This is a genomic window from Microbacterium aurantiacum (assembly GCF_002872075.1).
GTDB lineage: Bacteria > Actinomycetota > Actinomycetes > Actinomycetales > Microbacteriaceae > Microbacterium > Microbacterium aurantiacum_A.
Genome location: NZ_PGGU01000021.1, coordinates 1 through 41787 on the forward strand (window position 1 = coordinate 1; position 41787 = coordinate 41787).

The 41787-nt window shown below is 68.5% G+C and carries 45 protein-coding genes; 26 read left to right on the forward strand and 19 right to left on the reverse strand.

The features are described 5' to 3' along the window. Positions 1-64 precede the first annotated feature (64 nt). Positions 65-607, reverse strand: coding sequence for a small multidrug efflux protein (locus CUR96_RS14940; RefSeq protein WP_102194133.1), 543 nt, complete (start codon positions 605-607; stop codon positions 65-67). 113 nt (positions 608-720) lie between these two features. Here CUR96_RS14940 and CUR96_RS14945 point away from each other — a divergent pair, with 113 nt between their 5' ends. The 5 genes from CUR96_RS14945 to thrC all read left to right on the forward strand — a co-directional run bounded on the left by CUR96_RS14945 (position 721) and on the right by thrC (position 6362). Next, a complete protein-coding gene (locus CUR96_RS14945) occupies positions 721-1920 on the forward strand; it encodes a sensor histidine kinase (RefSeq protein ID WP_102194134.1) in 1200 nt (399 codons plus the stop codon). Next, the gene (locus CUR96_RS14950) at positions 1917-2519 is read left to right on the forward strand and encodes a response regulator transcription factor (protein WP_102194135.1); all 603 of its coding nucleotides are present in this window, start codon (positions 1917-1919) and stop codon (positions 2517-2519) included. Before CUR96_RS14945 ends, CUR96_RS14950 begins: the two co-directional genes overlap by 4 nt. A gap of 222 nt (positions 2520-2741) precedes the next feature. After that, positions 2742-3518 carry a 23S ribosomal RNA methyltransferase Erm gene (gene erm, locus CUR96_RS14955; RefSeq protein ID WP_102194136.1) on the forward strand — a complete coding sequence of 259 codons (777 nt, stop codon included), beginning with the start codon at positions 2742-2744 and terminating at the stop codon, positions 3516-3518. Between the two features lie 107 nt (positions 3519-3625). Next, complete coding sequence (locus CUR96_RS14960) at positions 3626-4876, forward strand: hypothetical protein (RefSeq protein ID WP_102194137.1); 1251 nt, start codon at positions 3626-3628, stop codon at positions 4874-4876. Positions 4877-4958: 82 nt separating this feature from the next. After that, the gene (thrC, locus tag CUR96_RS14965; RefSeq protein ID WP_102194138.1) at positions 4959-6362 is read left to right on the forward strand and encodes a threonine synthase; all 1404 of its coding nucleotides are present in this window, start codon (positions 4959-4961) and stop codon (positions 6360-6362) included. Between the two features lie 41 nt (positions 6363-6403). Here thrC and CUR96_RS14970 read toward each other — a convergent pair whose 3' ends face one another. The 6 genes from CUR96_RS14970 to CUR96_RS14995 form a co-directional block, all read right to left on the reverse strand. Beyond that, positions 6404-6817, reverse strand: coding sequence for a VOC family protein (locus CUR96_RS14970; protein WP_102194139.1), 414 nt, complete (start codon positions 6815-6817; stop codon positions 6404-6406). A gap of 98 nt (positions 6818-6915) precedes the next feature. After that, the gene (locus CUR96_RS14975) at positions 6916-7728 is read right to left on the reverse strand and encodes an acyl-CoA thioester hydrolase/BAAT C-terminal domain-containing protein (protein WP_102194140.1); all 813 of its coding nucleotides are present in this window, start codon (positions 7726-7728) and stop codon (positions 6916-6918) included. 75 nt (positions 7729-7803) lie between these two features. Next, the gene (locus CUR96_RS14980; RefSeq protein WP_102194141.1) at positions 7804-8208 is read right to left on the reverse strand and encodes a VOC family protein; all 405 of its coding nucleotides are present in this window, start codon (positions 8206-8208) and stop codon (positions 7804-7806) included. Positions 8209-8266: 58 nt separating this feature from the next. Beyond that, positions 8267-8470 (reverse strand): hypothetical protein, encoded by a 204-nt coding sequence (locus tag CUR96_RS14985; protein WP_102194142.1) that lies wholly within the window; start codon positions 8468-8470, stop codon positions 8267-8269. Between the two features lie 30 nt (positions 8471-8500). Beyond that, a complete protein-coding gene (locus tag CUR96_RS14990) occupies positions 8501-9457 on the reverse strand; it encodes a DNA-3-methyladenine glycosylase family protein (RefSeq protein ID WP_102194143.1) in 957 nt (318 codons plus the stop codon). A gap of 250 nt (positions 9458-9707) precedes the next feature. Continuing rightward, on the reverse strand, positions 9708-10409 hold the full coding sequence (locus CUR96_RS14995; protein ID WP_102194144.1) for a winged helix-turn-helix domain-containing protein: 702 nt from the start codon (positions 10407-10409) through the stop codon (positions 9708-9710). 329 nt (positions 10410-10738) lie between these two features. Here CUR96_RS14995 and CUR96_RS15000 point away from each other — a divergent pair, with 329 nt between their 5' ends. The 3 genes from CUR96_RS15000 (at position 10739) to CUR96_RS15010 (ending at position 15401) form a co-directional block, all read left to right on the forward strand. Further along, on the forward strand, positions 10739-11047 hold the full coding sequence (locus CUR96_RS15000; protein WP_245861340.1) for a GNAT family N-acetyltransferase: 309 nt from the start codon (positions 10739-10741) through the stop codon (positions 11045-11047). Between the two features lie 102 nt (positions 11048-11149). Continuing rightward, positions 11150-12319, forward strand: coding sequence for an exonuclease SbcCD subunit D (locus CUR96_RS15005; protein ID WP_102194145.1), 1170 nt, complete (start codon positions 11150-11152; stop codon positions 12317-12319). Positions 12320-12353: 34 nt separating this feature from the next. Beyond that, positions 12354-15401 carry an AAA family ATPase gene (locus CUR96_RS15010; protein ID WP_102194146.1) on the forward strand — a complete coding sequence of 1016 codons (3048 nt, stop codon included), beginning with the start codon at positions 12354-12356 and terminating at the stop codon, positions 15399-15401. 24 nt (positions 15402-15425) lie between these two features. Here CUR96_RS15010 and CUR96_RS15015 read toward each other — a convergent pair whose 3' ends face one another. After that, positions 15426-15983, reverse strand: coding sequence for a nucleoside phosphorylase (locus tag CUR96_RS15015; RefSeq protein WP_102194147.1), 558 nt, complete (start codon positions 15981-15983; stop codon positions 15426-15428). Positions 15984-16081: 98 nt separating this feature from the next. On the opposite strand from CUR96_RS15015, the gene nadE reads away from it, so the two are divergent. The 3 genes from nadE to CUR96_RS15030 all read left to right on the forward strand — a co-directional run bounded on the left by nadE (position 16082) and on the right by CUR96_RS15030 (position 21464). Continuing rightward, positions 16082-16912, forward strand: coding sequence for an ammonia-dependent NAD(+) synthetase (gene nadE, locus CUR96_RS15020; protein WP_281255066.1), 831 nt, complete (start codon positions 16082-16084; stop codon positions 16910-16912). 260 nt (positions 16913-17172) lie between these two features. Then, positions 17173-20643 (forward strand): TM0106 family RecB-like putative nuclease, encoded by a 3471-nt coding sequence (locus CUR96_RS15025; RefSeq protein WP_102194148.1) that lies wholly within the window; start codon positions 17173-17175, stop codon positions 20641-20643. Between the two features lie 8 nt (positions 20644-20651). Further along, the gene (locus CUR96_RS15030) at positions 20652-21464 is read left to right on the forward strand and encodes a hypothetical protein (RefSeq protein ID WP_245861342.1); all 813 of its coding nucleotides are present in this window, start codon (positions 20652-20654) and stop codon (positions 21462-21464) included. 57 nt (positions 21465-21521) lie between these two features. Here CUR96_RS15030 and upp read toward each other — a convergent pair whose 3' ends face one another. Then, positions 21522-22154, reverse strand: coding sequence for a uracil phosphoribosyltransferase (upp, locus tag CUR96_RS15035; RefSeq protein ID WP_102194150.1), 633 nt, complete (start codon positions 22152-22154; stop codon positions 21522-21524). 75 nt (positions 22155-22229) lie between these two features. Between upp and CUR96_RS15040 the strand changes: the two genes are divergently transcribed. Further along, positions 22230-22685: a nucleoside deaminase gene (locus CUR96_RS15040; RefSeq protein WP_102194171.1), complete on the forward strand. Its 456-nt coding sequence runs from the start codon at positions 22230-22232 to the stop codon at positions 22683-22685. Between the two features lie 3 nt (positions 22686-22688). Here the strand turns inward: CUR96_RS15040 and CUR96_RS15045 are convergent, their stop codons facing one another. Next, the gene (locus tag CUR96_RS15045) at positions 22689-23660 is read right to left on the reverse strand and encodes a cation diffusion facilitator family transporter (protein ID WP_102194151.1); all 972 of its coding nucleotides are present in this window, start codon (positions 23658-23660) and stop codon (positions 22689-22691) included. Between the two features lie 79 nt (positions 23661-23739). Here CUR96_RS15045 and proC point away from each other — a divergent pair, with 79 nt between their 5' ends. Beyond that, on the forward strand, positions 23740-24579 hold the full coding sequence (proC, locus tag CUR96_RS15050) for a pyrroline-5-carboxylate reductase (protein ID WP_102194152.1): 840 nt from the start codon (positions 23740-23742) through the stop codon (positions 24577-24579). A 2-nt stretch (positions 24580-24581) separates the two neighbouring features. Further along, a complete protein-coding gene (locus tag CUR96_RS15055) occupies positions 24582-24869 on the forward strand; it encodes a DUF1905 domain-containing protein (RefSeq protein ID WP_102194153.1) in 288 nt (95 codons plus the stop codon). A gap of 21 nt (positions 24870-24890) precedes the next feature. On the opposite strand, the gene CUR96_RS15060 is transcribed toward CUR96_RS15055, so the two are convergent. Then, positions 24891-25562 carry a potassium channel family protein gene (locus CUR96_RS15060; protein ID WP_102194154.1) on the reverse strand — a complete coding sequence of 224 codons (672 nt, stop codon included), beginning with the start codon at positions 25560-25562 and terminating at the stop codon, positions 24891-24893. Beyond that, positions 25555-26985 (reverse strand): TrkH family potassium uptake protein, encoded by a 1431-nt coding sequence (locus CUR96_RS15065; RefSeq protein ID WP_102194172.1) that lies wholly within the window; start codon positions 26983-26985, stop codon positions 25555-25557. The genes CUR96_RS15060 and CUR96_RS15065 overlap by 8 nt, the downstream gene beginning before the upstream one ends. A 106-nt stretch (positions 26986-27091) precedes the next feature. Between CUR96_RS15065 and CUR96_RS15070 the strand changes: the two genes are divergently transcribed. Further along, complete coding sequence (locus CUR96_RS15070; RefSeq protein WP_102194173.1) at positions 27092-27508, forward strand: ArsR/SmtB family transcription factor; 417 nt, start codon at positions 27092-27094, stop codon at positions 27506-27508. Positions 27509-27586: 78 nt separating this feature from the next. On the opposite strand, the gene CUR96_RS15075 is transcribed toward CUR96_RS15070, so the two are convergent. Both CUR96_RS15075 and CUR96_RS15080 read right to left on the reverse strand, forming a co-directional pair. Beyond that, positions 27587-28402 (reverse strand): ABC transporter permease, encoded by an 816-nt coding sequence (locus CUR96_RS15075; protein WP_102194155.1) that lies wholly within the window; start codon positions 28400-28402, stop codon positions 27587-27589. Further along, positions 28399-29298 carry an ATP-binding cassette domain-containing protein gene (locus CUR96_RS15080; RefSeq protein ID WP_102194156.1) on the reverse strand — a complete coding sequence of 300 codons (900 nt, stop codon included), beginning with the start codon at positions 29296-29298 and terminating at the stop codon, positions 28399-28401. The genes CUR96_RS15075 and CUR96_RS15080 overlap by 4 nt, the downstream gene beginning before the upstream one ends. A 103-nt stretch (positions 29299-29401) precedes the next feature. Here CUR96_RS15080 and CUR96_RS15085 point away from each other — a divergent pair, with 103 nt between their 5' ends. The 11 genes from CUR96_RS15085 to CUR96_RS15135 all read left to right on the forward strand — a co-directional run bounded on the left by CUR96_RS15085 (position 29402) and on the right by CUR96_RS15135 (position 35755). Next, complete coding sequence (locus CUR96_RS15085; protein ID WP_102194157.1) at positions 29402-30334, forward strand: TetR/AcrR family transcriptional regulator; 933 nt, start codon at positions 29402-29404, stop codon at positions 30332-30334. Between the two features lie 40 nt (positions 30335-30374). Continuing rightward, positions 30375-31307 carry a cyclase family protein gene (locus tag CUR96_RS15090; RefSeq protein WP_102194158.1) on the forward strand — a complete coding sequence of 311 codons (933 nt, stop codon included), beginning with the start codon at positions 30375-30377 and terminating at the stop codon, positions 31305-31307. Positions 31308-31382: 75 nt separating this feature from the next. After that, positions 31383-31574 carry a helix-turn-helix domain-containing protein gene (locus CUR96_RS15095; protein ID WP_102194159.1) on the forward strand — a complete coding sequence of 64 codons (192 nt, stop codon included), beginning with the start codon at positions 31383-31385 and terminating at the stop codon, positions 31572-31574. Between the two features lie 13 nt (positions 31575-31587). Further along, positions 31588-32073 (forward strand): hypothetical protein, encoded by a 486-nt coding sequence (locus tag CUR96_RS15100; protein ID WP_102194160.1) that lies wholly within the window; start codon positions 31588-31590, stop codon positions 32071-32073. Between the two features lie 114 nt (positions 32074-32187). Then, entirely contained in the window at positions 32188-32286 is a 99-nt protein-coding gene (locus CUR96_RS15105; RefSeq protein WP_003792170.1) for a 30S ribosomal protein bS22, read from the forward strand. A 74-nt stretch (positions 32287-32360) separates the two neighbouring features. Continuing rightward, the gene (locus CUR96_RS15110) at positions 32361-32663 is read left to right on the forward strand and encodes a rhodanese-like domain-containing protein (RefSeq protein WP_102194161.1); all 303 of its coding nucleotides are present in this window, start codon (positions 32361-32363) and stop codon (positions 32661-32663) included. Beyond that, positions 32660-32923: a glutaredoxin family protein gene (locus tag CUR96_RS15115; protein WP_102194162.1), complete on the forward strand. Its 264-nt coding sequence runs from the start codon at positions 32660-32662 to the stop codon at positions 32921-32923. The genes CUR96_RS15110 and CUR96_RS15115 overlap by 4 nt, the downstream gene beginning before the upstream one ends. Next, positions 32920-33222 (forward strand): Dabb family protein, encoded by a 303-nt coding sequence (locus tag CUR96_RS15120; RefSeq protein ID WP_102194163.1) that lies wholly within the window; start codon positions 32920-32922, stop codon positions 33220-33222. The genes CUR96_RS15115 and CUR96_RS15120 overlap by 4 nt, the downstream gene beginning before the upstream one ends. Positions 33223-33364: 142 nt before the next feature. Further along, a complete protein-coding gene (locus tag CUR96_RS15125; protein WP_102194164.1) occupies positions 33365-34171 on the forward strand; it encodes a basic amino acid ABC transporter substrate-binding protein in 807 nt (268 codons plus the stop codon). Positions 34172-34205: 34 nt separating this feature from the next. Continuing rightward, complete coding sequence (locus tag CUR96_RS15130; protein ID WP_102194165.1) at positions 34206-35003, forward strand: amino acid ABC transporter permease; 798 nt, start codon at positions 34206-34208, stop codon at positions 35001-35003. Then, positions 35000-35755 carry an amino acid ABC transporter ATP-binding protein gene (locus CUR96_RS15135; RefSeq protein ID WP_102194166.1) on the forward strand — a complete coding sequence of 252 codons (756 nt, stop codon included), beginning with the start codon at positions 35000-35002 and terminating at the stop codon, positions 35753-35755. The genes CUR96_RS15130 and CUR96_RS15135 overlap by 4 nt, the downstream gene beginning before the upstream one ends. 129 nt (positions 35756-35884) lie before the next feature. On the opposite strand, the gene CUR96_RS15140 is transcribed toward CUR96_RS15135, so the two are convergent. From CUR96_RS15140 to CUR96_RS15160, 5 genes are all read right to left on the reverse strand, one after another. Next, the gene (locus CUR96_RS15140) at positions 35885-36919 is read right to left on the reverse strand and encodes a LacI family DNA-binding transcriptional regulator (RefSeq protein WP_245861344.1); all 1035 of its coding nucleotides are present in this window, start codon (positions 36917-36919) and stop codon (positions 35885-35887) included. Next, positions 36898-38916, reverse strand: coding sequence for an aldo/keto reductase (locus CUR96_RS15145; RefSeq protein WP_245861347.1), 2019 nt, complete (start codon positions 38914-38916; stop codon positions 36898-36900). The genes CUR96_RS15140 and CUR96_RS15145 overlap by 22 nt, the downstream gene beginning before the upstream one ends. Positions 38917-39042: 126 nt before the next feature. Continuing rightward, positions 39043-40122, reverse strand: coding sequence for an ABC transporter ATP-binding protein (locus CUR96_RS15150; protein ID WP_102194168.1), 1080 nt, complete (start codon positions 40120-40122; stop codon positions 39043-39045). Next, positions 40119-40913, reverse strand: coding sequence for an ABC transporter permease (locus CUR96_RS15155; RefSeq protein ID WP_102194174.1), 795 nt, complete (start codon positions 40911-40913; stop codon positions 40119-40121). Before CUR96_RS15155 ends, CUR96_RS15150 begins: the two co-directional genes overlap by 4 nt. Further along, positions 40910-41787: ABC transporter permease subunit (locus CUR96_RS15160; protein WP_102194175.1), on the reverse strand; the 878-nt coding region annotated here is incomplete at its 5' end. The genes CUR96_RS15160 and CUR96_RS15155, both read right to left, overlap by 4 nt.

The window sequence follows — 41787 nt, forward strand, 5'->3', positions numbered from 1 at the left end:
GGGTTGATGCCAGGAACACCGGAACGGCCGGTCCGGCGGCTGCCGGACCGGCCGCGGCTCGTGCTCAGTGGATCGCGTACACTGCGCCACCGACGATGACGGTGACCGCAGTCGTCCAGCCGATGATCGCGATGGCCTGCCAGATCAGGATGCGGACCTTGCCGACGCCCGCGGCGGCGAGCATGGTCGCGGTGAACTGCGTGGGCAGCAGCAGCGGACCGAGCAGGCTGACACCGGGAACGCCGTAGCGGACCAGGGCGCGCTGGAACTTCTCCTTGCGCGCGCCTTTCCGGCCGGGCTCCGCAGTGTCGTCGAGAGCGACCGGCGATCCGCCGCCGGCCGGGACGAGCTGGCGCGAGCGGTCTCGACGGGCGACGATGGCCTGCCGGGCGCCGGAGCCGAGGAGCACGAGCGCGGCGACGCAGAGGAAGTTCCCGGCGATCGCAGCGATGGCGGCGATCACCGGGTGGATGCCGCCGATGATCCCGATCGCGGCGGCTCCCTCGCCCTCGATGAAGGGGACGGCGCCGGCGAGCGCGACGATCAGCGGCTGCACGAGCTCGGGCACCTGTGCGACGAGGTTCTGGAAGGTTTCGATGAGGTTCATGGGTCCCATTCCACCGGCATCCGCCCGGGGACGGCAGTGCCGGGCTGTCACCTCTTCGCGTGCGCAACACCTGCCGCATCCCTGACAAGTGTCATGCCTCTATCGTGGGTCGAATGAGTACGAAGTCCCCTGCCGCGGGAGCAGAGCCCGCACCCGGCGCCCAGCAGCTGGCCCGCGGGATCATCGCGACGTGGTGGTACACCGCCAGTGCCGTGATGGTCTTCGAGCTGACGCTCGTGCTGTTCTGGACCGCGATCGCATTCGCGGTGACGCCCGGGAGCACCGTGGGGCTCGTCGTCGGGATCGGCGGTCTGCTCTGGTGCGCGGCGACGGTGCCGGTGATTGCGGCGTACCGTCACCGGCTCGACGCCGAGCCGGGCGTCCAATGGGTTCCGCTGGCGGTTCCGTCGCTCGTCTCCGTGGCATTCGGCATCACGGCAGGCACCGTCACCCATAGCTGGCTGCTCGGTATCATGCCCGTCGCGCAGCTCCTCGTCCTGCTGAACTGGCCCAGGGGAGTGCGCCTCCGCCTCGTCATCGCGGTCACGGTCCTGCTCGCCGGCGCGGCCTTCGTCGATGCGTCTTCCGGCGGGCCGACGCCCGACGCCGGTTGGACGCTCCCTGTCGTCTACACGCTCGTCCTCCCGGTGATGACGGTGAGCTCGCTGTGGTGGTGGGACGTGCTGATCACGCTCGACCGAGCCAGAGCATCCGAGTCCCGGCTCGCGGCGGCGCAGGAGCGCCTGCGGGTGGCGACCGACGTGCACGATCTCCAGGGGCACCACCTGCAGGTGATCGCCCTGCAGCTGGAGCTCGCCGAACGCCTCATGCCGCGCGATCCGGAGGCCGGGATGCAGCAGCTCCGCGCAGCACGCACGAGCGTCGACGACGCGCGGCAGGGCACACGCGACCTCGCGATGCGGTTCCGTTCGGTGCCGTTGAGCGACGAGCTCGCCAACGCCCGCGACCTCCTGCAGGCGGCGGGACTCGACGTCGAGACGGACATCGGCGCGGATGCCGATCGGGCTCCGGCATCCGATCTCGGCCCGGTCATCCGCGAGACGACAACGAACGTGCTCCGGCATGGCGGCGGCAAGCGCGCGCGACTCGTGCTCGCACGGACAGCGGATGCCTGGCGCTACGAGATCTCCAACGATGTCGCTCCTGGAGCCGAACCCGGACGGGAGGGCTCGGGTCTCGAGGGGGTCGGCCGTCGGATCGCCGAGGCCGACGGAACCCTGGAGGTCCTCCGCGGCGCGGACGAGTTCACGGTCGTCGTGACCGTGCCCGCACGGCAGGAGGAGCCCCGATGATTCGGGTGCTGCTCGCCGACGACGAGGGGATGATCCGTTCCGCGCTCGCCGCACTGCTGCGGCTCGAGGACGACATCGAGGTCGTCGCCGAGTGCGAGAACGGCGAGCAGGCCGTCGCCGATGCGCTGCGACTGCTGCCGGATGTGTGTCTGCTCGACCTCGAGATGCCGGGGCTCGACGGCGTCGAGGTGGCCGAGCGGCTCAATCGCGCCATCGCGACACGCTGCATCGTCGTCACCCGCCACGCGCGTCCCGGAGTCCTGCGCCGGGCGCTGGCTTCGGGGGTCGCCGGGTTCCTCCCCAAATCCCGTGGGGCCGATGAGGTCGCGTCGATCATCCGCCGCGTCGCCGCCGGCGGTCGCTATGTCGACCCGGAGATCGCGGCGGATGCGCTGAGCGACGAACGCTCGCCGCTCACCGACCGTGAACTCGATGTACTGCGGGCGGGGCGCCGAGGGGAGACCACGGGCCAGATCGCCCGGAGCCTCTCCCTCGCTCCGGGAACGGTGCGCAACCACATCTCCGCTGTGCTCGCCAAGCTCGCGGTGGGCACCCGCCAGCAGGCGGTGCTCCTCGCGGAGGAGCGCGGCTGGATCTGATCGCCTCCGATTCCATAGACTGCTCTCATGGGAACTCTGCACAGTGCGCTGGTGACGGCGCCTTCCTTCACGTTCCGCGACCGCCGCGCCTGACGGCGCGCTCGTTCGTCGTACGCGCGCCGTCCTCCGAGATGCCATCCGCACCTCGGGACGGGCAGCTTCTCCGCGCTTTCTCGCGCTCCCTCCCTCGAGGTGCTCCGATCCTTCTTCTGGAGCGCACTCATGCCTCGTTCTCTTCATGGCGGCCGACACGAACTCGGCCAGAACTTCCTCACCCACCGGCCGACGCTCAGCCGCATCACCGCTCTCGTCCGGCGCACCTCGGGCTCGATCCTCGAACTCGGCGCCGGTGACGGCGCCCTGACCCGCTCGCTGGCCGAGCTGGGAAGGCCGCTCACCGCGATCGACATCGACGAGCACCGGGTCGCCCGCCTGCGTCGGGTGCTGCCCGGCGTGCGCGTCGAGCCGGCGGATGCCACGCGCTATCCGTTCGACGCCGATGTCGTCGTCGGCAACATCCCCTTCCACCTGACCACCCCGATCCTCCGGCGCCTCCTCGCCACCGGCAGCTGGGGCCACGCCGTGCTGCTGACGCAATGGGAGGTCGCTCGAAAGCGTGCAGGCGTGGGCGGCAGCACGATGATGACCGCGCAGTCGGCGCCCTGGTTCGACTTCGAGTTGCAGGGCCGGGTGCCTTCGTGGGGATTCTCGCCGCAGCCCAGCGTCGACGGCGGCGTGCTCACGATCAGCCGACGCTCGACTGCGCTCATCCCACGGTCAGAGCGTCGGGCGTACGAGGCCTTCGTCCGTGCCGCGTTCACGGGACGGGGGTCCAGCCTCGCGGTGGTCATCGCAGGCGCTGCGCGCGTCGACATCGACGCCGCACGGCAGGCACTCGCGCACGCCGGTGTCTCGACCCGTTCTCTCCCGCGAGATCTTCAGGGGGAGCAGTGGTCGATCGTGTGGCCGCACCTCAGTCGAAAGACAACGCGAAGGTGATCGCCGGCTCGAAGCGGTGAGGCGGCTCCGGCGCGCTCGGGGCGGGGTGTTCCACCTCGGTTACGCTGATCCGCGGGGGGATCATGCGCACGAGAAGACGACGAGGGATGTCCGCACTCGCGATGACGACGATCGCGGCACTCGCACTCACCGGCTGCACGCCGCAGTCGAAGGAGAGCGCCGAGCAGTATCGGGCTACCATCGCGGCCGTGCCAGGGGTGATCGAGGTATCGATGACGACATCGACGCCGTTGCCGTTCACCGTGCAGGTCGGGGTCGTCGCGGTGGTGCCCGCGGAGGAAGAGGTCCTCGACGAGTTGGTCAGGGTGGCATGCGCGGAGAAGCCGAACGCGAGCGTGCAGTTCACCGTCGTCGTCCGAGTGGACGACGACGAGGTGCAGACTTCGGCCGGATCCGCGTGCCCACTGATCGAACGGGATGTGATCGGGATCGCGACGGCAATCTCGACGCTCGGACTGAGCGGTGGCGCGAACGTCCAGGTCCGCTCTCTCAGCGACGGCGGCGCCCGTGTCGAGATCTCGATGACAACCGACGACGGGAGAGTGTACGAGACGCTGGCAGTCGCCGAGACGGTCGCGCAACGCCTCGAAGCCGAAGAGCGTCTCGCCCTCAGCGCCCGGGGACTGCGACTGCCGACGGAGGATCCCGCCACCGTCGCGCAACGCATCGCTGATCTGCGGGCGGTCGATGCGCTGTTCCCGCTCGAGAGTGTCGTGTACGAGGAGACGGGAGTGGTCGCCACTCTTGCTGCTGATCAAGGAGATCCGAAGGTCGCCGTCGTGACGGCCGGGACGCTGCTGCGTGCGAGTCCGTCGGGGTTGTGGCGCGATGTCGACGTGGCGATCGTGCCGCCGGGCGGGGGGTCCGCCAATGGTGCGGGACCGGCCGGCGTACGACTGGTCTCCTGGATCGACCGTGAACTCGGTCTTGAGGCGACGGGATCGAACGGCGTCGTTCACGTGCAGGTCGGTGAAATCGGCGAACTGGTGGCCGCATCCGAGCAGATCTCGGCGAACAACCCCGAAGGGCTGGACGTGGCGTTCACGATGCAGGCCTCCGGTACGAAACCGGCTTTCCGCGTCGACTCCTCGGATCGTGTCGCACTCGATGCGAGCAGCAACCCGTATCCGAGATGGGCCGAGTGGTGGCAGAGTTTCGCTGACACGGGCATGGTCGACATCGTCGAAGTCGGTCACGAGGGCCTCAGCGTCTGGTTGCACCAGGACGTCTATGACGACCAGGACAAGATCGAGCGCGTCGACCGGATCGCATCGCAGATCGCTGAAGACGCCGGGCTCGAGTGGTACCGGGTGAACAACCGCTATACGGAACTCTGACCGGCATCCGCCGCCGTCATGCCGTCGCCGCACCTGCGAGAATGGAACGCGACACTCGCCGATTCCGACCCGAGGAGCCACCGTGCAGTTCATTTCGACCCGAGGTGGCATGGAGCCGCTGCCGTACAGCGAGACGCTGCTCGAGGGCCTCGCCACTGACGGCGGCCTGGCGGTGCCGGAGGAGATGCCGCGGGTCGACGCGGCCACACTGGAGAGCTGGCGCGGCCTGAGCTACCCGGAACTGGCGACAGAGGTGCTCGGGCTGTTCGCAACCGACATCCCGCGTGACGACCTCGCCATGATGTGCGCCGACGCGTACGCGGACTTCCCCGAAGACGTCGTGCCGCTGCGGTCGATCGGCGAGGGCATCACGCTGGTCGGCTTGTCCGAGGGGCCGACCCTGGCCTTCAAGGACATGGCGATGCAGTTCCTCGGCCAGGTGCTGGAGTATGCACTGGAGCAGCGGGACAGCGTTCTGAACATCGTCGGAGCCACGTCCGGGGACACCGGCTCCGCAGCCGAACATGCCCTGCGCGGCAAGGCCAGAATCTCGGTGTTCATGCTCTCGCCGCAGGGGCGGATGAGCACATTCCAGCGCGCGCAGATGTTCTCGATCGACGACGAGAACGTGCACAACATCGCCGTCGAGGGCGTCTTCGACGACTGCCAGAACCTCGTCAAGAGCCTCGCCGGCGACCTGGATTTCAAGCGCACCCAGCACCTGGGCGCGGTCAACTCGATCAACCTCGCCCGGATCACCGCGCAGATCGTCTACTACTTCTGGGCATGGCTGCGCGCGACGGATGCCGACGGGCCCATCGAGGTCTCCTTCACTGTGCCGTCCGGCAACTTCGGCAACATCCTCTCCGGCTTCTTCGCCAAGCAGATGGGGTTGCCGGTCCGCCGCCTCGTGCTCGCCGCGAACGAGAACAACGTTCTCGATGAGTTCTTCCGCACGGGTGTCTACCGGCCGCGTGCCGCGGCGCAGACCCTCGCGACCTCGAGCCCCTCGATGGACATCTCGAAGGCATCCAACCTCGAGCGCTTCATCTTCGACCTCGTCGGCCGTGACCCGCGGCGCGTGGTGACGGCGTGGCGCGAACTCGATGACCAGGGCTACTTCGACCTGTCGGACGAGCAGCCGCGCTTCGAGGAGGAGTTCGGCATCGTCAGTGGCACGTCCACTCACGCGGACCGTCTCGCGACGATCCGGTCGGTCTACGAGGCCTCCGGCGAGATCATCGATCCGCACACCGCCGACGGCGTGAAGGTCGCCCGGTCCCACCGGGAGGAGGGCGTCCCGATGCTCGTCCTCGAGACGGCCAAGCCGCAGAAGTTCGCCGAGACGATCCACGAGGCCATCGGCGTCGAGCTGGAGTTCTCACCCGAACTGCGGCAGATGCTGGATGCTCCGCAGCGCGTGGCCGAGATGCCCGACGACGAGCAGGCGCTGCGCGCCTACATCACGAAGAACGCCCTGCACTGAGAGCATCCCGGGCGTCGTAGAGCCCGACGAGCGCTGTCGGTTCAGGCCTCGGGGTCGCCGTGGATCATCCACGGGACGCCGAAACGGTCGACGAGCATCCCGAAGGTGCCTCCCCACGGCGGCACATCGAGAGGCATCGTGATGGTGGCGCCGTCGGCGAGCTTGTCCCACACGGCCTGCGCCCGCTCTTCGGAGTTGCCGCTCAAGGAGACCGAGAAGCCCTGCGGCTTCTCGTACGGCATGCCGCTGGGGGAGTCCGACGCCATCAACACCAGCCCGTCCGGCGTCGTGAGCTGCGCGTGCATGATGAGGTCCTTCTCGCTGGGGTCCTGAACCATGTCGGGGAACTCCCCGAACACGTTGACGTCGAGCTCGCCGCCCAGGACGCTCTGATAGAACTCCATCGCCTCGCGCGCTTCTGTTCGGAATGAGAGATAGGGGTTGAGGTTCGCCATGGTTGCTCCTTGAGAAGAGGGATGTCTGGGCCGGCCCCGCTGTGCGGAATCAGTCTGCGCCGAGCATCCGGCGTCCGCAAGAGCGGAAGGCGAGATCCCTACCGCAGCGCGTCGAGCACGCGCGGCCACACCCGGCTGCCGAGCATCCGGTCGGACTCCTCGTCGCCGCCCCGCCGCATCGATGTTCCGCCGGTGGCGACTGTTTCGCCGGGGAGGAGGAGTCGATGTCCTGCATCAGGGGCGGAGAACAGCTCGGTCGGCAGCCCGTGCGCCGCGCGACGTTTCACGATCGCCGCAGCGAACTCCGCGCTCGGCCATACCCGATCATCCCCTCCCGCAGTGAGGATCACCGTCCCCGCGATGCGCTCGACCGGAATCGTCGCCGCTTCGGTGGCGGCCGCATTCCGGCGCAGACTCGTCTCGTACAGCCCCAGGTATTCGGGCGGATCCTGGCCCGGCATCCACTCCTCGTCGAAGGGGACCCAGGGCAGCGTCTGACCCTCGAAGGTCCAGTGCGATGACCAGCATCCGTCCTGCACGCCTCCCCACGCGACGCTCGACGGCGAGACCGCGATGACGGCATGGACCGGCGTCACGGTCGCTGTGAGCAGTGCCGCCTCGGCGCCGAACGACGTGCCGAAGATACTGACCCGATCGCACTCCGCGCGCAGAGCGTCGAGCTGCCCCATGAAGATCTCGAGCGGAACCCGGTACGGCACGGCACGCTGACCCTCGCCTCCGAACCAGCGGACGGCGCGGACGCGGATGCCGTGCGCGGCGAGCAGGTCCGCGCGTTCCCGTTCGATGCGGCCGCTCGACCCGGCGAGCAGGAGGACCGCGCCCCCGGTCGGCGTCGGCGGGAATGCGTCATGCCGGTCGGCGTCGGAGACCTGCGCGAACGGGATGGGCACGTTCCGATCGTATGCGGGTGGCGGCAGGGCCGAGCGCGTGTATACCGGGAGCCGATCGCGCCCGCGATCTGACCGTCAGCCCTGCCTCCGCGGGTTGTGCATGAACTCCAGGCGGATGCCGTTGTCGTCCTCGACGAAAGCGGCGTAGTAGCGGTCGTTGAACCGTGGATAGAGCTTCGGTTCCCGCACGGCCGTCCAGCCCGCATCCAGCGCGATGCCGTGCAGTCGATCGACCTCGTCACGCGAATCGACCGCGAACGCGAGGTGCTGCCAGCCTACGGTGCCGTGCACGTGCGGACCCGTGCCCTTCTCGTGCGGCGCGAAGATGATGATCTCGGTCTCGTCGCCGCAGTGCCAGGACATGCCCTGCTCCGCCTCGCCGCCGTATGTGTAGCCGAGCGCCTCGAGGACGGGATGGAACTGGGCGCGCCCGCGCGCGAGGTCATCGACGGTGACACCGAGATGATCGAGAAGAGCCATGCGGCCAGTCTTGCGGCTGGCCGGAGGTGTGGCAAACCGCGTCGGACGCGGCTGCGACTCAGAGCTCGATGCCGTGATCCTCGTCGTTGACGCCGGTGTTGCGCCCGCGGCGGGATTCGAAGCCGAGGAACCACACCAGCCAGACGATCGCGGCGAGCAGTAGGCCGAGCCAGACGTTCTGCAGGATCAGGCCCACCACGACGCCGACGACGAGCAGTCCGATCGTGCCGATCAGGCGGATGCCGATGCGCGGGTTGGTCATGGGCTCAGCATAACCAGCGCGCGGTCCGGCTCAGCGGTCGCGGTGGTCTTCGGGCGCGAGGCGCGGCCCGCGGCGGGGCTCCCGGATGCCGCTGCGGAGGATCAGGCGGATGACGCGCTGCCGCTGGCCTGCCCACGGGGTGAGGAGTTCGAGCATCCCGTCGTCGTCGACGCGCTTGCCGACGAGCGCGAAGCCGACCTCGTGCGCGAGGTGGAAGTCGCCGACACTCACCGCATCAGGATCGCCGAGCGCGCGGATGCGGGTCTCCGCCGCCGTCCACACCCCGACACCGGGAAGGCTCGTGAGCACGCGGTCGCGGTCCGCGGGGGCAACGGTGCGGAGCGCCCTGGCCACGCTGTCGCCACGTTCCGCAGCGCGGACGATCGTCTTCGACTGCGGCGGCTGCACGCCGGCGCGATGCCACGACCACGACGGGATGCGCCGCCAGCCTGCCGGGTCCGGCGGCGCGAACATCGGCCGCGGCGTGGGGCCGGGGGCGCGGATGCCGAAGCGGGAGACCAGCCAGCGCCAGGCGCCGAACGCCTGCATGGCGGTGACCTTCTGCTCGAGGATCGAGCAGGCCAGCGCATCGAACACCTCATCGGTGCGAGTGAGACGCAGACCGGGATTGCGCCGCGCCGATTCCGCGATCACCGGATGCCGCGCCGCGTCGAGCGGCTCCGGATCATCGGCGCTGCCGCACAGTCGCGGAACGGTCGCAAGGGCGAATTCCGCACCCGCACCCCAGGCGGTGGCTCTGACCTCGCCGGAGACAGAGCGCAGCGCGAGCGTCGCGGCGCCGTCGGGTGTGCGCAGCGCGCGCCAGATCACGGCGCCGTCGACCACCATGGTCGGATCGGTGCCACCGCGTCGCAGCACGCCGACCGTGGCTCCCAGATCGACGAGGTGCGCGGGTCGGTAGGTCGTCTCCAGCGGGGCGCCGGGGTGCGCGGCATCGGCCGGCCCGGCATCCGCTGTCAACGTCATGCGCCCACCCTACGTCGCGGGCCTGACACTCGTGCTCTGTTCACGACTCAGGAGAAGTGCGCCGATTCGGCCGGAGATCGGCCGGCACCGGGTTCACTGCGACTGATCTTCCTGAGTTATGAACGTCGACGATCCGATGACTTCGGGTGACGCAGTTCACAATTCCTCAGAAATGCGGTGCAAGCCACCCGCGACCTGCTGCATGGCCGTGGCAGACGCGATTATTGAGGAGTTGTGAACGACGACAGACTCAGAACCGGTCGGGCGAGGGGGTGCCGTGGCCGTAGCGGATCACGACGTCGGCGTGCCGGTCGAAGCGGTAGCCGATGCCGCGGACGGTGCGCACGATGTCCTCGTAGCGACCGAGCTTCGCGCGCAGGCGACGCACGTGCACGTCGATCGTGCGCTCACCCGGGGTCTCGTCGTCCTGCGCCTGCCAGAGGGCGGAGACGAGCTCGGTGCGCTCGATGGTGCGTCCTTCACGGAGAACCAGGTACTGGAGGAGCTCGAACTCCTTGTAGGTGAAAGCGGCCGACTCGCCGTCGATGAGCACGCGCTTGCGCGAGATGTCGACGGTCACGCCGCCCTCGGTGCTCGCGGCCTCTTCTTCTGCGGCGGCCTTGGTGCGGGCGATGGCACCCGGCTCCTGCAGGGCGAGGCGCACGACGTCGAGGTCGCGGCCGCCGGACCCATGCGGGGCGAGGGCGACGGTGGCGTGCGTCTCGGCGCCGGGGGCGAGCTCGGCCAGAGTGCGGCGGAGCGCGTCGACGAGGACGGGGAGGCTGACCCCGGCCTCAGCGGCCTTGATCTCGTCGAGGCCGACGTAGAGGGCGAAGCCGCGGGGGGAGCGGGCCGCGGGAAGATCGGCCGCGACCGGCTGCTCCGGCTGTGCGCGGACGGTGCGGATCGGGGCGGTGACGGCGGGACGCTCGAGGAGTGCGATGTTCGACATGATGATGAGTCCTTGGGACAGTGAGCCGATGCGGCTCTGATGCGTTGCATGAATGACCGGGCGAGCCGGGACGCGAGCAAAAGGGTGGATGCTCGGGGACTCAGTCGTCGCAGATCGCGAGGAACCGAGTCGTACGGGGTGGCTGTTCGTTCAGCGACACATTCGGCAACACATGCCAACGCGACCGGGCATCATCATCCCGGCAGTCCTGTTCGCCTCCTGGGCGGACAAAGGGCGTGCGTTGGTGGTCATGGGAGGAAGTATGTCGGATCGTGTCGGCCCGTGTCAAAACGGATCATTCGTGCAGACCCCGGCGTAATCTGGTGCAGGTGACCGGTTCCACCATCGTCGACGGCTTCATCCTCACCGATGAGAAGGATGCTTCGCGCTACACGCTCATGCGCGATGGAGTGCTGGTGAGCGTGCTCGACTATCGCGACGACGGACGAACGCTCGCACTCACCCGGGCGTTCACGGTCCCGACTTTCCGCGGTCACGGGCATGCGGCACGCGTCGTCGAGGGCGCCGTCGCCGACATCGAGAGCCGCGGCGACCGCAAGGTCGATCCCGTCTGCTGGTACGTGGCGGACTGGTTCGCCGCGCACCCGGAGCACGCGTACCTCCTCCGTCGCCGCTGAGATCCGTCGTGTGACGCCGTGTTACGACGCGGGTCGACTTCTTCCTGGCCTGCTGCGGCACGCCTGAGAGGCAATGTCCGTGCCCCTTCGTAGCGTGTGAGTATGCGAATCCTGCACACGTCCGACTGGCATATCGGCCGCACCTTCCATGGCACCTCGACCATGGATGCGCTGGCCGAGGTGCTGACGGCGCTCACCGAGCAGGTTCGCGACAACGCCGTCGACGTGGTCGTCGTCGCCGGCGACGTCTTCGATTCGGCCACTCCCGCCGGCCCCGCCTACACGCTCCTCGGCGACACCCTCGTCGCTCTGCACGAGACCGGCGCCAGGGTGATCGTCACCAGCGGCAACCACGATTCCGCCGCGCGCCTCGGCTTCCAGGCCCGGCTGCTGCGCGACGGCATCCATGTGCTCACCGATCCGCTCGCCATCGGCACGCCGATCACGATCGATGACGCCGATGGCCCGGTGCGGTTCTTCGGCATTCCGTACCTCGAGCCGGCGATCGTCCGTCAATACTGGCCGGACGGCGATTCGGAGGGGCGGCAACTGCGCACCCAGGCGCAGACGATGGCGCACGCGATGGAGCTCGTCAGAGACGGGATGGCCGCGCATGCGGGGCGTTCTGTCGTGATCGCGCACTGCTTCGCCGCCGGCGTCGACGCCACGGCCGGTCTCGAGCGCGAGGTGCGGCAGGGTGGGCTCGACGTCGTGCCGCTGAGCGTGTTCGACGGTCCCGACTACGTCGCCCTCGGGCACATCCACGGGCGGCAGCAGCTCAGTGAGCGTGTTCGCTACGCGGGCGCCCCGCTGCACTACAGCTTCGGCGAGCAGCACAAGGAACGCGGCTCGTGGATCATCGAGCTCGACGCGGCAGGACTCGCCGCCGTCGATTGGATGCCGCTCCCGTTGCCGCGACGACTCGTCACATTGACGGGAACGCTCGATGAGATCCTCTCCTCCGGCAACATCTCGGCGCATGCACAGGACTGGGTCTGCGCGATCTACACCGACGGGCTCCCGCAGCGTGAGCCGATGCGAAGGCTGCGGGAGCAGTACCCGTACTGCGCGATGGTGCAGCATCAGCCCGACGTCGATACAGCGGCCGACGAACGCTCGTATTCGCAGCGGCTGAGGGCCGCCGCGACCGACACCGACCGCATCGAGGCGTTCCTCGAGCACGTCCGTGCGGGCCGGGGTGCGACCGAGCGTGAGAGCGAACTCATCCGCGAGGTGCTCGATGACCGGGTGCGTGCGGAGGCGCTCGTGTGATCCGGAGACTCGTCGTGATCGGGAGCAGCGACTGATGCGGTTGCATCGACTGGAGATCGAGGGGTTCGGGCCGTTCCGTTCGCGTCAGTTCGTCGACTTCGACGCATTCGCCGACGACGGCATCTTCCTCATCGCCGGGCGCACCGGCGCGGGCAAGTCGAGCATCCTCGACGCGGTGTGCTTCGGCCTCTACGGGGGAGTGCCCCGGTACGAGAGCGGTGACAAGCGGCTGCGCAGCGACCACTGCGAGCCCGACGACATCTCCGAGGTGGTCGTCGAGTTCAGCACGACCGGCGGGCGCTTCCGCGTCACACGGTCACCCGAGTATCTCCGCACGGCGAAGCGCGGCGGAGGCCTGACGAAACAGGCGCAAGCCGTCGCACTCGAGGAGCGGACCGATGCCGGATGGATCGGCCGGGCCGCACGGGCCGTCGACGTCGGGAACGAGCTCGACACGATCCTGCAGTTGAGCCGCGAGCAGTTCCTGCAGGTCATCCTGCTCGCGCAGAACCGGTTCTCAGAGTTCCTGCTCGCGAACAGCAAAGACAGGCAGGCGCTGCTGCGCAAGCTCTTCGGCACCGAGCGATTCGAAGACGTCCAGGCACGTTTCGACGAGCGACGGCGAGCCTCGGAGCAGGCACTCGGCGCGCGAACGGCCGCCGTGACAGCTCGAGTCGAGGAGGCCGAACGACTCGTCACGGTCGAAGACCTCTGGGGCTCGGGCGCTCCCGATGCGGAGGCGGGCGATGCCGCGTCGGTCGCCGAGGAGACGACCGCGCCGGCTCTGGGGATGCCGTCCGGCGCGTCGATGACCACGACGGAGCGGATCGAGGCGCTGCGACGCGCGGCGGCCCGCGCCGCCTATCGCGCTGAGCGCCGCTCTGCCGAGCGGGACGACGCCGAGCGCACCCTGGCCCTGGCCGATGCCGCACTGGTCGATCTTCGAGAGCAGTTCGTCGCGCAGACGGAACGCGATCGAGCCCGATCGGCCCTGGCAGCGCTGGAGGCGGAGCAGCCGAGGATCGACGAGGCCCGACGCACCCTCGACCGAGCCCGGACCGCCGAGATACTCCGTGGGGTGGTCGACGCGGTGGTGCGCGCAACGACCGCGGAGTCCGCATCCGCTGCTGTCGTCGATCGTGCTCGTCTCGCATGGCGGGCGACCGGCGTCGATCTCGACGACGAGTCCGTCGTCGAGCTGCAGAGCTGGGCATCCGACCTCACCCGAGAGAGCGGGCACTGGCAGCGCGCTGCCGATCTCGAGTCGAGTTCCTCCGCTCGCCGGGCACAGCTGGACTCGGCGCGACAGGCCGTGGATGCCGCGGCTCGCCACGTGGAGCGCGTCGACGAGGAGCGCGCAGAACTTCCCGCGCTGATCACCCGACTGACCGAAGAGCGCGATACGGCACGGCGCAGCGCGGATCGCCTGGACGGCCTCACGCGGCTGCGCGATCAGGCGACCGCCCGCCGCGCGGCCGTACGAGAGGCCGAACGGCTCAAGGCGGAGAAGGCGGTCGCAGAACGGGAGAGAGCGGCGGCGAACCGCGCGCTGGCCACGGCTCAGTCCGTGCTGGCGGAGCTGCTGCAGAGGCGCCTCGACGGGTACGCGGGCGAGCTCGCCACCACGTTGACGGCCGACGAACCGTGCCCCGTCTGCGGCTCGGCTGAGCATCCGGCTCCTGCCGCGCACACCGATCCGATCTCCGCCGAAGACGTCGAGCGGGCCGAGGCGGAGCGCGATGCAGCGACAGGTCGTGAACGCCGGATCGTCGAACGTCTCGCTGCGCTGGGGGCAGAACTCGCCGTTGCGATCGCCGGAGCGGACGGTCGCTCGGATGCTCAGGCCGAGGAGGAGCTGGAAACCGCGTCCGCCACCCTCGCCGAAGCGGCGACGGTCGCCGCTCGTGTCGCCGCCCTCGACGACGAACTGAACGAGGCGACGGCTCGGGGCGGCGTGCTCGAACGTCAGCACGCCGAAGCGGCATCCGCACTCGCCACCGCGCGGGAGTCCCTCGCCGCGCGAGAGGAGACCGAGCGCGAAGCCACCGCGTCGATCCAGGCGGCCCGCGGAGACGCCGAGTCCGTCGCTGCCCGTCTGGAAGAGGCGCGCACACGGATCGCCGCCGCTTCGGCCCTGGCATCCGCGCTCAACGAGCACGCGCAGCGGATCGCGGCCCTTGCCGAGGCCGACGCGGCGCTGGGCGCGGCACTCGAGAAGTCGGCGTTCGACGATGTCTCCGAAGTCGCCGTCGCACTGCGTTCCCCTGCGGAGCAGGCTGCACTGGAACAGAGCGTCACGACGCACACAGTGCAGCGCGAGAAGGAGAAGGGAGTGCTGCTGCCGCTCGAGATGCGAGCCCTCCCGGAGGACCGGATCGACATCGCGCCCGCCGAGGAAGCAGCGGCAGCAGCGAGATCGCGATGGATTTCGGCGATGGAGGCCGCCGAACGCGCCGGCGCCACCGTCGAGCGGCTGAAGGACCTCATCGAGTCGGCAGCGGCAGAGCACGCCGCCAGCGCGGGTCAGGCCGCGGACCACGAGATCCTGCAGAACCTTGCCGACACCCTCGCCGGACGCGGCGCGAACACCCGCAAGATGACTCTCGAGACGTTCGTCCTCGCTGCCGAGCTCGAAGAGATCGTCCGCGCCGCGAACCAACGACTGAACGACATGTCCACGGGGCGTTACCAGTTGCAGCACTCCGATGCGCTCGCGGCGCGGGGAGCGGCATCCGGCCTCGGCATCGTGGTGTTCGACGCGTTCACCGGCCAGACCCGTCCCGCTCAGTCGTTGTCCGGCGGGGAGACCTTCCTCAGCTCACTGGCGCTCGCGCTCGGCCTCGCCGAGGTGGTGACGGCGCGGGCCGGCGGCATCCGTCTCGACACCCTGTTCATCGACGAAGGCTTCGGCTCCCTCGACGGCGACACGCTCGACATCGCCATGCGCACACTCGACGAGCTGCGTCAGGGCGGGCGCACCGTCGGCGTGATCAGTCACGTCGAGGCGATGCAGGAGCAGATCCCAGCGCAGCTGACCGTGCGGGCGCTGGCGAACGGGCCGAGCGTCATCGAGACGCGCTGAGACGACCGCGTCGCCCCAGGCGGATCAGACGCCGTACTCCTCGCGGATGAACTCGCGCAACTGCTCGCTGCAGCGCGCGACAGCCTCGCGCCAGTCGGTGAGCGCGCCATCCTCGGCGTTGTCCGATACGGCGCGGAACACCCGGATCGGCACGCCGAACTGCTCGGCCACCCAGATGAAGGCGTAGGTCTCCATGTCGACGAGGGCTGCGCCGGTGGGGCGGATGACCGCGGTGACCTCCGCGTCGTCCACGAAGTGATCGCCGGTCGCGATGAGCAGGCCGTCACGGCCGGTCGCGACCCGCGCGGGCAGCGACACGTGCTGTCCGCGCACGCCGTCGAGGTCGGTGACGTCGTGCTGGAAGGCGGTGCCGATCTCGTGCACGGTGGGCGGGAGCTCCGGGTCGATCGCGCCTGCGGTGCCGACGACGACGACCTCGTCATAGGTCTTCGCGTCGAGCGCGCGCGTGAGGGCGTACGTCGCCGGGAGCTTGCCCGGCCCGGTCACCAGACGATCGAAACCCGGAAGGGTGTCGGGGAAGGCGGCGAGTTCGGAGCTCAGAGCGGCGACGAGAAGTTTCACCGCACCATCCTGTCAGGTCGGAGCCGGATGTCGTCTGTGCGCAGGTCGCTGGCGTCATCCGTGCGTAATACGCAAGGGGGATACTGGTTCGAAGACAGATGGAGGACACCGTGACCCTGCAGCAGCAGATCTCCGAAGCGCTCGGCGTGAAGCCCGAGATCGACCCCGCCGCCGAGGTCGAACGACGAGTGCAGTTCCTGGTGGACTATCTCCGCACGACGGGTGCCGGCGGCTACGTGCTCGGCATCTCCGGCGGCCAGGATTCGACGCTCGCCGGCCGCCTCGTGCAGCTCGCCGTCGAACGGGTGCGTGCGGAGGGCGGTGAAGCGCGATTCCTCGCGGTGCGCCTGCCGTATCGGGTGCAGCAGGACGCTGAGGATGCCGCTGCCGCGCTCGCCTTCATCGCGCCCGACAGTTCCGTCGAGGTGAACATCCAGAACGGCGTGGACGGGGTGGAGGAGGACATCGAGTTCGCCGTCACCAGCGACATCAGCGACTTCAACCGCGGCAACATCAAGGCGCGCGTGCGGATGGTGACGCAGTACGCGCTCGCCGGACACGAGCGGATGCTGGTGATCGGAACCGATCATGCGGCCGAGGCTGTCACCGGCTTCTACACGAAGTTCGGCGACGGCGCAGCCGACATCCTCCCGCTCTCCGGGCTCACCAAACGGCAGGGGCGCTCCCTGCTGCTCTCGCTCGGAGCACCCGACCGCCTCGCGTTCAAGGTGCCGACGGCCGATCTTCTCGACGGTCAGCCCGGTCGTACCGACGAAGACGAACTCGGGCTCACGTACGAGCAGATCGACGATTTCCTCGAGGGGCTCCCTGTGGATGCCGAGATCGCCGGCCTCATCGAGTCGAAGTACCTCGCCACGCAGCACAAGCGCAATCTCCCCGTGACGCCGGACGACACCTGGTGGCGCTGAGTCGCGGCATCCGCACCTCCGATCGCCCCCAGCCGCCGCTTCGAGTGGCACCCGTGGTCGGTATGTCCGCGCGAAAGCGGCAGTAGGTGCCACCTCACGTTGGCGAGTCGTCTTTGGGGTGGCACCTGTGGTCGGTATCGCGGGCGGATAGCGGCAACAGGCGCCACCTGAAGTCGGGCGTCGCTGAGCACGCGCCTCTGAGCGCAGGTGGTGTCGGATGCCGCGGCTAGTGTCGAAGCATCCGAGGGAACGGGAGCATCGTGCGGATCGACACTCAGGCGCAGCGCGTCATCTGGAGCGCGAGCGACCTCAAGGCGGCCGCCGAATGCGAGTTCGCGTGGTGTCGCGCTCTCGACGCGAAGCTGGGCAGGGTCCCGGCGGTCGAAGAGCCGGAGAACGTCACGCTCGCCCGCGCAGCGCGGCTCGGCGACGTGCACGAGCAGAACGTCCTCGCCCGCTATATCGATGATCTCGGCGAGACGCGGGTGCACCGCATCGACAAGGTCGAGTCGCGGGATGCGGTTGCTCTGGCCGCCGCCGTCGCCGAGACGGGGGAGGCGCTGCGGTCAGAGGCGCTGGTCGTGTTCCAGGCGGCCTTCGCCACGCCGGAGTTCGTGGGTTTCGCCGACTTCCTCCGTCGCGACGACGACGGACGCTGGCGGGTGCAGGATTCCAAGCTCGCCCGCAAGGCTCGCGTCACGGCTCTCATGCAGCTTGCGGCATATGTCGATCAGCTCGATCGGCTGGGGATCCCCCGATCCGATGAGGTCGACCTGATCCTGGGCGACGGCACCATCAGCACCCACGCCGTCGATGACCTCCTGCCGCTGTTCCAGGTACGCCGCTCCCGGCTGAGGGCGCTCATCGCCGACCGTCGCATCGAAGACGGTGCCGCGGGTGCGCCCCTGGGATGGGGCGACGACCGAGGCGACCTCGAGATCGTCGCGTGCGGCCGCTGCGCCACCTGCGAGGAGCAGGTGATCGCGCACCGCGATCTGCTCATGGTCGCGCGGATGCGCCCCGTGCAGCGAGCCCGGCTCCGCGCCTCCGGCATCGAGACGATCGACGCGCTGGCCGCGGCATCCACCGCCCCCGACGGCATGAACGCCGATACCTTCGACAACCTCCGGGCCCAGGCGCGGCTTCAGCTCCGCGCCGATACGGAAGGGGTGCCGACGTACGACGTGCACTATGCGGCGGCCATCCACACTCTTCCCGTGCCCAGCCACGGCGACATCTTCTTCGACTTCGAGGGCGATCCGCTGTACACGGAGCCTGCCCCCGACGGCGAGGCGCAGTGGGGCATCGACTACCTGTTCGGCTGGGTCGACAACGCCGACCAGTACACGCCGCTGTGGGCGCACACCTTCGCCGAGGAGCGGCGGGCTCTGGAGACCTTCCTCGACTTCGTGAACGCGCGCCGGACCGCGCATCCCGGCATGCACATCTACCACTACGCCCCGTACGAGACCTCGCACCTCGTCGCGATGGCCGCGCGGCACGGCGTGCGCGAGGGAGAGGTCGACCGGCTGCTCCGCGAGGGCGTGTTCGTCGACCTGTATCCGCTGGTCCTGCGGACTGTCCGGGTCGGATCGAGGTCGTACTCGATCAAGAAGCTCGAGCCGCTGTACATGGGCGAAGACGTGCGCACCAGCGACGTGCAGAAGGGCGACGACTCGATCGTGCAGTACGTCGCGGCGAAGGAACTCGCCGCTGCCGGGGAGCGGGTCGAGGCGGATGCCGTGCTCGCCGACCTCGCCGACTACAACCGTTACGACTGCGTCTCGACGAGGCGGCTGCGCAACTGGCTGATCGAGATCGCCAAGCGAGAAGGCGTGCATCCGGCACCGCCCGACGAGGCCGACGAGGTGATCTACGAGCCGTCGCCGCGTTCCGTCGCGCTGCTCGCCGACGCCGGGCGTGCTGTCGAGGCCGGCGACGACGGTCAGGTGCATCGCCTGGCGGCTGCCGCGATCGACTACTTCCCCCGCGAGGCGAAGAGCTTCTGGGTCGGGCACTTCCAGCGACTGCGTGAGCCGGTGACGATGTGGGAGGGCACCCGCGACGTCGTGCGGGTCGATCCGGGTTCCTGCGTGGTGCGCCGGGAATGGAGCGTCGGCGAGGGGCGGCGCGTGATGTCTCGTGAGGTGGAGATCCGCGGAGAGATCTCGCCAGGGACCACGCTGGGCGAGGGCTCGCAGCCCTTCGCGCTGTACCCGGTGCCCGCTCCGTTCTACACCGATGTCGCGTCCCGCGCCGTGCACGTGCCGCACTCGGTGACCGTGACCGGGGTGCTGGACGACGGCTACGTCATCACCGAATCCGCGATCCAGGGACAGACCTGGGACGAACTGCCGCTCGCGCTGACGCCGGCGCCGCCACCGCGGGTGGCGTCCCTGCAGGGCGCGATCGACGAATGGGCGGACGCCGTGCACCTCGCCGCTCCGGGGTTCCCCGCAGACGCGGCGACCGACATCCTGCGCCGGATCCCGCCGCGCACCCGCTCGGGGGAGCCGCTGCCCGCGGCCGGAGAAGACCTGATCGACGCGATCGTGCGTGCAGTCCTCGACCTCGACCGCAGCTACCTGGCTGTGCAGGGGCCGCCCGGAACGGGCAAGACCTACACAGGCTCGCGGGTGATCGCACGACTCGTGAACGAACACGGCTTCAAGGTCGGTGTGGTCGCGCAGTCGCACGCCATCATCGAGACGCTGCTGACGCGGATCGTCGCCGACGGCGTCGCACCCTCGCAGGTCGCGAAGTCGCCGAAGGACGGCGGAGGCGAACCGGTGTACACGGTGATCCCGAAGAGCGGGATGGGCGCATTCCTCGCCGAGCACGAGGGCGAGGGCGTCGTCGTCGGCGGCACGGCATGGGACTTCAGCAACACCGGCCGCGTCGGACGAGGAGGGCTCGACCTCCTCGTCATCGATGAGGCCGGGCAGTTCTCCCTCGCGTCGACCATCGCGGTCGCTGCGGGAGCGCAACGACTCCTGCTCCTCGGCGACCCGCAGCAGCTCCCGCAGGTGAGCCAGGGCGCCCACCCGGAACCGGTCGACACGTCGGCCCTCGGCTGGGTGATGGACGGCGACGCCGTCGTGCGGCCGGAATACGGCTACTTCCTGGCGAGGTCGTGGCGGATGCATCCGCTCATCGCCGCACCGGTGTCGAAGCTCGCGTACGCCGGCAAGCTGGCATCGGCGCCCGGCACGGAACGTCGTGCTGTCGGCGGCGTCGATCCGGGATTGCACATCATCCCGCTGCGCCATCGGGGCAACGCCACGCAGTCGCCGGAAGAGGCGGCCGAGGTCGTGCGGCTGGTGCGCGATCTGGTCGGGCGCACCTTCACCGACAACGATCCCGCCTCGACGAGCCGGCCGCTCGTCGAGGGAGACATCATCGTCGTCACCCCGTACAACGCGCAGAAGCAGCTCGTGCTCGAAGCGCTGGCCGCGGCCGGGTTCCCCCGGGTGCCGGTCGGCACCGTCGACAACTTCCAGGGCAAAGAGGCCGTGGTGTCGATCACGTCGCTGGCAGCATCCAGCGGGCGCGACGCCCCGCGCGGACCGGAGTTCCTGCTGCTGCAGAACCGCTTGAACGTCGCGATCTCCCGCGCGCAGTGCGTGGCCTATCTGATCCACTCCCCGGCGCTGCTCGACGACCTCCCGCACACGCCCGAGGGGGTCGCGCGGCTCAGCGCATTCGCGCGGCTCGTCGGCGCCGCGGAATGATGGAGGGCATGCACTCGATCGACGACATCCACCGCGCCTCGGCCGCGTGGGTATGGTTCCCGCGCGATTCCGAACAGGAGAAGCGGCACCTGCAGCTGGTGCGTTACCCGGCGCGATTCGGCGGGGGCGTGCGCGGCTCGCAGGTCGACTCGACGGCGGATGCTGCCGCTGTCCTCGATCACGCGATCGAGCGCACCCGGTCCTGGGGTGAGACGCAGCTGACCTTCTGGACGAACGCCTCCGATCGCCCGGATCTCGAGGATGAGCTGCGGCGCCGCGGCGCCGAGCACATCGACACGGTCGCCGTGCTCGCTCGCCCGATCGAGGTCTCCCCGATCGAGGTCTCCCCGATCGACGTCTCCCCGATCGAGGTCTCCCCGATCGAGGTTCCGTCAGCGGTGACGGCAGAGGTCGTGCGGAATCTCGATCAGGTGCGGGAGGTCGACTCCGTCAACGTGCCGGTGTGGAAGCAGGATCCGCTCGACGAGGAGGGTCTGCGAACGGAGCTCGCCGAACTGACGGCGGAACTCACGTCCGGGAGGGGAGCCCGCGTGCTCGGACGCCTCGACGGCAAGCCGGTCAGCACGGGCGGATGCACGATCGTCGACGGTTTCGTACGCCTGTGGGGAGCCGCGACCCTGGAGGGTGCACGGGGCAGAGGCGCCTACCGGGCGGTGCTCGCGGAGCGACTGCGGATCGGCGCCGAACTCGGTGCGACCACGGCTCTCGTCAAGGGGCGCATCGCCACCTCCGCGCCGATCCTCGCACGCGCCGGCTTCGCGCACTACGGCGACGAGCGCGGGTACCGGCTGGCGGTCTGACACCCCCGACGAGCGACGCCTCACCGGCGTGAGCCGGGAGAAGCAGCGCGAACCGATTCAGACAGTGCCGTACAGGCGATCACCGGCGTCGCCGAGGCCGGGCACGATGTAGCCCTTCTCGTTGAGACGCTCATCCAGCGCGCCGAGCACGAGAGTGACATCGCGGTCGCCGACCATGTTCTCGATGAAGGCGACGCCTTCGGGGGTGCCGAGGAGGCAGATCGCCGTGACGTCCTGCGCACCGCGCTTGAACAGGAACTCGATCGCAGCCCCCAGCGAGCCTCCGGTCGCCAGCATCGGGTCGATCGCGAAGCACTGGCGGTCGCTCAGATCGTCCGGAAGGCGCTCGGCGTACGTCGTCGGCTCGAACGTCTCCTCGTCGCGGACCATTCCGAGGAACCCGACTTCGGCCGTCGGCAGCAGCTTGACCATGCCCTCGAGCATCCCGAGACCGGCGCGCAGGATGGGAACGACGATGGGCCGCGGCTCGGAGATCTTCACGCCCATCGTCTTCGTGACGGGGGTCGTGATCTCGACGGGGCTCACCTTCACATTGCGCGTCGCCTCGTAGGCGAGCAGCGTCACGAGCTCTTCGGTCAGCTGGCGGAACACCGGCGACGGCGTGCGCACATCGCGCAGTACCGACAGCTTGTGGGTGATGAGGGGGTGGTCGGCCACATGAACGCGCATGGATACAGGCTAATGCGCGGTGCGCCCCGGTACGACATCGGATGCCGCGGCCCCGCTGTCGTAGGCTCTCTCATCATGAGCACAGCCGACGTCCACGCCATGCAGCGCGCGCTCGCGCTCGCCGCGGAAGCGGCGGAGGCCGAGGAGATCCCGGTCGGCGCTGTCGTGCTCGACGGGAGCGGTCGCATCGTCGCCGAGGGGCGCAACAACCGCGAGGCGACCCACGACCCGACCGGTCACGCCGAGGTGGAAGCGCTGCGCGGCGCGGCCGCATCCGCCGGTTCCTGGAATCTCGAGGGGCACACGATCGTCGTGACGCTCGAACCCTGCATCATGTGCGCGGGGGCGATCCTGCAGGCGAGGATCGGGAGAGTCGTCTTCGGCGCCTGGGACGACAAGGCCGGCGCGGCCGGCTCGATGTACGACGTGCTGCGCGATCGTCGCCTGCCCTACCGCGCCGAGGTCGTCGGCGGAGTCGAGGCGGAGGCCGCCACCGCGTTGTTACGCGACTTCTTCGAGCGGCGGCGCTGAGGCTCAGTCCGACGACTTCAGCACGAACACGTCCGTCGACGGCTCGGGATCGATCGCAGGACGGTAGACATCAGGCTCGAGGTAGATGACGCGAGCGGCCGGCACGGCCTCGCGAATGCGCTTCTCGATCTCGTCGATGTCGTCGGCAGCCTCACGCACCGTCTTGTCGGATGCCAGTGCCACCTTCGCGGCGACCATCAGCTCGTCCGGCCCCAGGTAGAGCGTCTTCATGTGGATGAGCTTGACCACCTCAGGTCCGTCGCCGATGGCGTCGACGATGCGGTCGTGGTCGGCGGTCGTGGCGCCTTCGCCCACCAGCAGGCTCTTCGTCTCGATGCCGAGCACCAGCGCGATGATGATCAGCAGCACGCCGATGCACAGGGTGCCGATGGCGTCGAAGACCGGGTTCCCGGTGAGCAGCGTGAGTCCGTAGCCGAACAGGGCGAGCGTCAGACCGGTGAGAGCCCCGGTGTCCTCGAGCAGCACGACCGGCAGCTCCGGGGCTTTGGCGCGCCGGATGAACGACACCCACGACTGCCCCTTCTCGCGCACCAGATTGCTCTCGCGGACGGCGGTGCGCAGCGAGAAGGATTCGAGCGCGATCGAGACGACGAGCACCAGCAGGGGCAGCCACCACCACGTGAGGTCGAGTTCGTGCGGATCGCGCAGCTTCGCGACGCCCTCGTAGACGGCGAACATGCCGCCGACCGAGAACAGGATGATCGAGACGACGAACGCGTACACGTACCGCTCGCGTCCGTATCCGAACGGATGCGAGCGATCGGCCTCGCGCTTCGACTTGCGCCCACCCCTCAGCAGCAGGATCTGGTTGCCGGAGTCGGCGACGGAGTGGATGGCCTCCGCCAGCATCGAGGCCGAGCCGGAGAGCGCCCAGGCGAGGAACTTCGCGAGGGCGATGCCCAGATTCGCGAGGAATGCCGCGATGATCGCCTTGGTGCCTCCGGATGCGCTCATGCGACGAGTCTAGCCAGCGTCGGCATCGGTTTCCGGGGTCCCCCGCGGCGTCGTCGGATGCTCGCCATAGGATGTCGGCATGCCTGATTCGCTCCCTTCACTCGCCTTCCTCGGAGCCGGTTCCATGGGCGGTGCGATCCTCCGCGGCGTCGTCGCCTCCGGTATCGAGATCGACGGCGGGATCACCGCCACCAACCGCACGACCGAGAAGGCGAACGAGCTCGCCGAGCTGTCGGGGGTTCGGAGCATCGCCCTCGAGGAGCATCCGGCCGGCAATGCGGATGCCGCCGCCGGCGCCCGCATCATCCTGGTCGGCGTGAAGCCGGCGATGGTGCCGGATCTGCTGCGCGAGATCGCTCCGTCGCTCGCAGCCGATGCGATCGTGGTGAGCCTGGCGGCGGGGGTCACCCTGCAGACCTTTGCAGACGTGCTCGGGAGCGATGCGCGCGTCATCCGCTCGATGCCCAACACTCCGGCGACCGTGCGGAAAGGCGTGACCGGGCTCGCCGCGGGGACATCGGCGACGGCGGATGACATGGCGACCGTTCGGCGTCTGTTCGAGACCGTCGGTGCGGTGATCGAGGTTCCGGAAGCGCAGATCGACGCGCTCTCGACGATCTCCGGATCCGGGCCGGCCTATGTCTATCTGCTGATCGAGCAGTTCACCGACGCCGCCATCGGCATGGGATTCACGAAGGCGGATGCGCGCCTGATGGCCGAGCAGACCTTCATCGGCGCGACCGCTCTGCTCGACGCCTCCGGCGAGGAACCGGCCGAGTTGCGTCGTCGCGTCACCAGCCCGAAGGGCACGACCGAGCGCGCGATCGCCGTGCTGCAGGAGGCGCACTTCGATCGCACATTCACGGACGCCGCGAGTGCCGCGCTCGCGCGTGCCAAGGAGCTCGCGGCCGGAGCCTGAGCATGCGGCTGCGTTTCTCGGGGGAGATCTGGTTCTGGCGCGGCCCCGCGCCATTCCACTTCGTCACGGTCCCGTCTGCCGAGGCCGAGATGATCCACGACGTCTCGACGGTGGTCACGTACGGGTGGGGGATGATCCCGGCATCCGTCACGATCGGCGACACCACGATCACCACCGCCCTGTGGCCGAAGGACGGCGGCTACATCGTGCCGATCAAGAAGGCGCTGCAGGACGGGGAGGGCATCGGAGTCGACGATGTCGTCGACATCGTGCTCGACATCGACGCCTGAAGCATCGACGCCTGAGCCGGATCAGCGGTCGAGTGCGGCGAAGCGCTCGATGTCGCTGTTCGTGCCCGAGACGATGATGAGGTCGTGGTTGGTGACGATCGTGTTCGCCTCTGCGTAGCGGAAGGGCTTGCCCGGACTCTTCACCCCGACGACCGTGACCTTGTACTTCGTCCGCACACCGGACTCGTTGAGGCCCACGCCGCGGATGAACTTCGGCGGATACATCTTCGCGAGCACGAAGTCGTCGTCGAAGCGGATGAAGTCCAGCATCCGCCCGCTCACCAGGTGCGCGACGCGCTCGCCGGCCTCGCGCTCGGGGTAGATGACGTGGTTCGCGCCGACTCGGGCGAGGATCTTGCCGTGTGACTGCGAGACCGCCTTCGCCCAGATCTGCGGCACCTTCAGGTCGACGAGGTTCGCGGTGATCAGGACCGAAGCCTCGATGGACGAGCCGACAGCCACGACCGCCACCTGGAAGTCTGCGGCGCCGATCTGGCGAAGGGCGTCGAAGTTGCGGGCGTCGGTCTGCACGGTGTGCGTGACCCGATCCGACCACTTCTGGACGAGTTCGAGATTGCCGTCGATCGCCAGTACCTCGCGGCCGAGTCGATCGAGCTCGCCGGCGCATGCAGCGCCGAACCGGCCGAGACCGATCACGAGAACGGGCGCATCGCCCCGGAGGACTTCAACCAACGATCGGCCTTTCCACGGGCAGCGAGTAGAGCTGCGATCGCGACGTCGCGGCGACTGCCGCGGCGAGAGTCACTGTACCAATGCGCCCCATGAAGATGGTGGCCGCGAGCACATACTTCGCGGACTCGGGGAGCTCGGCGGTGAGGCCCGAGCTGAGGCCCACGGTCGCAAAGGCGGAGATCACGTCGAACAGCACGTGGGCGATGTCGGCTTTCGTGATCTGCGCGATGATGATCGTCGACAGGGCGACGATGGTCGCGCCCCAGGCGACGACGCTGAGCGCGACGCGCTGAACGTCGCTCGGGATGCGGCGGCCGAACACCTCGACGGACTGACGCCCCTTGGCCTCCGACCAGACGGCGATCGCGAGCACCGCGAGGGTGGTGACCTTGATGCCGCCGGCCGTCGAGGCCGAACCGCCGCCGACGAACATGAGCATGCACGCGGCCAGCATCGAGGAGCCGTTGAGATCGTCGATGTCGATGACGGAGAACCCGCCGGAGCGGGTCATCGCGGAGAGGAAGAACGCCTGGAAGGTGGTGTCGACCGCATCCATCGAGCCGAAGGTCTTGGGGTTGTTGTACTCCAGGACGAGGAAGGCCGCGGCCCCCAGCACGAACAGCAGCACAGTCGTGACAAGCGTGAGTTTCGTGTGCAGCGACCACTTCTTGACGTGCCATACATGCTTGGCGAGGGTGTAGATCACCGGGAATCCGATGCTGCCGAGGAACACGCTGATCATCAGGACGGTGAGCACGAGGTAGTCGTCCGCGAAGACGGAGACTCCGCCGACGTTGGGTGTGAAACCGGTGTTGGTGAACGACATCGCCGCGTAGTACGGCGCTTCCCAGAGAGCCGTGAGCGGATCGATACCCGCCATGACGAGCCCAGGGTAGAGCAGCACCGCCACGACGCCCTCGATCAGGAGGGTGGACAGTGCGACGGTGGTCAGCAGCTGGCCGACCTCGCCGAGCCGGACGGTCTGGCTTTCGTTGACGACGCCGCCGTGGGCGCGGAGCGGGTTGGTGTCACCGGCCGCCATCAACTTCGCGCGCAGACCCAGCCGCTTGGAGATCGCCATACCCATCAGTGAGGCGAGCGTGAGGACACCCATTCCGCCGATGTTCACGCCGACGAAGATCACGACATTCCCGAACGGCGACCAGTGCGTCGCCATATCCACCGTTGAGAGACCGGTCACACAGATCGTGGAGACAGCCGTGAAGAGGGCGTCGCCGAGAGCGGTCACCGTGCGGTCGGCCGATGCGATCGGCAGCGAGAGCAGCGTGGTGAACACGAGGATCAGCAGCATGAACACGACGATCGCGAAGCGCGACGGCGAGGAGGTGATGAGGTGCTTGAACCAGGCTCCAGCGCTCTTGAGGCGCTCTCCCGGAGACGATGCCGACACGATGCTCGACATCGCGTCCCCCTTCTCGTCACCATCACCGTCGTCGTGACGGCCGCGCAGCGCCTCTCGCCGAGCCTTCGTCATGGTACTCCGTGCTCGGGACGACTACCCTGATCACATGACGGACATCTTCGACGTGATCGCAGACGGTACGAGGCGCGACATCCTCCAGCTCCTGCTGCGACGCACCACCGAAGGGAACGCCGGTACCAGCGTGAGCCAGATCGTCGCCGAGCTCGGCATCAGCCAGCCGACGGTCTCCAAGCATCTGAAGGTGCTGCGCGACGCCGACCTCGTCACGGTGCGCGAAGACGGCCAGCGCCGTTTCTACAGCCTCGAGGTCGATCCGCTCGAAGTCGTGGACGACTGGCTGGTCCCGTTCCTCGTCGACGCGTTCGGTGACAGCGCGCCCGACTTCGACTACCCGGCTCTGCCGCTGCCCGACGGCGCCGCTCATGCCGCCGAGGTCGTCGGCCGGGCTGCTGCCTCCGCCAGGCACGTGGTCACCACGGCGCTGAAGAGGTTCGGCGCCTGACCGGCGCCGGCCCCGACGTCACCCCCTGACACGACGGATACCCCCGACGACACGAGTGCCATCGGGGGTATCGGCGTCTCAGCGCCGAGCGGCCTTGCGACGGAACAGCCAGGCGCCCCAGACGGCGGCCACGATGAGGATCACCAGGCACCAGCCGATGGCCCACAGGGGCTCCGTCCCGAGCGGGGCATCCATCAGCAGACCGCGGATCGTCTCCACGATCGGCGTGATCGGCTGATTCGCGGCGACCGGCTGCAACCAGTCCGGCATGCCCGCCACGGGTACGAAGGCGCTGGAGAGGTACGGCAGGAAGAGCAGCACGAAGCCGTATCCATTCGCACCCTCGGGGCTGCCGGCGGCGAGCCCGATGGCGGCGAACAGATATGTGATCGCGAGGATGTACAGGGCGATCAACGCCGTCATCCCGACCCATTCGATGAAGGTCGCGTCGGGGCGGAAGCCGACCAGCACTCCGACTCCGATGACGATCGCGGTGGCCACGAGGTTGCGAAGCACGCTGGCCACGACGTGCCCCGTGAGCACCGCTCCGGCGCGCAGCGGCATCGTCCGGAAGCGATCGATGATGCCGGTGCGCATGTCGTTGGCGACATAGACGGCGGTGGAGGAAGCGCCGAATCCGGCGCAGGTCAGGATGATGCCGGGAACGACGTAGTCGACATAGGCACCGGACGGATCGATCGCGCCGCCGAACACCCAGGTGAACATGAGCATGAGCATCACCGGGAGCATGACGGCCATCAGGAGCGATTCGCCGTCGCGCAGTGAGTGGCGGAGGCTGCGGCCGACGAAGATCGTCTCGGCCGTGACGCCGCCGAGGCGGGGACGGACGGCTGCGGTGGCGCTGGGCGTCGCGAGAGCGAGGACGGTGTTCATGCGGACTCCTTCACGGTGGCTGTGGTGGTGTTCTGCGAGCGCGCGGTGACGGCGAGGAACACGTCGTCGAGTGTGGGGCGGCGGAGCGTGACGACGCCGTCGGCGCCCTGCTCGTCAAGCAGGTCGAGCGCTCGCCGGAGGCCCGCGACGGTCCCGTCGGTCGGGAGCTCGCGGAGTAGGTCGCCGCGGCCGTCGTGCAGCTCGACGGTGTCGCCGCCGATGCGAGCCTTCAGTTCGGCCGCGGTGCCGAGCGCGGCGATGCGGCCCTCGTGCAGCACCGCGATCCGGTCAGCCAGCTGGTCGGCCTCCTCGAGGTACTGGGTCGTGAGGAACACGGTCGTCCCCGCCGCGGCGAGCGAGCGGATGATGTCCCACAGATCGCGCCGGCTTCGGGTGTCCAGCCCGGTGGTCGGTTCATCGAGGAAGAGCACCTCGGGGGTGACGACGAAGCTCAGTGCCAGATCGAGACGGCGGCGCATCCCACCGGAGAAGGTCCGGACGATTCGTGACGCGGCATCCGTCAGACCGAACTGCGCGATCAGATCGGCAGCTCGCCGCGTGGACGCGGCTCTGCCGAGCCCTGCCAGACGCGAGAACATCACGACGTTCTCGGTGGCGGTGAGTGCATCGTCGACGGCGGCGGACTGGCCGGTCAAGCTGATCCGCTGCTGCACCTGCACGGACTGCGTGCGCACATCGAAGCCGGCGACGCTCACCGTTCCGGCATCGGCCCTGGTGAGGGTGGTGAGGATGTTGATGATCGTCGTCTTGCCTGCGCCGTTGGGCCCGAGGAGGGCGAACACCTCGCCTCGGGAGACGGTGATGTCCAGGTCGTCGATCACGGTTCGATCGCCGAAACTCTGGCGCAGGCCGCGTGCGTGAATTGCTGTCGTCATCGTTCGTTCCTTTCTGCGTATGAGGCAAACTGTGTATGTCGTATATCAACCGTGTATGACCATAACACACTGTTTACATAATAAACAGAAGTACGATGAGGGTATGACTGAGCAGGAACCCCCTGAGCTGCCGCGCGGCATCGCTCTGGCCTGGGGTGTGGCCGCCAATCCGCAGCGCGGACCCAAACGGGAGATGAGCGTCGAGCGCATCGTCGAAGCGGCGGTCGAGCTTGCGGATGCCGAGGGCATCGGCGCCGTATCGATGGCCGCGGTCGCGGCGAAACTCGGGTTCACGCCCATGTCGCTGTACCGCTACGTCAGCGCGAAGGACGACCTCCTCCTGCTGATGCAGGAGGAGGCCACCGGCCTCCCGCCCGAGGACTACCGTGAGTTCGACGGCTGGCGCGAGCAGCTGCGCACCCTCTTCGAGGCGCAGGTCCTCGTGTTCCTGCGGCACCCGTGGATGCTGTCCCTGCCGATCTCGGGATCGCCGATCACGCCCAACAGCTCGTCCTGGCTCGATGCGGGGCTCTCGAGCCTGGAGCACACTCCGCTCACCGCGGAGGAGCGCGTGGCGGTGGCGCTCTCGGTCACCGGCCACGCCCGCTGGTACGGAACGGTGCTCGCCGGCTACACCGACACGGCGAGGAGCAGCGGCCTCACGGCGGATGAGGTTTCGGCCAGGGAGGCGGCGCTCTTCGACCGCGTGATCACGGCCGACGGCTACCCCGCACTGCGGCGCGCGATCGACGACGGCGTGTTCGTCTCCACCGCCGATCCGTTCCGATTCGCCCTGGAGCGCATCCTCGACGGCGTCGACGCGTACATCGCCGGACTCGACCGCGGAGAGCCGCACACGAGCGAACCGGAATGGATCGGAATCGACCCCGCTGAGGTCGCCGGCGACAGGCGGCACCGCGAGGCGCTGAAGGCGGTGCGCGAGGCGGAGAAGGCGCTGCGGGTCGCCCGCAAGCTCGAGCGGCAGTCGCTGCGCGAGGCGAAGGAGCGCCTCGCGAAGGCGAAGAAGCCCGTCTGATCCGCCACCGATCCACGGGCCGCTTTGCCATGATGTGAACATGACCACCGCAGCCGAGTACCGGGCCCACTTCGACTTCTCCCTCTCGTTCGCGAACGGGGGAGGGATCAGCGGTGACGGGTTCCGGCTGGACGTGCCGCGCCCCCGCATGACGGATGCCGAGGTCGGCGCTCTCCTGATCCGCCATCTCGGGTTGGCCCTGGTCAGCGAGGTCGTCCTCCGCGATCTCCGTTTCGTCGAGGAACAGCACCGGGGGAGTCGCGGTGTGGAGGCGGATGCCGCAACCGGCGCACCCGAGCGCGTCATCGACTGCAGCCACCCGATCGAAGCCGGGCTGGTGACATACCCGGGGCTCCCGGCGCCCACGATCCACTCGCATCTGACACGAGAGGATTCCCGCTCGAAGTATGCGCCGGGCACCGAGTTCGCGATGGATATCATCACGATGATCGGCAATACCGGCACCTACCTCGACTCGCCATACCACCGCTACGCCGACGGCGGCGATCTGGCCTCGCTCGACCTCGGCACACTCGTCGGGCTCCGCGCCGAGGTGTTCCACCTCCGCGACTCGTGGAGTGCGGAGAACCGCGGCATCCGCGCCGAGACCCTGGCGGATCGTGATCTGGCGGGTGCGGCGGTGCTGCTCGACACCGGCTGGAGTCGCCACTTCGGCGCACCGGAGTACGCGCACGGGGCTCCGTTCCTCACCGAGGACGGCGCACACTTCCTCGTCGACGCCGATGTCCGCATGGTGGGCATCGACTCGCTGAACATCGACGACACCGAGAGCGGGGGCACGCGCCCTGCGCACTCGATCCTCCTCGCCGCAGGCGTTCACGTGGTGGAGCATCTGGCGAACCTCGACGCCGTGCCGGCGCGCGGAGCGCGGTTCACCGCCGCCCCGCCGGCGATCCGCGGATTCGGCACGTTCCCGGTGCGCGCGTTCGCCACGGTCGCGGAATCCCGCTGATCCCATCAGCCACATGGGTTTACACGCGTCGCTCCTTCCCCATAGAGTGTGCTCATTGAGAAAGGGGTACGGGGGATGCCCGAAGTACCTGATGTCCGGTTCCTGACAGTGGCCGAGGTCGCCGAGATCATGCGCGTGTCGAAGATGACCGTGTACCGTCTCGTGCACTCCGGCGAGCTGCCCGCGATCCGTTTCGGCCGCAGCTACCGCGTGCCGGAGTCGGCAGTCGCCGACGCCCTGCAGCGTCCCATCTCCGACGTCGGTTAGCCGAGGACGGGCGATGGACGTCAGCACGTTCTACGCACTCTTCTCCGCGACCTGCTTCACGCTCACCGGCCTCTGGTGGAACGTCGTCCGCGCACGCCGCGACTGGACGTCGAACCCGGCGATGCGCCGCACGATCGGCGGAATCTACCTGTCGTTCCTGCTGCCGGCGCTGATGGGGCTGTTCGCGCAGGTCGGCGGGACCGAGAACCCCGTGATGTGGCGCTTGTCGTTCGTCGTGATCGCCGTCGTCGGCGGAGTGTCCATGCTGCGGCTGGTCTCCCAGGCCCGCGGCGACGGGACTCCGGCAGCGGTTCGATGGACCCAGGTCGCCACGGTGCTCGTCTACGCGGCGATCGCCGTGATCGGTGTCGCCCCGCAGATCGCCACGCCCCTCGGCCTCAAGGGGATCCAGGTCGAGGCGCTGCTCCTGATCACCCTGATCGCGCTCGGACACGCGCTCGTGTGGCGCTTCATGGTCACGCAGGATGCCGACGAATGATGCCCGTGCGGCGGGGCCTCTCCGGTTTGCTAGACTGATCCGAGGCATTTTTCCGTGCCCAAACCCGGGCGTCCGGTGTTCCCGACGCCCAGCCCCTGACTTAGTGAGGTTTCCGTGGGTTCTGTCATCAAGAAGCGCCGCAAGCGCATGGCGAAGAAGAAGCACCGCAAGCTGCTTCGCAAGACTCGCCACCAGCGCCGCAACAAGAAGTAAGCGGCCAAGACACCGAGCGCCTGTCTCCGGACGGGCGCTTTGTGTCTCTGCGCCCGTAACACCGTGAGGATGCCATGAAGTCGATCACCATCGCCGACCTCGCCGCGCGCGAGAGCACACCGCTCATCGATGTGCGCGAGGCGAACGAGTTCGCCGCCGGGCACGTGCCGGGCGCTGTCAACATCCCGATGTCGGAGATCGGGAACCGCCTCGAGGAGCTTCCGGCCGAGGCGTTCGACGTGATCTGCCAGGTGGGCGGACGCTCGGCGCGCGTCGTGGAGGCGCTGGAGGCGCGAGGCTACGACGTCACCAACGTCGACGGCGGCACCGGCGAGTGGGTGGCCCAGGGCCACCCGGTCGAGGTGCCTTCGGCGTGATCTCGCTCACCCTCATCGGCAAGCCGGACTGCCACCTCTGCGACGTCGCGTCGGAGATCATCGACACTGTCGTCGCCGGGCTGCCGGATGCGGCTGCGGAGCAGATCGAGATCGTCGAGGCGTCGATCCAGGACGACCCCGCACTGTATGAGCTGTGGTGGGAGAAGATCCCGGTCGTCCTCATCGACGGCGAGCTGCACGCGCATTGGCGGCTGTCCGCCGACCGCCTGCGTCAGTCCCTCGAGGAGGCCCTCCGATGACCATCCGGCACGTCGTGACCTGGAAGCTCGCCGCCGAAGACCCGGCCGAACGCGCAGCTCACGCCGGCGAGGTCGCTCGCCGGCTGAACGCGCTGCACGGAGTCGTCCCCCAGCTGCTGTCGATCTCGGCCGGCGCGAATGCCGTGTATCCCGATGCCAACTGGGACGTCACCCTCATCGCGGATTTCGCGTCCGTCGCCGCGCTCGAGGAGTACCAGGTGCATCCGGCGCATGAAGAGGTCGCCGGCTACATCCGCTCGGTCGTGGCATCGCGGGTCGCCGTCGACTTCGAGGTCTGACCCTCGAATCCGGTTAACGATCACTTGCAACACAAATGTGATCGATCACGGGCCACTCCGGTTCGGCTCGGCGACGTGCTGCATGTCAAGATGATCACCTACCCGTTCGTGGGCGTCAGGTCCTCGTCACATAGGAGCCGTCATGCAGCGTCGTAACCTCATCGCCGGGATCGCCTTCGCGGCGACCGCCACTCTCGCCCTCGCCGGCTGTGCCGGTGGAAGCGGCGGCTCAGACGGTGCTGCCGACAACGAGTTCGACCTCATCGAGGCCGGCACGCTCACGGTCTGCTCCGACATCCCCTACGCCCCCTTCGAGTTCGAAGGCGGCGACAACGGCACCGGCTACACCGGCTTCGACATCGACCTGCTCGACGCGATCGCGAAGAAGCTCGATCTGAAGCTCGCCGTTCAGGACGTCGGCTTCGAGGCGCTGCAGTCCGGCACCACCCTCGCATCGGGCACCTGCGACGTCGGTGCCTCCGCCATGACGATCACCGAAGAGCGCGAGAAGAACATCGACTTCTCCGACCCCTACTACGAGTCGCTGCAGTCGCTCCTGGTGCGCACCGACTCCGGTATCAAGTCGATCGATGACCTCGAGGGCAAGAACGTCGGCGTACAGCAGGGCACCACCGGAGAGGCTTACGCCAACGAGAACGCCACCGGCGCCGAGATCGTGCAGTACCCCTCCGACGGCGAGCTGTGGCCCGCGATGCAGTCGGGACTGATCGACGCCATCCTCCAGGATCAGCCGGTCAACCTCGAGCACGAGAAGGCCGACAAGGCCTACAAGATCGTCGAGGAGTACGAGACCGGCGAGTCCTACGGCTTCGCCTTCGCCAAGGGTGAGAAGGACGCACTGCTCGAGGCTGTCAACGGTGCGCTGAAGGAGCTGCAGGACAGCGGCGACTACCAGACCATCTACGACAACTACTTCACCGCGAAGTAATCGGCGAGCAGCGTAGATCAGGGAGACCTTGACAATGGCGTTGAGGCGCAGCACGCGAAGCAAGCTTTATAGATACATCGTCTATGCGCTGTTGATCGCGATCGTCGTCTGGGCGGCGGTCACGACCAACTGGGCGAGGATCGGTCCTCTTTTCTTCAACCCCGAGGTCGCGGTCAAGATGTTCCCCGGGATCATCACGACCGCCCTCGTCAACACGCTGTGGTTCACCGCGGTGGCGTTCACCGCCGGGCTTGTGCTCGGCGTCCTGCTGGCGTTGCTGAAGCTCTCGAGCATCGGCCCGTTCCGGTGGATCGCCACGGCCTGGATCGAGCTCTTCCGCGGGCTCCCCGCGATCCTGACGATCTTCGGTGTGGCGTTCATCCTGCCGGTCGCATCGGGGGTCTCGGGCCGCGACCTCGGTGGCCCGGTGGTGCTGGGGCTCATCGGTCTCATCCTCGTCGCGTCGGCGTACATGGCGGAGACCATTCGTGCCGGCATCCAGGCCGTGCCCAAGGGCCAGACCGAGGCCGCGCGCTCCCTCGGCATGTCTCCGATGAAGACCACGTTCTGGATCATCGTGCCGCAGGGGTTCCGCATCATCATCCCGCCTCTGACCAACGAGTTCGTGCTGCTGTTGAAGGACACCTCGCTCCTGTTCGTGGCGGGAACGTTCATCTGGTCGAAGGAGCTCACCAACTTCGCCCGTGATGCGGCGACCCAGAACACGAACGCGACGCCGCTGATCATGGCGGCGATCCTGTACTTGATCGTGACGATCCCCCTCACGCGCTTCAGTGCGTGGCTGGAACGACGGATGGCGAAGCAGCGATGATCACCGACCTGATTGATGTCCACGCCCCGGCGATCGACCTGCAGGGGCTCGTGAAGAGCTTCGGCGACAACGAGGTGCTCAAGGGCATCGACCTCACCGTCACCGCCGGCGAGGTCGTCTGCGTGATCGGTCCCTCAGGGTCGGGCAAATCGACGCTGCTGCGTTCGGTGAACCTGCTCGAGGAACCGACCGGCGGCAAGGTGCTCATCGAGGGCATCGACATCACCGATCCCGACGTCGACATCGACCGCGTGCGCACGCGCATCGGCATGGTGTTCCAGAGCTTCAACCTGTTCCCGCACCTCGACGTCATGGGCAACCTCATGATCGCGCAGCAGCGCGTCAAGAAGCGTTCCAAGGCGGAGGCGGAGAAGGTCGCACTCGCGATGCTCGCACGCGTCGGACTGGCGGAGAAGGCGGACGCCTACCCGGGTCACCTCTCCGGGGGTCAGCAGCAGCGCGTGGCGATCGCCAGGGCGCTGTGCATGAATCCCGACATGATGCTGTTCGACGAGCCGACGTCGGCTCTCGATCCCGAGCTCGTCGGCGAGGTGCTGCAGGTGATGCGCTCGCTCGCGGACGAGGGGATGACGATGCTCGTCGTCACGCATGAGATGGGCTTCGCCCGCGAGGTCGGCTCGCGCCTGATCTTCATGGACGGCGGCCACATCGTCGAAGAGGGCGACCCGCGCGAGGTGCTCGGCAACCCGCAGCACCAGCGCACAAAGGACTTCCTCTCGCGCGTGCTCTGATCAACCGGCCGGCGCCCCGCCGAGACCCCCTGATATCGTCGAAACCCCCTCGCATGCGAGGGGGTTTCGACGATAAGTGGGGGTATCGGCGTCAGGCCACCTCGGCGCAGGGTGAAGGCGAGGCGAGAACTACGCCGATTCGCGCAGCACGAGACGGTGGCTCACCGTGCGCCGCAGCCCGAGACCCGGAGTCCCGTCGCGGAGTGAGACGGCGAGCTCGAGAGTGTGGCGCGCGACCTCGTCGAAGTCCACGGCGAGGGTCGTGAGCGTCGGTGCGACGAGAGCGCCGATCGTGAGACCGTCGACTCCCGCCACCCGGATGTCGCGGGGCACGTCGAGACCCGCGTGGCGGCATGCGGAGAGCACTCCGAGCGCCATCAGATCGTTGAACGCGAAGATGGCGTCGGGGGGCGTGGCTCGGCGGATGATTTGCGCCGTGACCGCGGAAGCGTGCTCCGGTGTCGAAGCGGACGCGTGCACGAGTTCGGGTGAGAGACCCCGTCGCTCCAGGGCCGCCATCATGGCGATCCCGCGACCGCTCGTCGCGTGAGGTTCTGATGCATCGAGCACGACCGGCCGGCGCGTGCCGACGGCCACGAGGTGATCCGCGAGATCCTCGATCGCGGCGGACGGGTCCAGATTCACTCCGGCGTGGCGGGAATCGGCATCCGCGTCGAGCAGGATGAGGGGCGTCGCACCGAACCTGCTCTCCCACCCCCGCGCCCATTCCCCGAGATAGCCGACGATGACGTCGACCTGCGCGTGCAGTGAGTGCAGGAGCCGATCAGCGGCGCCGGCGAGGCCGATGTCGACGAGGGAGACGCTCCACCCTTCGGCGGCAGCACAGCGAACGACCGCGGCAGCGAGCTCCGGGGAGTACGGGTTGCGCAGGTCGCTGACGACGAGGCCGAGCTGGCTGTCGCCGCCGGTGACGAGCCCTCGACCGAAACGGGACGGCCGATAGGAGAGTGCGTTCGCCGCCTCGAGGACGCGACGCTTGGTCTCGACGCTGATCCCCGCCATGTCGTTGACCGCACGGGTGACCGTCTGGCGGGAGACGCCGGCGGCCGAGGCGACATCGAGGATGGTCGCACGCCGACGGGTGGCGGGTGACCCCGGCGAACCGGGGTCACCCGCGCCGTTCAGCTGCGAAGATCCAGCCACGCCACCTCTTCGGATGTGAGATCGACAGTGAGGCCCCGCATCGACGAGCGGGTCTCCTCGATCGTACGCGGTCCGAAGAGCGGGAATGTCGGGAAGGGCTGCGCGAGCACGTAGGCGAGTGCGATCGCGGTCGTCGGCACACCGCGCTCCGCCCCCATGGTCTCGGCGCGACGCAGACGCTCGAAGTTCTCATCGCTGTAATAGCAGCGCACGAGCTCGGAGTCGCTGCGATCGTCCGGCCGGGCGCGGCCGGCGAAGAACCCTCGTGCCTGGGACGACCACGGCAGGAGCGGGATCTGCCGCTCCTCGAGCCAGCGCTTCGACGTGGCATCGGTCAGCTGCACGCAGCCCTCCCACGGCACGTCGTAGGCCTCGGCGAGTCCGAAGTGATCGCTCACGACGCCGAATCCCTGCCGCCCGTTGGCCAGCGCGTAGGCGTTGGCCTCGTCGATGCGCTCCGGGCTCCAGTTCGATCCGCCGAACACGCGGATGCGCCCAGCACGCGCATGCTCGTCGAGAACGTCGACGAACTCACCGACGGGAACATCGAGGTTGTCGCGGTGGAGCATGTAGATGTCGGCGTAGTCGGTTCCCTGGCGCTCGAGGCTCTCGAGCAGCTGGCGGGACAGCGACTCCGGGTCGCAGTGCGGGGTGTGCCCGCCCTTCGTGATGACCACGACGTCCTCGCGGACCCCGCGGTTCGCGATCCAGCGTCCCAGCCGCTTCTCCAGTTCGCCGTCGCCGTAGATGTAGGCGGTGTCGAAGACGTTGCCGCCCTGCTCGGCATAGACGTCGAAGATCGCAGACGCGTGGGCCAGGTCAGGCTGGTTGTCCACCCCCATGACGAGGCGGGAGACGCGCTTGCCGACCCCGGGGATGTCTCCGTACCGCATGTCGCCGCCGGTGCCGACGCCGCCGAACCTGCCGCGCACCGGCGGGATGTCGGATTCCTCGGTCTCGAACGGGTAGCGAAGCCCGATGGCCGCTCGCCAGCGGTCGAGGCTGCGCGCGGTCGCGAGCGTCTCCGCGGAGGTCATCTCCGGTGCATCCGGCCGGCCCTCTCGCAGCGCGGCGATCGTGGCGTCCGCCTCGAGCGCGTAGGCGTCGGTGGCATCGATCACGATGGTCCGTACGCCTTCGGGGGTGGCGAGCTCGATCTCGGTGTCGCCGGTGGGAACCCAGGGCTCCGCGACGCGGATGCTGCCCTTCTCGCCGAGGATCGTCACCGTATTCGCCGCCGGCGTCATGACGCCGGTCGTCAGCGTCGCGGTGATGCCGCTGCGGTACGTCGCTCTGGCGACCGTCCACTCGTCGACTCCGGTCGGTCCGACGACACCGCTCGCCGTCAGGTCGACGGGCTCCGATGCGTGCACGCCGTCGGCTGCATCGACGACCGCCGAGGCCATCGTGACGGTATAGCCGCCGACATCGAGGATGCCGCCGCCGGCGACCGCGGGGTCGAACAGGCGCCCGTTGCGCTCGCCGACCCGGAACGCGAAGGAGGCGTCGACGTGGAGAACGCGGCCGATCGCGCCATCGCGCACGAGGTCGAGCACAGCGCGAGTCTGCGGGTGGAAGCGGTACATGTACGCCTCGACGAGCGGCACGCCCGCCTGTCGTGCGGCGTCGACCAGAGCCATCGCCGTGCCGTGGTTCACTGCGAGCGGCTTCTCGCAGAGGACGGCCTTGCCGGCCTCGAGGGCGGCGATCGTGAGAGCGGGGTGGGCCGTGTGCACGCTGGACACATACACCGCATCGACCCGAGGATCGGCCAGAGCGTGCGCGTAGTCTCCGGCCGTCACGTCGGCGGCGCCCTGCTTCGTCGCCTCGTCGGCGAACGACTGAGCGCGCGAAGCATCCGAGCTGCCGACCGCGACGAGTTCTCCGTCGCTCGAGGCGAGGCCGGCGAGGAACCTGCGCGCGATGTTGCCGGGGCCGAGCACCGCCCATCCGCCGGTGCGGGTGTGTGTCCTATCGACTGCGAGCTGAGGGGTCACCATCGTCCTTTCGAGCAAGTACGTGAACGTTCACGAACCTGTCACGATAGTCCTCAACGGTGGCGAGAGCAAGAGGTCCGTGAACGATCACGGCGGAACGCTCGACCCGGCTATCGACCCCGCGGCTCAGCCTCGCGGGTGCACCGCCACCGGCTCGGGGGTCACCGCGATGCGCACTCGATCGCCGAAGGCGGGGTGGAAGCGCGGCGAGTGCTGCACCCGCACGAGTTCGCCGGACTCGGTGCGCACGAGCGTGCGCCGCATGCTGCCGAGGAACGTGCTCTCCTCGACGAGGGCGTCTGTGGCGGCATCCGCCTCGGAGGCGAAGAACACGTTCTCCGGGCGCAGGTACACGTCGACGGGGCCGTCGGCGCGGGAGCGGAGCGGGAGGCTCTGACCCCAGACCATGACGTGATCGCCCTCGGCGACACCCGAGACGACGCTGGAGAGCCCGACGAAAGCCGCGACTCCGGCGGTCGACGGCTGCGTGTACAGCTGCTCGGGCGAGCCGATCTGCTCGATGCGGCCGGAGTTCATCACGGCGATGCGATCGGAGACGGCGAGGGCCTCCTCCTGGTCGTGCGTCACGAACACGGTGGTGATGCCGAGGCGCAGCTGGATGCGGCGGATCTCGTCGCGCAGCTGCACGCGCACCTTCGCATCCAGCGCGGAGAGCGGCTCGTCGAGCAGCAGCACCTTGGGCTCCGTGACCAGAGCCCTGGCGAGTGCCACACGCTGCTGCTGGCCACCGGAGAGCTGGTGCGGGAACCGGTCGGCGAAGGCGTCGAGGCCGACGAGGGCGAGGGCGTCGAGGGCGCGCTTGGCGGCATCCGCCCTGCCCGCGCCGCGACGGCGCAGTCCGAACGCGGTGTTGTCGACGACCCGCAGGTGCGGGAACAGCGAGTACGACTGGAACACCATGCCGATGTCGCGCTTGTTCGTGGGTACGCGGGAGACATCTCCGCCGCCGAGCAGCACCGCACCCTCGTCGGCGCCTTCGAGGCCGGCCAGCACCCGCAGCAGCGTCGTCTTGCCGCAGCCGGAAGGCCCGAGCAGCGACACGAACTCGCCGGGGGCGATGTCGAGGTCGACGCCGTGCAGCACCCGGTTCCCGGCGTAGCTCTTCACGATGCCCTGCAGCTGCACTCGGGTGCCTTCTCCCGCCTCGGCGAGCAGTAGATTGTCGGCGGTACGGGGGAGCGTCATGAGCGGGCCTTTCCGGAGCCGCGGGCAGCGCGGCCGATGAGGAGGAGCAGAAGGAAGCAGAACAGCAGCGCGAGCAGCGTGAAGATCGCCGGTGCGTAGGGATCCTGCTTCTGCACGACGACGAGCGCCGTCTGGAACACCTGGCGATTCAGGAGCGAGGCGATCGTGTATTCGCCGAGCACGACGGCGATCGAGATGAGGGATGCGGCGAGCAGGCCCTGGCGCAGATTGGGCGCGAGCACCTTGAGCACGACGGTCGGCCAGGTCGCTCCGAGTGAGCGCGCGGCTTCGGAGAGCGTGCGCAGGTCGGCTGCGTCGATGGACGCCTGAATCGAGCGGAAAGCGAAGGGCAGCACGGTGACGCCGTAGGCGAAGGCGAGTGTCCAGGTGCCGGTGCCGAGGGATCTGCCGATCTGCAGGTAGATCGGCGCGAGTCCGACGACCAGGACGATCGCCGGGATCGAGATCGGCAGCAGCACCGCGAACTCGAACATCGGCTTCAGCTTCGGAAAGCGCAGGTTCACCAGGATCATCGTCGGCGCGAGCAGGAAGAGCACGATCGCCACGGTGACGAGTGCCAGCACCAGCGAGTTGCCGAGACCCGTCCAGATCGGCTTGATGGCGGCGGATGCCGCCGGGTCGAACAGCGCCGCCCAGCGTTCGAGCGACAGGCCGCCTTCCGAGTCGCGCAGGGTGTACAGGAAGGTCGAGATCAGCGGGATCGCGAAGAACACTCCGACCAGGATGCCGATGATCCAGCGAGTCGCCAGGGAGGGGCCGAGTCGGTTCACGACTGCCACCTCGCGGCTCGACGCTGGATGAGCGAATAGAGGGCCATCACGACTCCGACCACGATGATCATGCCGAGCGCCAGGGCGCCGGCGAGGTTCTCACGGCCGAGTACGGTCTCGCTGGTGAGCGAGGTGCGGATCTGCAGCGGCACGATCTGGGATCCCTGGCTGGCGAGCGCGGCCGCGGTGGCGTAGGAGGAGAACGCGTTCGCGAACAGCAACAGGGTGCTCGCGAGGAACGAGGGCGCGAGCACGGGGAAGCCGATGCGCAGCCAGAAGCTCGCCCGCGTGCCGCCGAGAGTGAGGTTCGCCTCGGACCACTGCGGCTTGAGCGCGGCGAGTGCGGGCATGAACGTGATCACCATGAGCGGGATCTGGAAGTAGATGTAGGGGAGGTACAGGCCGGGCATCTCATAGATCCACGGTCCGCTCGCGTACAGGTCGATGCCGAACGCGCTGCGCAGGAACTCGGTGACGACGCCCTTGAGGCCCATCGTCGCGATGAACGCGAATGCCAGCATCACGCCGCCGAACTGGGCGAGCACGCCGGCGGCGGCATCCACCGTCGAGCGGATCGCCCCTTCAGGGTTCATGCCGAGGAGGGCGTAGCAGACCAGTGCGCCGACGATCGCGCCGACGACGGCGGTGAGCAGCGACAGCCAGGCGGAGTTCGCGAAGGTGTTCAGCACCACGGGATCACCGAGGGCCGACACGTTCGTCCACGTGAACGATCCGTCCTCGGTGAAGAACCCGGACCCGAGCGCGAGGATCGTCGGAACGGCGAGGAACAGCACGACGTAGGCCACGAAGGGCACGAGCCCCAGCCATGCCCACGATGGCACCCGGCGCCGGGCCTTCGCGTTCTGCGAAGACC

Coding starts and splice junctions, on each gene's coding strand:
- CUR96_RS14950 (WP_102194135.1), top strand. CDS start 1,917: ATGATTCGGGTGCTGCTCGCCGACGACGAGGGGATGATCCGTTCCGCG.
- CUR96_RS15085 (WP_102194157.1), top strand. CDS start 29,402: ATGACTGAGCAGGAACCCCCTGAGCTGCCGCGCGGCATCGCTCTGGCC.
- CUR96_RS14995 (WP_102194144.1), bottom strand. CDS start 10,409: ATGTCGAACATCGCACTCCTCGAGCGTCCCGCCGTCACCGCCCCGATC.
- CUR96_RS15045 (WP_102194151.1), bottom strand. CDS start 23,660: ATGAGCGCATCCGGAGGCACCAAGGCGATCATCGCGGCATTCCTCGCG.
- CUR96_RS15135 (WP_102194166.1), top strand. CDS start 35,000: ATGATCACCGACCTGATTGATGTCCACGCCCCGGCGATCGACCTGCAG.
- CUR96_RS15095 (WP_102194159.1), top strand. CDS start 31,383: ATGCCCGAAGTACCTGATGTCCGGTTCCTGACAGTGGCCGAGGTCGCC.
- CUR96_RS15075 (WP_102194155.1), bottom strand. CDS start 28,402: ATGAACACCGTCCTCGCTCTCGCGACGCCCAGCGCCACCGCAGCCGTC.
- CUR96_RS15055 (WP_102194153.1), top strand. CDS start 24,582: ATGCGGCTGCGTTTCTCGGGGGAGATCTGGTTCTGGCGCGGCCCCGCG.
- CUR96_RS15010 (WP_102194146.1), top strand. CDS start 12,354: ATGCGGTTGCATCGACTGGAGATCGAGGGGTTCGGGCCGTTCCGTTCG.
- proC (WP_102194152.1), top strand. CDS start 23,740: ATGCCTGATTCGCTCCCTTCACTCGCCTTCCTCGGAGCCGGTTCCATG.
- CUR96_RS14970 (WP_102194139.1), bottom strand. CDS start 6,817: ATGGCGAACCTCAACCCCTATCTCTCATTCCGAACAGAAGCGCGCGAG.
- CUR96_RS14985 (WP_102194142.1), bottom strand. CDS start 8,470: ATGACCAACCCGCGCATCGGCATCCGCCTGATCGGCACGATCGGACTG.
- CUR96_RS15120 (WP_102194163.1), top strand. CDS start 32,920: ATGACCATCCGGCACGTCGTGACCTGGAAGCTCGCCGCCGAAGACCCG.
- CUR96_RS15040 (WP_102194171.1), top strand. CDS start 22,230: ATGAGCACAGCCGACGTCCACGCCATGCAGCGCGCGCTCGCGCTCGCC.
- CUR96_RS15090 (WP_102194158.1), top strand. CDS start 30,375: ATGACCACCGCAGCCGAGTACCGGGCCCACTTCGACTTCTCCCTCTCG.
- CUR96_RS15125 (WP_102194164.1), top strand. CDS start 33,365: ATGCAGCGTCGTAACCTCATCGCCGGGATCGCCTTCGCGGCGACCGCC.
- nadE (WP_281255066.1), top strand. CDS start 16,082: ATGGAGGACACCGTGACCCTGCAGCAGCAGATCTCCGAAGCGCTCGGC.
- CUR96_RS14940 (WP_102194133.1), bottom strand. CDS start 607: ATGAACCTCATCGAAACCTTCCAGAACCTCGTCGCACAGGTGCCCGAG.
- CUR96_RS14960 (WP_102194137.1), top strand. CDS start 3,626: ATGTCCGCACTCGCGATGACGACGATCGCGGCACTCGCACTCACCGGC.
- CUR96_RS15005 (WP_102194145.1), top strand. CDS start 11,150: ATGCGAATCCTGCACACGTCCGACTGGCATATCGGCCGCACCTTCCAT.
- upp (WP_102194150.1), bottom strand. CDS start 22,154: ATGCGCGTTCATGTGGCCGACCACCCCCTCATCACCCACAAGCTGTCG.
- CUR96_RS15030 (WP_245861342.1), top strand. CDS start 20,652: ATGCACTCGATCGACGACATCCACCGCGCCTCGGCCGCGTGGGTATGG.
- CUR96_RS15150 (WP_102194168.1), bottom strand. CDS start 40,122: ATGACGCTCCCCCGTACCGCCGACAATCTACTGCTCGCCGAGGCGGGA.
- CUR96_RS15080 (WP_102194156.1), bottom strand. CDS start 29,298: ATGACGACAGCAATTCACGCACGCGGCCTGCGCCAGAGTTTCGGCGAT.
- CUR96_RS15065 (WP_102194172.1), bottom strand. CDS start 26,985: ATGTCGAGCATCGTGTCGGCATCGTCTCCGGGAGAGCGCCTCAAGAGC.
- CUR96_RS14980 (WP_102194141.1), bottom strand. CDS start 8,208: ATGGCTCTTCTCGATCATCTCGGTGTCACCGTCGATGACCTCGCGCGC.
- CUR96_RS15130 (WP_102194165.1), top strand. CDS start 34,206: ATGGCGTTGAGGCGCAGCACGCGAAGCAAGCTTTATAGATACATCGTC.
- CUR96_RS15100 (WP_102194160.1), top strand. CDS start 31,588: ATGGACGTCAGCACGTTCTACGCACTCTTCTCCGCGACCTGCTTCACG.
- CUR96_RS15110 (WP_102194161.1), top strand. CDS start 32,361: ATGAAGTCGATCACCATCGCCGACCTCGCCGCGCGCGAGAGCACACCG.
- CUR96_RS14990 (WP_102194143.1), bottom strand. CDS start 9,457: ATGACGTTGACAGCGGATGCCGGGCCGGCCGATGCCGCGCACCCCGGC.
- CUR96_RS15070 (WP_102194173.1), top strand. CDS start 27,092: ATGACGGACATCTTCGACGTGATCGCAGACGGTACGAGGCGCGACATC.
- erm (WP_102194136.1), top strand. CDS start 2,742: ATGCCTCGTTCTCTTCATGGCGGCCGACACGAACTCGGCCAGAACTTC.
- CUR96_RS14945 (WP_102194134.1), top strand. CDS start 721: ATGAGTACGAAGTCCCCTGCCGCGGGAGCAGAGCCCGCACCCGGCGCC.